This window comes from Sphingobium mellinum, from assembly GCF_037860795.1.
GTDB lineage: Bacteria > Pseudomonadota > Alphaproteobacteria > Sphingomonadales > Sphingomonadaceae > Sphingobium > Sphingobium mellinum.
In genome coordinates this window covers 710654-765333 of record NZ_JBANRK010000001.1, presented here as the reverse complement: position 1 = coordinate 765333, position 54680 = coordinate 710654, and the positions used below count along the sequence as shown (strand labels likewise).

The 54680-nt window shown below is 64.9% G+C and carries 59 protein-coding genes and 1 tRNA gene (2 of these 60 running past the window's edge); 27 read left to right on the top strand and 33 right to left on the bottom strand.

Going from position 1 to position 54680, the window contains the following annotated elements; genetic code table 11:
* The 3 genes in view from AAC640_RS03890 to AAC640_RS03880 are tightly spaced (at most 52 nt apart) and all read right to left on the bottom strand, a layout consistent with a single transcriptional unit that may run on beyond the window.
* Positions 1–1066 carry the 5' portion of a carbon starvation CstA family protein gene (locus AAC640_RS03890; protein ID WP_340264753.1) on the bottom strand. The gene continues 983 nt to the left of window position 1, outside the view, so only the first 1066 of its 2049 coding nucleotides appear in the window; it begins with the start codon at positions 1064–1066; the stop codon falls past the left edge of the window.
* Positions 1067–1118: 52 nt separating this feature from the next.
* On the bottom strand, positions 1119–1496 hold the full coding sequence (locus AAC640_RS03885) for a DoxX family protein (RefSeq protein ID WP_340264752.1): 378 nt from the start codon (positions 1494–1496) through the stop codon (positions 1119–1121).
* A gap of 47 nt (positions 1497–1543) precedes the next feature.
* On the bottom strand, positions 1544–1978 hold the full coding sequence (locus AAC640_RS03880) for a pyridoxamine 5'-phosphate oxidase family protein (RefSeq protein ID WP_340264751.1): 435 nt from the start codon (positions 1976–1978) through the stop codon (positions 1544–1546).
* Between the two features lie 123 nt (positions 1979–2101).
* Between AAC640_RS03880 and AAC640_RS03875 the strand changes: the two genes are divergently transcribed.
* Entirely contained in the window at positions 2102–2659 is a 558-nt protein-coding gene (locus tag AAC640_RS03875; RefSeq protein WP_340264750.1) for a 2'-5' RNA ligase family protein, read from the top strand.
* A 73-nt stretch (positions 2660–2732) separates the two neighbouring features.
* Here AAC640_RS03875 and yihA read toward each other — a convergent pair whose 3' ends face one another.
* The 9 genes from yihA to AAC640_RS03830 all read right to left on the bottom strand — a co-directional run bounded on the left by yihA (position 2733) and on the right by AAC640_RS03830 (position 11647).
* Positions 2733–3380 (bottom strand): ribosome biogenesis GTP-binding protein YihA/YsxC, encoded by a 648-nt coding sequence (yihA, locus tag AAC640_RS03870; protein ID WP_340264749.1) that lies wholly within the window; start codon positions 3378–3380, stop codon positions 2733–2735.
* Between the two features lie 90 nt (positions 3381–3470).
* A complete protein-coding gene (gene yidC / locus AAC640_RS03865) occupies positions 3471–5171 on the bottom strand; it encodes a membrane protein insertase YidC (RefSeq protein ID WP_340264748.1) in 1701 nt (566 codons plus the stop codon).
* Between the two features lie 32 nt (positions 5172–5203).
* The gene (gene yidD / locus AAC640_RS03860) at positions 5204–5416 is read right to left on the bottom strand and encodes a membrane protein insertion efficiency factor YidD (RefSeq protein ID WP_340264747.1); all 213 of its coding nucleotides are present in this window, start codon (positions 5414–5416) and stop codon (positions 5204–5206) included.
* On the bottom strand, positions 5413–5799 hold the full coding sequence (rnpA, locus tag AAC640_RS03855) for a ribonuclease P protein component (protein WP_340264746.1): 387 nt from the start codon (positions 5797–5799) through the stop codon (positions 5413–5415). Before rnpA ends, yidD begins: the two co-directional genes overlap by 4 nt.
* Before the next feature lie 32 nt (positions 5800–5831).
* Positions 5832–5966 carry a 50S ribosomal protein L34 gene (gene rpmH / locus AAC640_RS03850; protein ID WP_340264745.1) on the bottom strand — a complete coding sequence of 45 codons (135 nt, stop codon included), beginning with the start codon at positions 5964–5966 and terminating at the stop codon, positions 5832–5834.
* A gap of 169 nt (positions 5967–6135) precedes the next feature.
* Complete coding sequence (locus AAC640_RS03845; protein WP_340264744.1) at positions 6136–6696, bottom strand: DUF1993 family protein; 561 nt, start codon at positions 6694–6696, stop codon at positions 6136–6138.
* 5 nt (positions 6697–6701) lie between these two features.
* Positions 6702–7466: a DsbA family protein gene (locus AAC640_RS03840; protein ID WP_340264743.1), complete on the bottom strand. Its 765-nt coding sequence runs from the start codon at positions 7464–7466 to the stop codon at positions 6702–6704.
* Positions 7463–8794, bottom strand: a complete 1332-nt coding sequence (locus AAC640_RS03835) for a M48 family metalloprotease (RefSeq protein WP_459113006.1) — start codon at positions 8792–8794, stop codon at positions 7463–7465. The genes AAC640_RS03840 and AAC640_RS03835 overlap by 4 nt, the downstream gene beginning before the upstream one ends.
* A 168-nt stretch (positions 8795–8962) precedes the next feature.
* Positions 8963–11647: an Rne/Rng family ribonuclease gene (locus tag AAC640_RS03830; protein ID WP_340264741.1), complete on the bottom strand. Its 2685-nt coding sequence runs from the start codon at positions 11645–11647 to the stop codon at positions 8963–8965.
* A gap of 481 nt (positions 11648–12128) precedes the next feature.
* Between AAC640_RS03830 and AAC640_RS03825 the strand changes: the two genes are divergently transcribed.
* Positions 12129–13100, top strand: a complete 972-nt coding sequence (locus tag AAC640_RS03825; RefSeq protein ID WP_340264740.1) for an N-acetylmuramoyl-L-alanine amidase family protein — start codon at positions 12129–12131, stop codon at positions 13098–13100.
* 53 nt (positions 13101–13153) lie between these two features.
* Positions 13154–15691, top strand: a complete 2538-nt coding sequence (locus AAC640_RS03820; protein WP_340264739.1) for a penicillin-binding protein 1A — start codon at positions 13154–13156, stop codon at positions 15689–15691.
* A 48-nt stretch (positions 15692–15739) separates the two neighbouring features.
* Here AAC640_RS03820 and AAC640_RS03815 read toward each other — a convergent pair whose 3' ends face one another.
* The gene (locus AAC640_RS03815; protein ID WP_340264738.1) at positions 15740–16120 is read right to left on the bottom strand and encodes a hypothetical protein; all 381 of its coding nucleotides are present in this window, start codon (positions 16118–16120) and stop codon (positions 15740–15742) included.
* Between the two features lie 230 nt (positions 16121–16350).
* Between AAC640_RS03815 and prfB the strand changes: the two genes are divergently transcribed.
* The 3 genes from prfB (at position 16351) to AAC640_RS03800 (ending at position 18638) form a co-directional block, all read left to right on the top strand.
* On the top strand, positions 16351–17478 hold the full coding sequence (gene prfB, locus AAC640_RS03810) for a peptide chain release factor 2 (protein WP_340264737.1): 1128 nt from the start codon (positions 16351–16353) through the stop codon (positions 17476–17478).
* The gene (locus tag AAC640_RS03805; RefSeq protein WP_340264736.1) at positions 17478–18215 is read left to right on the top strand and encodes a class I SAM-dependent methyltransferase; all 738 of its coding nucleotides are present in this window, start codon (positions 17478–17480) and stop codon (positions 18213–18215) included. Before prfB ends, AAC640_RS03805 begins: the two co-directional genes overlap by 1 nt.
* A gap of 111 nt (positions 18216–18326) precedes the next feature.
* A complete protein-coding gene (locus AAC640_RS03800) occupies positions 18327–18638 on the top strand; it encodes a PilZ domain-containing protein (RefSeq protein WP_340264735.1) in 312 nt (103 codons plus the stop codon).
* 164 nt (positions 18639–18802) lie between these two features.
* Here the strand turns inward: AAC640_RS03800 and AAC640_RS03795 are convergent, their stop codons facing one another.
* The 3 genes from AAC640_RS03795 to AAC640_RS03785 all read right to left on the bottom strand — a co-directional run bounded on the left by AAC640_RS03795 (position 18803) and on the right by AAC640_RS03785 (position 21378).
* Positions 18803–19513, bottom strand: a complete 711-nt coding sequence (locus tag AAC640_RS03795; protein WP_340264734.1) for a hypothetical protein — start codon at positions 19511–19513, stop codon at positions 18803–18805.
* A gap of 68 nt (positions 19514–19581) precedes the next feature.
* The gene (locus tag AAC640_RS03790) at positions 19582–20799 is read right to left on the bottom strand and encodes a toxic anion resistance protein (protein ID WP_340264733.1); all 1218 of its coding nucleotides are present in this window, start codon (positions 20797–20799) and stop codon (positions 19582–19584) included.
* Between the two features lie 99 nt (positions 20800–20898).
* Positions 20899–21378, bottom strand: coding sequence for a DUF4142 domain-containing protein (locus AAC640_RS03785; RefSeq protein ID WP_340264732.1), 480 nt, complete (start codon positions 21376–21378; stop codon positions 20899–20901).
* A gap of 179 nt (positions 21379–21557) precedes the next feature.
* Between AAC640_RS03785 and typA the strand changes: the two genes are divergently transcribed.
* The 3 genes from typA (at position 21558) to AAC640_RS03770 (ending at position 25671) form a co-directional block, all read left to right on the top strand.
* Positions 21558–23375 carry a translational GTPase TypA gene (gene typA, locus AAC640_RS03780; RefSeq protein WP_340264731.1) on the top strand — a complete coding sequence of 606 codons (1818 nt, stop codon included), beginning with the start codon at positions 21558–21560 and terminating at the stop codon, positions 23373–23375.
* Between the two features lie 181 nt (positions 23376–23556).
* On the top strand, positions 23557–24492 hold the full coding sequence (locus tag AAC640_RS03775; RefSeq protein WP_340264730.1) for an LLM class flavin-dependent oxidoreductase: 936 nt from the start codon (positions 23557–23559) through the stop codon (positions 24490–24492).
* 117 nt (positions 24493–24609) lie between these two features.
* Positions 24610–25671: a DUF1176 domain-containing protein gene (locus AAC640_RS03770; protein WP_340264729.1), complete on the top strand. Its 1062-nt coding sequence runs from the start codon at positions 24610–24612 to the stop codon at positions 25669–25671.
* An 18-nt stretch (positions 25672–25689) separates the two neighbouring features.
* Here AAC640_RS03770 and egtD read toward each other — a convergent pair whose 3' ends face one another.
* From egtD to gluQRS, 5 genes are all read right to left on the bottom strand, one after another.
* Complete coding sequence (gene egtD, locus AAC640_RS03765) at positions 25690–26649, bottom strand: L-histidine N(alpha)-methyltransferase (RefSeq protein WP_340264728.1); 960 nt, start codon at positions 26647–26649, stop codon at positions 25690–25692.
* A gap of 4 nt (positions 26650–26653) precedes the next feature.
* Complete coding sequence (gene egtB, locus AAC640_RS03760; RefSeq protein ID WP_340264727.1) at positions 26654–27922, bottom strand: ergothioneine biosynthesis protein EgtB; 1269 nt, start codon at positions 27920–27922, stop codon at positions 26654–26656.
* Positions 27923–28008: 86 nt separating this feature from the next.
* Complete coding sequence (locus AAC640_RS03755; protein ID WP_340264726.1) at positions 28009–28581, bottom strand: cob(I)yrinic acid a,c-diamide adenosyltransferase; 573 nt, start codon at positions 28579–28581, stop codon at positions 28009–28011.
* Positions 28582–28587: 6 nt separating this feature from the next.
* On the bottom strand, positions 28588–28821 hold the full coding sequence (locus tag AAC640_RS03750) for a twin transmembrane helix small protein (RefSeq protein WP_340264725.1): 234 nt from the start codon (positions 28819–28821) through the stop codon (positions 28588–28590).
* 10 nt (positions 28822–28831) lie between these two features.
* Complete coding sequence (gene gluQRS, locus AAC640_RS03745) at positions 28832–29746, bottom strand: tRNA glutamyl-Q(34) synthetase GluQRS (RefSeq protein ID WP_422794942.1); 915 nt, start codon at positions 29744–29746, stop codon at positions 28832–28834.
* 94 nt (positions 29747–29840) lie between these two features.
* On the opposite strand from gluQRS, the gene AAC640_RS03740 reads away from it, so the two are divergent.
* Positions 29841–30407 (top strand): HNH endonuclease, encoded by a 567-nt coding sequence (locus AAC640_RS03740; protein WP_340264724.1) that lies wholly within the window; start codon positions 29841–29843, stop codon positions 30405–30407.
* A gap of 75 nt (positions 30408–30482) precedes the next feature.
* Here the strand turns inward: AAC640_RS03740 and AAC640_RS03735 are convergent, their stop codons facing one another.
* Positions 30483–31217 (bottom strand): Crp/Fnr family transcriptional regulator, encoded by a 735-nt coding sequence (locus AAC640_RS03735; protein WP_340264723.1) that lies wholly within the window; start codon positions 31215–31217, stop codon positions 30483–30485.
* Between the two features lie 205 nt (positions 31218–31422).
* On the opposite strand from AAC640_RS03735, the gene murA reads away from it, so the two are divergent.
* Positions 31423–32706: a UDP-N-acetylglucosamine 1-carboxyvinyltransferase gene (gene murA / locus AAC640_RS03730; protein ID WP_340264722.1), complete on the top strand. Its 1284-nt coding sequence runs from the start codon at positions 31423–31425 to the stop codon at positions 32704–32706.
* Entirely contained in the window at positions 32699–34219 is a 1521-nt protein-coding gene (locus AAC640_RS03725; protein ID WP_340264721.1) for a sensor histidine kinase, read from the top strand. Before murA ends, AAC640_RS03725 begins: the two co-directional genes overlap by 8 nt.
* On the opposite strand, the gene AAC640_RS03720 is transcribed toward AAC640_RS03725, so the two are convergent.
* The 3 genes from AAC640_RS03720 to AAC640_RS03710 form a co-directional block, all read right to left on the bottom strand.
* Positions 34164–34601, bottom strand: a complete 438-nt coding sequence (locus AAC640_RS03720) for a response regulator (protein WP_340264720.1) — start codon at positions 34599–34601, stop codon at positions 34164–34166. The two genes, AAC640_RS03725 and AAC640_RS03720, sit on opposite strands and share 56 nt — an antisense overlap.
* 117 nt (positions 34602–34718) lie before the next feature.
* Complete coding sequence (locus AAC640_RS03715; RefSeq protein WP_340264719.1) at positions 34719–34952, bottom strand: DUF2188 domain-containing protein; 234 nt, start codon at positions 34950–34952, stop codon at positions 34719–34721.
* 3 nt (positions 34953–34955) lie between these two features.
* Entirely contained in the window at positions 34956–35573 is a 618-nt protein-coding gene (locus tag AAC640_RS03710) for a DNA-3-methyladenine glycosylase family protein (RefSeq protein WP_340264718.1), read from the bottom strand.
* A 91-nt stretch (positions 35574–35664) separates the two neighbouring features.
* On the opposite strand from AAC640_RS03710, the gene AAC640_RS03705 reads away from it, so the two are divergent.
* Positions 35665–35982 carry a 2Fe-2S iron-sulfur cluster-binding protein gene (locus AAC640_RS03705; protein WP_340264717.1) on the top strand — a complete coding sequence of 106 codons (318 nt, stop codon included), beginning with the start codon at positions 35665–35667 and terminating at the stop codon, positions 35980–35982.
* Between the two features lie 15 nt (positions 35983–35997).
* Here AAC640_RS03705 and AAC640_RS03700 read toward each other — a convergent pair whose 3' ends face one another.
* Complete coding sequence (locus AAC640_RS03700) at positions 35998–36747, bottom strand: hypothetical protein (protein WP_340264716.1); 750 nt, start codon at positions 36745–36747, stop codon at positions 35998–36000.
* Positions 36748–36800: 53 nt separating this feature from the next.
* Positions 36801–37541 (bottom strand): TrmH family RNA methyltransferase, encoded by a 741-nt coding sequence (locus AAC640_RS03695; RefSeq protein ID WP_340264715.1) that lies wholly within the window; start codon positions 37539–37541, stop codon positions 36801–36803.
* A 106-nt stretch (positions 37542–37647) separates the two neighbouring features.
* Here AAC640_RS03695 and AAC640_RS03690 point away from each other — a divergent pair.
* The 4 genes from AAC640_RS03690 (at position 37648) to AAC640_RS03675 (ending at position 42431) form a co-directional block, all read left to right on the top strand.
* A tRNA-Tyr gene (locus tag AAC640_RS03690) sits at positions 37648–37734 on the top strand.
* Positions 37735–37834: 100 nt separating this feature from the next.
* Positions 37835–38155 (top strand): DMT family transporter, encoded by a 321-nt coding sequence (locus tag AAC640_RS03685; RefSeq protein WP_340264714.1) that lies wholly within the window; start codon positions 37835–37837, stop codon positions 38153–38155.
* A gap of 95 nt (positions 38156–38250) precedes the next feature.
* Positions 38251–40521, top strand: coding sequence for a glycoside hydrolase family 3 N-terminal domain-containing protein (locus tag AAC640_RS03680; RefSeq protein ID WP_340264713.1), 2271 nt, complete (start codon positions 38251–38253; stop codon positions 40519–40521).
* Between the two features lie 32 nt (positions 40522–40553).
* Positions 40554–42431 carry an ABC-F family ATP-binding cassette domain-containing protein gene (locus AAC640_RS03675; protein WP_340264712.1) on the top strand — a complete coding sequence of 626 codons (1878 nt, stop codon included), beginning with the start codon at positions 40554–40556 and terminating at the stop codon, positions 42429–42431.
* Between the two features lie 7 nt (positions 42432–42438).
* On the opposite strand, the gene AAC640_RS03670 is transcribed toward AAC640_RS03675, so the two are convergent.
* Positions 42439–43548: an AI-2E family transporter gene (locus tag AAC640_RS03670; protein WP_340264889.1), complete on the bottom strand. Its 1110-nt coding sequence runs from the start codon at positions 43546–43548 to the stop codon at positions 42439–42441.
* 44 nt (positions 43549–43592) lie between these two features.
* The gene (locus AAC640_RS03665; RefSeq protein WP_340264711.1) at positions 43593–44831 is read right to left on the bottom strand and encodes a cytochrome b/b6 domain-containing protein; all 1239 of its coding nucleotides are present in this window, start codon (positions 44829–44831) and stop codon (positions 43593–43595) included.
* A 193-nt stretch (positions 44832–45024) separates the two neighbouring features.
* Between AAC640_RS03665 and AAC640_RS03660 the strand changes: the two genes are divergently transcribed.
* Positions 45025–45462, top strand: a complete 438-nt coding sequence (locus AAC640_RS03660; RefSeq protein WP_340264710.1) for an acyl-CoA thioesterase — start codon at positions 45025–45027, stop codon at positions 45460–45462.
* Positions 45463–45498: 36 nt separating this feature from the next.
* Here the strand turns inward: AAC640_RS03660 and AAC640_RS03655 are convergent, their stop codons facing one another.
* Both AAC640_RS03655 and AAC640_RS03650 read right to left on the bottom strand, forming a co-directional pair.
* Complete coding sequence (locus tag AAC640_RS03655; protein ID WP_340264709.1) at positions 45499–45879, bottom strand: DUF983 domain-containing protein; 381 nt, start codon at positions 45877–45879, stop codon at positions 45499–45501.
* Positions 45880–46452: 573 nt separating this feature from the next.
* Positions 46453–47139 carry a phytanoyl-CoA dioxygenase family protein gene (locus AAC640_RS03650; protein WP_340264708.1) on the bottom strand — a complete coding sequence of 229 codons (687 nt, stop codon included), beginning with the start codon at positions 47137–47139 and terminating at the stop codon, positions 46453–46455.
* Between the two features lie 205 nt (positions 47140–47344).
* Here AAC640_RS03650 and pabB point away from each other — a divergent pair, with 205 nt between their 5' ends.
* The 9 genes from pabB to AAC640_RS03605 all read left to right on the top strand — a co-directional run bounded on the left by pabB (position 47345) and on the right by AAC640_RS03605 (position 53736).
* Positions 47345–48562, top strand: coding sequence for an aminodeoxychorismate synthase component I (gene pabB / locus AAC640_RS03645; RefSeq protein ID WP_340264707.1), 1218 nt, complete (start codon positions 47345–47347; stop codon positions 48560–48562).
* A complete protein-coding gene (locus tag AAC640_RS03640; protein WP_340264706.1) occupies positions 48549–49181 on the top strand; it encodes an aminotransferase class IV in 633 nt (210 codons plus the stop codon). The genes pabB and AAC640_RS03640 overlap by 14 nt, the downstream gene beginning before the upstream one ends.
* Before the next feature lie 129 nt (positions 49182–49310).
* A complete protein-coding gene (locus AAC640_RS03635; RefSeq protein ID WP_340264705.1) occupies positions 49311–50513 on the top strand; it encodes a pyridoxal phosphate-dependent aminotransferase in 1203 nt (400 codons plus the stop codon).
* A 215-nt stretch (positions 50514–50728) separates the two neighbouring features.
* Positions 50729–50905, top strand: a complete 177-nt coding sequence (locus AAC640_RS03630) for a hypothetical protein (RefSeq protein WP_340264704.1) — start codon at positions 50729–50731, stop codon at positions 50903–50905.
* Positions 50892–51563, top strand: coding sequence for a peptide-methionine (S)-S-oxide reductase MsrA (msrA, locus tag AAC640_RS03625; protein ID WP_340264703.1), 672 nt, complete (start codon positions 50892–50894; stop codon positions 51561–51563). Before AAC640_RS03630 ends, msrA begins: the two co-directional genes overlap by 14 nt.
* Positions 51564–51622: 59 nt before the next feature.
* Entirely contained in the window at positions 51623–52108 is a 486-nt protein-coding gene (locus AAC640_RS03620) for a disulfide bond formation protein B (RefSeq protein WP_340264702.1), read from the top strand.
* Entirely contained in the window at positions 52105–52659 is a 555-nt protein-coding gene (locus tag AAC640_RS03615; protein WP_340264701.1) for a demethoxyubiquinone hydroxylase family protein, read from the top strand. Before AAC640_RS03620 ends, AAC640_RS03615 begins: the two co-directional genes overlap by 4 nt.
* A 14-nt stretch (positions 52660–52673) precedes the next feature.
* The gene (locus tag AAC640_RS03610; RefSeq protein WP_340264700.1) at positions 52674–53270 is read left to right on the top strand and encodes a hypothetical protein; all 597 of its coding nucleotides are present in this window, start codon (positions 52674–52676) and stop codon (positions 53268–53270) included.
* Positions 53271–53367: 97 nt separating this feature from the next.
* Positions 53368–53736, top strand: coding sequence for a hypothetical protein (locus AAC640_RS03605; protein WP_422794952.1), 369 nt, complete (start codon positions 53368–53370; stop codon positions 53734–53736).
* Positions 53737–53870: 134 nt separating this feature from the next.
* On the opposite strand, the gene infC is transcribed toward AAC640_RS03605, so the two are convergent.
* Both infC and thrS read right to left on the bottom strand, forming a co-directional pair.
* Positions 53871–54404, bottom strand: a complete 534-nt coding sequence (gene infC, locus AAC640_RS03600) for a translation initiation factor IF-3 (protein WP_340264698.1) — start codon at positions 54402–54404, stop codon at positions 53871–53873.
* Positions 54405–54531: 127 nt separating this feature from the next.
* Positions 54532–54680: the final stretch of a threonine--tRNA ligase gene (gene thrS, locus AAC640_RS03595; RefSeq protein ID WP_340264888.1), read on the bottom strand. 1834 nt of this gene lie beyond the right edge of the window; only the last 149 of its 1983 coding nucleotides appear in the window; its start codon lies beyond the right edge, outside the window; the stop codon is at positions 54532–54534.

Here is a 54680-nt window from a genome sequence, read left to right as displayed (position 1 = left end):
CGCTTTCGCTCGCGATCAGCTTCGGCGTCGTGCCGCTGGCTATCAGCGCATGGAAGCCCGACACCGCGCCACAGGCGATGGTGATGAAGAGAAATGGGAACAGCCCGCCCGACCAGACCGGGCCATTGCCATTCACGAACGGCGTGACCGCATGCATCTTGAGCGGCGGCGCCATGATGAAGATGCCTATTGCCAGTGCCGCGATCGCGCCAATCTTCAGGAAAGTCGACAGATAATCGCGCGGCGCCAGGAGCAGCCAGACCGGCAGCACCGACGCCACCGCGCCATAGCCGATCAAGATCCAGCACAGCTGCACCGGCGTGAAGGTGAAGATTGGCGCCCAGACCGGTGATTGCGCCACGGACTGTCCATAGATGATCGCAGCCAGCAGGCCGACGAGGCCGATCAGCGACACCTCGCCAATCCGGCCCGGCCGTATCCACCGGGTATAGGCGCCCATGACCATGGCAAGCGGCACCGTCGCTGCCACCGTGAACATGCCCCAGGGGCTCTCCGCAAGGGCCTTGACCACGATCAGCGCCAGCACTGCGAGGATGATGACCATGATCATGAAGGCGCCGAGCAGCGCGATTGTGCCCGCGACCTGGCCCATTTCCATGCGTATGAGTTCGCCCAGCGACTTGCCGTCGCGGCGCATGGAAATGAACAGGACCATGAAATCCTGCACCGCGCCTGCCAGCACCACACCGGCGATGATCCAGATGGTGCCGGGCAGATAGCCCATCTGCGCGGCCAGAACCGGGCCGACCAGCGGGCCGGCGCCGGCGATGGCGGCGAAATGATGGCCGAACAGAACGACGCGATCGGTCGCGACATAGTCCAGGCCGTCCGCCCGCCGGATGGCGGGCGTGGGCCTCTTCGCGTCCAGCCGCATGACCGCCCGCCCGATGAACAGCGCATAATAGCGGTAGGCGACCAGGAAGCTGCTGACTGCCGCGACCACGATCCACAGGGCGTTCACTGCTTCTCCGCGCGACACCGCGACGACCGACAGGGCGACCGCGCCGACGATCGCGATCAGGATCCATGGGATGTGCCGGGTCATCGCTCTCTCTATGCTGGCCTGGGATTGCCGGGCCACAGTAAGCCCACGTCCTTCAAAGACAATCGCGCTTTCGTGCGAAGGGCCAGTCAATGGCACCGCTTGCCCAAAGCGCCCACCAGATAATCACCGGCTGCAACGCCAGTCGCGGCCCGTGATACCACCAGCCAAGATGCACGCCACCCAGCGGTATATCGTTGATCGCATGGTTGAGGTTGGCCGGCCACACGCACAGCGCATAGAGCGCCAGGCCCACCCCCGCCGCGCGCCGCAGCTGCGGGACGGCCAGGCCGATGGCTCCCGCGACTTCCGCCAGGCCGGTGAAAGCGATCACCTCCGGCGCCCAGGGCACCCAAGCCGGCGTAATTGCGACGAAGCCCGCGGGCCGCGCCAGATGCGCGGTGCCCGCCAAAAGATAGAGAAGGGACAGCAACCAGCGCGCTATGCGCCGCGCCGCGCTTTCCCTGTCACTCGCGCTTGTCAGAGCCTGATCTCGCCTTCGTCCTCGCCGTCCCAGTAGTGGACGCGTTCCGCATGGACCTTGATCATCACCAGCCCGGGCGTGTCAACGCCCTGTTCGAACCAGCGGTCGAGGTCGCCGTTCCAATGCGCTTCGAACCGCGCCTTGTCGCGGATCAGGTCGGCACGTCCTTCGATGGCGACAAAGAGCGGGCGGTGGTTCAGCAGGCCCGCCTTTCCCTGGAAGGACAGGCCGACCTTCGGCTGGTGCTCGATATCCCTGACCATCAACGTGTCGTCGGTGGTGAAATAATAGCTGTCGCCATCATAATCGACATCGCGATTGTTGCTCATCGGCCGCGCGCCGATGCGACCGCCCTCGGTATGGGTAGCGAGCATGGCGAAATCGATGTCCTTCATCTTTTCCGCCAGTTGTTCGAGCGTCCGTTGCACCATCTTTGCCTCCTTCGATCACCACGCCGAAACGCGCGGAGAGCGGGAGCGGGTCCGAGGCGGACTCGCCGCCGGGACAAATAGAACATATAGTGAACATTTCCGGTGATTCGAAAGGCATCAGCCATGCGCCCTGCTATGCGCATCAAGCCACTATACAGGCTGTTCTTCGCATTGAAGCCGACCGCGGTGATCGCTCGACAGACCGACTATTTCGCGGCCTCCATCGGCGGCGGCCAAGACCGCATCCTGCCCGATCACCAGCATCTGACGCTTGCCGTCACCGCCGATCATGTCGACTATCCCTATGCCGTGGTCAAGGCGCTGCTGCGCGCCGGCACCGGCATTCTGGCTGAACCGTTCGACCTGTTGCTCGATCAGCTGAGCTTCAGCAACCGTTCTGCCGCCCTGCGCCCGTCGGGCGCCGTGCCCTTGTTGAGCGACTTGCAGCGGTCGGTTGCCACAGCGATGCGGGGGGCGGGGGTGGGGCTGCGTCCGGACTGGAGCTTCAGCCCGCACCAGACGCTCTTCTACCGAGACGGTCGGCCCGAGAAGAGAAAGGTCGATGGCTTTTCCTGGCGAGTCAAACAGTTCGTGCTGCTCTGCAGCCATGTCGGCCACCGGCACCACGAAATATTGGGCACTTGGCCGCTTAAGGGAGATGGGCAACTCAGCCTGTTCTGAGCGCTTCCATGACGGCCCTTCGGGCGAAACCCGGTTGCTCGGCAAGCGGCGGCGGTCAGCCTCGTCCGCCCCTTCACCCCTGCGTCACGCTCTCCAGCACCGCCGCGCGCAATTCCGCGATGCCCATACCCTTTTCACTCGATGTGGGAATGATGTCGGGATGGGCCGCCGGCCGCTTGCGGACGGCGTCGGCTGTCGCTTGCATGACTTCGGCCAGATGGCTGGCCTTTACCTTGTCCGCTTTGGTCAGCACGATTCGATAGCTGACCGCCGCCGCGTCGAGCATGTCGAATATGTCGGTGTCGACATCCTTGATGCCATGGCGGCTGTCGATCAGCACCAGCGTGCGTTTCAGCTTCGCCCGCCCGCGCAGATAGTCGTTCACCAGGAAACGCCATTTGCGCACCATGTCCTTGGGCGCCTTGGCATAGCCATAGCCTGGCATGTCGACCAGGCGGAACCGCAGTGGATTGCCGACATCGAAGAAGTTCAGCTCCTGCGTGCGCCCCGGTGTATTGGACGTGCGGGCAAGCCCGTTGCGGCCGGTCAGCGCGTTCAGCAGCGAAGACTTCCCGACATTGGAACGGCCCGCGAAGGCCACTTCATTGACCGACATGTCGGGCAGGAATTTGAGATCGGGCGCGGACTTGAGGAATGTGATGGGCCCCGCAAAGATCCTGCGCGCTTCCTCGACCAGGTCGGCTTCGTGCTGTTGCGTCATCCCTCACTCCGTTCGGTTCGAGCTTGTCGGGAAGCGCGACAAACCCGTTTCTCGACAAGCTCGAAACGAACGGGCGGGGCTGTCGACCTGCTACTTCGCCTGGACCGCGCTGCTCGGCACGGGATGCCGCCGGTAAAGCCACCATTGCTGCAGCATCGACAGGCAGTTGTTGGTGATCCAGTAGACCAGAAGCCCGGCCGCGAACGGCGCCATGATGAACATCATCATCCAGGGCATGATCGAAAAGACCTGCTGCTGCATCGGGTCCATCTGGGCCGGGTTCAGCTTGAACTGGAAGAACATGCTGATGCCCAGCAGCAGCGCCAGCAAGCCGATGCCCAGGAAAGCGGGCGGCGTGAATGGAAGCAGCCCAAACAGGTTGAGGATGTGCAGCGGATCGGGCGCCGACAGGTCCTTGATCCAGAGGACGAAGGGCTGGTGGCGCATTTCGATGGTCAGTTGCAGCACCTTGTAGAGCGCGAAGAAGATCGGGATCTGGAGGAAGATCGGCAGGCAGCCGGCAAGCGGATTCACCTTCTCGCGCTTGTACAGCGCCATCATCTCCTGCTGGAGCTTGGGCTTGTCGTCCTTATATTTCTCCTGCAGCGCCTTCATCTTGGGCTGCACCGCGCGCATCGCCGCCATGCTGGCGAACTGCCGCTGCGCGACCGGGAACATGAGCGCGCGCACGACGAAGGTCAGGCAGATGATCGCCACACCGAAATTGCCGATATGTTCGAACAACCAGTGGAGCAGCGCGAAGATCGGCTTTTCGAACCAGTAGAACCAGCCCCAGTCGATCGCCCGGTCGAACAGCGGAATGCCTGCGTCCTGATAGGCTTCCAGCGTCTTGACCTCCTTGGCGCCTACGAACAGGCGCGCTGTCTGCGTCATCGCCTTGCCCGGGGCCAGCATCGTCGGCTGCAGGCTGTAGTCGGCCTGATACTGCGTGCCTGCGCCCTTGCGGAACTGGCCTTCAAAAGCGGCCTTCTGGTCCGGCACCAGCGCGGACAGCCAATATTTGTCGGTGAAGCCGAGCCAGCCGCCGGTCGACTGGAAGCTCTGCATTGCCGGACCCTTCGCCAGGTCCTTGTAGTTCACGTCATAGTTGGCCGCGCCGTTGAACACGCCCATGGGACCCACATGGATGGTCCAGGTGTCCGGGTCCTTGGACGGGGTCGCGCGGCTGACATAGCCATAGCTCTTGACCGCCACTGCGCCGGGGCCGCTGTTGGATACCGTCTGCTGCGCGGTGATCATGTAATTCTGATCCACCGAGAAGCGGATTTCATAGGTCTGGCCCGCGCCATTGTTCCAGCGCAGCGTGACGGGGCTGGCGGGGGTCAGTTCCTTGCCCTGCGCCGTCCATATCGTGTTGACGTCCGGCGTCTTTGCGCCTTCGCCCTGCCAGCCAAAGCCGGCGAAGAAGGCATCCTGCGTGCCCGAGGGGCTGTAGAGGCGAATGGCGGGCGAATTCTTCGCGATCGTCTCGCTGTAGGTCGGCAGCACGATATCGTCGATGCGTGCGCCCTTGAGATTGATGGAGCCGACGAGCTTGGGCGTGCGGATCGGCACGCGCGGGCTTTCCTTCAGAACCAGCGCGCGGTCGCGGATCGCCGCGGGACCGTCGGCCGCGGGGCCGGGCTGGGCCAGCGGCTTGGTCTTGCCGCCCTCGATCTTCGTCGCGGGCGGATTCGCTGCGGGGAAGAAATGTTTGGACACATAGGGCCAGCCGAACAGGATCGCTGCGGTCAGCAGCACCGCCAGAACAATATTCTTCTTGTCGTCCACGCTAATCGGCTCCGCCGTGTTGGAATTCTGTGTCAGGGAACCGGGTCATAGCCCGACCCGCCCCATGGGTGGCATCGCATTAGCCGCTTCGTGGCCAGCCAGCTACCCTTCACCGCACCATATTTGCCGATTGCCTGGATTGCATATTCCGAGCAGGACGGGGCGTAGCGGCAGCTGGGCGGCAGAATGCGCGAAGGCCCCATTTGCCAGCAGCGCGCGATGAGGATCAGGATGCGGCTCATCACGCTCCAGTTCCTCCTTCGGATCGCGACAAGGCCGCCGACGGCCGCTTGCGCTGGTCGCCGGCAGGGCGACTCATCACCTTGCGCAGCGCCTTTTCCAACTCTGATCGCAGCAGGCCGAATTCGCGTTCCACGCCATCGGTTCGCCCGATCAGCACATGGTCGGCGCCGGCAACACCCAGCCGGGGCAACAATTCTCGCGCCAGGACGCGAAAACGGCGCTTCATCCGGTTGCGGATGACAGCGCCGCCAATCTTCTTCGTGACCGTGATGCCATACCGCATCGCCGCATCGCCATCGCCGCGTTCGCGCACCAGCAGGACAAAGCCCGGCATGGGCGCGCGACGCCCGCGATTCGCCGCCAAAAAGTCGGCGCGTCGGCGCATGACCGACGGCGCGCGTTCCAGCGGCGCGTCGTTCAGGCGCTCAGGCTCTTGCGGCCGCGTGATCGACGGGCGCGCAGCACGTTGCGGCCGCCGGGGGTCGCCATGCGGGCGCGGAAACCGTGACGGCGCTTCCGAACCAGATTGCTCGGCTGATAGGTGCGCTTCATCGTTCATTCCTCAAAGCAAACATAGAAATCGGGCGTGACAAAAAAGGGCCGCGATGGGCGGCCGCATGTCAGGGGGCGTCCGATAGGCAAAAGGGAAGGGTGAGTCAATGGCGGAGGAGCGAGGCGCTTCGCCTAATCGTCGCGCCGGCCCGCCTTCGTCAACTCCATGTCATACGGGCATGGTGTCCGGCCGGAGATAGGCGAACATGTGCGCCACATAATCCGCCTTGCCCAATTCCACGCCCTGGGCACGCAGGATCGCATAGGCGGCCACCAGGTGGAAATAGAACTGGGGCAGCGCCCAGTCACGGACATACTGCCCGGCGGTGAGATCGAAGATCATTCCCTGCGGCAGCCGATGCGCGATTGGGGTCGCCGGGTCTATTGCGGGTGTGTCGTCCGCGGCTTTTTTGACGATGTCGATCGTGGCGGCGATCACGCCCAGGGCGTCGGCGATCGTTCCGGGATGCTCGGCCCCGTTCCGTCCTTCCTCGAGCACCGCCTGGACCGACGGCGGAAAAGCTTCCTGTCGCAGCCGAAAGACGCCCTCCTGCGCCTGCACGCAGGCGAAGCGGATCTGCGTGGCAAGCGGGAACATGTCCGGCGCGAGCCGGGCAGTGAGCAGGGTTCGTGCTCCGTCGTCCAGGGGAGCGCTATCGACCTTGCCCAGCCAGGCCGCCAGCGCTTCCAGCATCTGGACATAGGTGGGAACAAGTATGTCCTTCAGCATGACGGCTAATTCTTCCGCACAGTCGCTATCGCCTTCTTCAGCGCATCATAGCCTACAGCACCGTTCAGCACCTGGTCCCCGACGACGAAGGTCGGCGTCCCGCTGGCATGAAGTTTCTGCGCCAGGGCGATGTTGGACTGGATTTCCGCGTCATATTTATGGCTGGCAATCGCCGCTTCGGCTTCGGCCTTGCCGATGCCGACCTTCGCCGCCGCCGCGAATATCGTGTCGCGCGTCACCCGGCCAGCGGCGTAGAGCGCGCGATGATAGGCCATATATTGACCCTTTTCCGCCGCCAGCAACGACACCTTCGCCGCGTCCGCGCTTTCATCAGACAGGATCGGCAACTCGCGATAAACGATCTTCAGCCCCTTGTCCTCACCCGCCAGCTTGGCGAGGTCGGGCAGCGAAGCGCGGCAATAGCCACAGGCGTAGTCGAAAAACTCGACCAGCGTCACGTCGGGCTTGGCCGCACCCTCCCAGGCACCGGCATAAGGCGTTTCGATCGCGCTGCGGCTCGCCCCGATACTGTCGGCCACGCGCTTGGCCTGCAACCGCTCGACCGCCTCGGGAATGATCTCGGGGTGCTCCAATATATAGTCGTGGACGATCCTTTCGATCGCAGCCTTGTCGCCGACGCCCCCGGTGCTCTGCATGCCGAGCGCGGCGCCTGTGGCGGTGGCGGCGATAAAGGCGAGGGCGCCGATCGTCATCTGGATCATCCTGTTTGAAAGAGCCGCGCGCAAAGCGGGCCTGCTGTTGTCGCTCATTTCTTTTTCCGCTTCTGCTCGACGGCGGCGCGGGAAACCATGGCGATATCCTGCGCCCGCAGATAATCGACCGTGCCGGGTTTGAGCCCCTGCATTGCAATGTCGGCGTTGCGCAGCGCCATCTGGTCCTCGCCGGTGAGCGCATAGCGTTCCGCCGTCGCCAGGGCGGCGCGCGCCGTGTCGCCGCGCCGTTCATAGACAACGCCTAATTGATACCAGGCAAAGGGATTTTCGCGATCGCGCGCCACCGCATTGCGGAGCACCTGCTCAGCCTCGGCGAAATTGCGGTCGTCTTCGGTCGCGATCAGCGCATGGCCCAACAGCGTTGCGATCAAGGGCTGATGGGTTTGGGCCACTGCTTCGCGCAGCGCGGGGATCGCTTCGGCTGGCTTGCCGCTTTCCAGCAGGATCTGACCTTTCAGTTCCAGGAAATAGGGGTCGTGCGGCAGCGCGGCGAGCAGCGCATCGGCTTCGGCAACCGCCTTGTCGGGATAGGCGCTCTTGTGCCAGGCATAGGCGCGCGCATAATGGGCCGGGATCGATTGGTCGCTTTCGGGATATTTGATCAATGTCTGATTGGGCTCGGACACGAAGCCGATCAGCTTCGCCTTGATCCGCTCAAACCGGGCTTCCAGCTTTGCGTCCACCGGCTTGTTCCAGGCCGGATCGCCCTCATAGACCTCGCGCAGCACATTGATGCGCTCGCCCGACAGCGGGTGGGTGCGGCCGTAGCTGTCGTCCTGCGGGATCGCGAGGCGATATTCCTGATTTTGCAGTTTCTTGAAGAATTCGAGGCTGCCCTTGCCCGAAATTCCGGCCCTGCTGAGGTAACGCGCGCCGGCAAGGTCCGCGGAGCTTTCCTGCGCCCGCGAAAAGGCAAGATATTTGCCCATCGCCGCCTGCTGGCCCATGCCTAATATGCCCATCCCCGCCTCGGCCCCGCCCGCTGCCACGGCGGCGGCCCCCAGCACCAGGCTGAGCAGCGTGATGCCGGTCGCTTCCTTTATCCCTTCGGCCGACCGGATGACGTGACCGCCCTCGATATGGCCCAGTTCATGTGCCACTACGCCCTGAAGCTGGTTCACATTGTCGGCCGCAGCGATCAGGCCGCTGTGGACCCAGACATATTGGCCGCCCGCAACGAACGCATTGATTTCAGGATCGTTGAGGACGAACACCTGTACGTTGCGCGGCTCCATGCCGGCCGCGCTGACCAGAGGGCCTGACATGTCGGCCATGAAGGCTTCGGTCTCGGCATCGCGCAATATCTGCTGCGCAGCAGCGGGGCGGGCGAGGAGCGCCAAGCTGGCCGTCAGGATCGCTGCCATGCGAAGCCACGGGCGCCTCATCGACCTGCGGGGAAAGACTGGATCGTCGGATGCATCGCGACCATCCGGTAGATGGGGGGCGATGAACCCCCGCTGAAACGGCATGCCGCCGCCGTCCGGTGAGACCGGTAAGGCGGCGGCGCTGCTCATGAGGACGAAACGCCCCTCTTACTGGCCGAAGGTGCGCTGCCACCAGCCACGGCGGGGCGAATCGCCTTCTTCGTCGGCTTCGGCTGTTTCCGCGCCATCGGCCGTCACGGCCTGCACGTCGGCCGTTTCGCTCGACTGCGGGATCGGCGCGGCGTCGGCTTCATCGGCCGCCTCCAGAGCTGCCGGCTCGACCGCTGGCGCGGCTTCCGTTTCGGCCTCGGCGGTAGCGTCCGCCTTCTTTCGGCGCGTGCGCTTGGGCTTGGCGGCGGCTTCCTCCGCCGCAGCCTCGGCAGGCGCTTCAGCAGCTTCGGCCGGGGCATCCGCCTTCTTTCGGCGCGTGCGCTTGGGCTTGGCGGAGACTTCCTCGGTCGCAACCTCAGCGGGCGCTTGGGTGGATTGCGCTACCGCTTCGGGCGCTTCCGTGACCTTGCGCGCGCGGGGCCGGCGACGGGCCTTGGGCGCTTGCTCCTCTGCCGCTTCCGCAACTTCTGCTAGCGGCTCAACTTCGGCCGCCTCGGGCGTTTCGGCAGCTTCAACCGGCTGTCCGGCGTTCTCGCCATCGGCTTGCTCCGCCGCGACCTCAGTGCCCTCGCGCCGACGGCGCCCGCCGCGACGGCCCCGGCGACCACGGCGACGACCCGCATCCTCGCCCTCGGCTTCGGTCCCGACAGCCGCCGTGTGCTCCGCATCATCCTCCGCGACGGCTCCGGCCTCGGCCTCTTCATCGCCAGCCTCGATCGCCTCTTCAGCGCCTTCATTGCTGGCTTCGCCTTCAGTCCGATGTTCGTCGCGCTGACCGCCGCGCCGACGGCGACGGCGGCGCCGACGGCGCCCGCCTTCGCGCTCCTCGCCCCGGTCACCGCGTTCCTCATGGGCTGCGGCGGCCTCGACTTCCTCGATCTCATCCTCCTCCAGTTCCTCGACGATCTCCAGATCATCTTCTTCCTGGGGAAGGGGCGTATATTCGACGACGCGTTCGGGCCGCGGGCCGCTGGCTTCCACCGACATGCGCGCGCCTTCGACCTCGCCATCGGGCAGGATCGCGATGCGCACGCCGTAGCGATGCTCGATCTCGTCCAGTTCGCGGCGCTTATTGTTGAGGACGTAGAACGCCGCCTCCTGGCTCGCACGGAGCGTAATCAGGCTGCCGCGACCACGCGCTGCTTCCTCTTCCAGCATGCGCAGCGCGGAAAGGCCGGCGGACGAGGCGGTGCGGACAAGACCCGTGCCCTCGCAATGCGGGCATTGGCGGGTCGAGGCTTCAAGGACGCCGGTGCGCAGCCGCTGGCGGCTCATTTCCATGAGGCCGAAGCCCGAAATGCGGCCAACCTGGATGCGGGCGCGATCGTCCTTCAACGCCTCCTTCATCGCCTTCTCGACCTTGCGGATATTGGAGTTCATCTCCATGTCGATGAAGTCGATGACCACCAGGCCCGCCATGTCGCGCAGCCGCAACTGACGGGCGATTTCGCGCGCCGCTTCCAGGTTGGTGGCGACCGCGGTCTGTTCGATTCCATGTTCGCGGGTCGACCGGCCCGAGTTGATGTCGATCGACACCAAAGCTTCGGTCGGGTTGATGACCAGATAACCGCCCGATTTGAGCTGCACCACGGGGTTATACATTGCCGCCAGCTGATCCTCGACGCTGGCGCGCTGGAACAGCGACACCGCATCGGCATATTGCTTCACCCGCCGGGCGTGGCTGGGCATCAGCAGCTTCATGAACTCCTTGGCGGCGCGATAGCCTTCCTCGCCTTCGACGATCACTTCCTCGATATCCTTGTTGTAGATATCGCGGATCGCGCGCTTGATGAGGTCGCTGTCATTATGGATCAGCGCCGGAGCCTCGGATTTGAGCGTTTTCTCGCGGATCTCGTCCCACAGGCGGGCGAGATAGTCGAAATCGCGCTTGATCTCTGGCTTCGTGCGCTGCAGCCCGGCGGTGCGGACGATGCAGCCCATGGACGAAGGCAGCGCCATTTCGGCGATGATCGACTTCAGCCGCTTGCGGTCGGCGGCGTTGCTGATCTTGCGCGAAATCCCGCCGCCGTGCGACGTGTTCGGCATCAGCACGCAATAGCGGCCGGCGAGCGAAAGATAGGTGGTCAGCGCCGCGCCCTTGTTGCCGCGCTCCTCCTTGACGACCTGGACCAGCAGCACCTGGCGACGCTTGATGACATCCTGGATCTTGTAGCGGCGGCGTAGCGCCATGCGCTTGCGGCGCAGCTCGTCAGCGGCATCGTCGCCATTGCCGCGCTTGCCGCGGCGGCCGGGCTTGTCGCCATTCTCGACGGCTTCGCCCTCGGCCCCTTCCTCATCTTCATGATGGGTGGCCTCGACCAGTTCGACGCCGTCATCGCCATGATGATCCTCGTCATCGTCGACCTCGGCGCGCAGCGCGGCCTCTTCCTCGGCATGCGCGCGTTCTTCGCGCAGCAGCGCCTCGCGGTCCTCGCGCGGGATCTGGTAATAGTCCGGGTGGATTTCGCTGAAAGCCAGGAAGCCGTGGCGATTGCCGCCATAATCGACGAACGCCGCTTGCAGCGACGGTTCTACACGGGTGACCTTGGCGAGATAGATGTTGCCCTTGAGCTGTTTGTGCTCGGCCGACTCGAAATCAAACTCCTCGATCCGGTTCCCTTTGACGACCGCGACCCGGGTCTCTTCCCGGTGGCGCGCATCGATCAGCATACGCATTGTCATTTATGAATCTCCGGCGCCGGCGGCCTGCATCATGGAGCGTAGCCGCGGCGCGATAGTGAAGGGACGAGCGCGTTCGCGCCGCCAGAGGCGGGCCCCAGGGCGTGGATTGTCGCATCGTCCGGTTTGAAAGGAAAAATTGCGCGTCTGCTGCCTGGGCAGGGCCGGGCAAATCGCCGGTCCGCACCATCCACGCCGCATCGCCCGTAACCGGGTTCAGCGGGGGATGGAAATCATGCCTCATGCAGCGTCAACCTGTTCGTCGCATCGGCGTCGGGCGATAAGGCGCCCGCCGATGCCGTCGTGAATGCTCCTGAAAGCTGAGCCTCATATGGGCAACCTCTTCAGGAATATGAATGGGTAGCAGCCAAAGTGCAGCCTCGCAACGGCTGCTCGAAATATTGTTTCACACAGGCTCGTTCATCCCGGTAGTCCCCATCCTGACGGTCAAGGATGAAGGAATGGTCAATTGCGTCACTGGCGCATGAAATTGGACTGGACGGCCGGCGGCGCAGCGAGGCACAAGCGCGGCATGTCGCACCGACTTGCCCTGGCAAGCGCATCGCTGTCACTGGCGCTGGTTCCCGCCCCCCCTCTTTCCGCCGCCGTTCTTGGGGATCAGGCGGGCGGGATCGCCTTTGACGCGTCCGCGCGGATGGCGCCGCGTCCGGCCAGGCGTCTGCACAGCATCACCGTGCCGATCCCGCCGGTTGCGCGCGGCATCGCTTTGCCAAAGGTTGAAGGCACGAGCGACGCATCCCGCCCGCTGGTCGTCATCGACGCCGGCCATGGCGGGCATGATCCGGGGGCCATCAACCCGCAGACCGGCGTGCGTGAAAAGGATGTGACGCTCGCACTGGCGCAGGCGATCCGCGACGAGTTGGTCCGGGCCGGGCGGATCCGCGTGGCGCTGACGCGGGACGATGACCGTTTTCTGGTGTTGCAGGAACGCTACGGGATCGCGCGCAAGCTGAACGCGGACCTGTTCATTTCCGTTCATGCCGATTCGGCCGATAACAAGGATGCGCAAGGGGCGACCATCTATACCTTGTCGGAAACCGCGTCGGACCGGGAAGCGGCGCGGCTGGCGGCGCGGGAGAACAGGGCGGACATACTGAACGGCGTCAACCTGGGCGGCCAGTCGGGCGACGTGTCGTCGATCCTGATCGATCTGACGCAGCGCGAAACCATGAACGTTTCAGCGAATTTCGCCCAGTTGCTGCGGCGGGAGGCGGGGGCCTATATGCCATTTCGGAAGGTCTATCACCGCTTTGCCTCGCTCATGGTTTTGAAGGCCCCCGACATGCCGTCGGTGCTGTTCGAAACCGGCTATCTCAGCAACGAGCGCGACGTCGCCTTCCTCGCCTCGCCCAAGGGCCGGGACAATGTCGCCAAGGGCGTCGCCCGCGCGATCGAGGTGCATTTCGCCCGTAAGCTGGCTCTGGGCCAACGCTAGTCGGTCGATCCGCACTGGCGCTGTCGTCATTTTGACCTTAGAGCCTGCCCCTCATGGAAGAGGTTCGCCCCGATACCGCCCGATCGTCCATCGCCGCCCGCCTGGCGAACCGCGCCAGGCCGCTCCGGGCGCGCCTCGCGCCCCATTGGGGCCGGCGCTGGGTACGCTGGATCGCCATCGGCCTGGGCGGCCTGCTCACGGCCTATGTCCTCTTCTGGCTGATCTTCGCGCGCGGCCTGCCCGACGCGGCGACATTGCTCAACTACGAGCCGCCGCTGCCCACGATCGTGCGCGACATCAACGGCCAGCCGGTCCACAGCTATGCCCGCGAACGCCGCGTCCAGCTGCAATATAGCGACTATCCGCCGCTCCTTATCCGCGCCTATCTGTCGGCGGAGGACAAGACGTTCTTCGAACATCATGGCGTCGACATCCCCGGCTTCCTGGGCGCGGTGTTCGACTATGTGATCAAGATCGGGTCGGGCCATCGCGCCAAGGGCGGGTCGACCATCACCCAGCAGGTCGCCAAGAACCTGCTGATCGGCGACGAATATTCGCCCACGCGCAAGGTCAAGGAGATGATCCTGGCCTATCGCATGGAAGGGGTGCTGTCGAAACAGCAGATCCTGGAACTCTACCTCAACCAGATATTCCTGGGCCGCAATGCCTACGGCGTTCAGGCCGCCGCCCGCGCCTATTTCGACAAGGACGTGGCGGACCTGACGCTGCCGGAAATGGCCTATCTCGCCATCCTGCCCAAGGGGCCGGCCAATTACCGCCCGGAAAGCCCGACCGGCCGTGAACGGGCGCTTGAACGCCGCAACTGGGTGCTGGGCGAGATGGAGAAGAACGGCTGGATCAGCAAGGCGCAGCGCGACGAGGCGCGCGCCCAGCCGCTCGGCACGGTGGCGGCCCACGGATCAAGCTTCGACGCGCGCGCGGGCGGCTATTATATGGAAGAGCTGCGCCGGCGCCTGATCCAGCTGTTCGGCGAAAAGGCGGCGGACGGCCCCAACAGCGTCTATGCCGGCGGCCTGTGGGTGCGCAGCCCCTATGATCCCAAATTGCAGGAAGGCGTCGCCACCGCGCTGCGCAACGGCCTGCTTCGCTTCGACGCGGGCAAGGGCTGGTCCGGCCCGGTTGGCCGGATCGACATGGACCGCGGCTGGCAGCGCGAACTGGCCGCGAGCTATGTCGGCATCGACTATGCCGGCTGGCAGGTAGCGGCCGTAATCAGCCGCAACAGCGGATCGGCCGAGATCGGCTTCGCCGACGGGTCGACCGGCACATTGTCGGCCGATGCCGCGCAACTGCCCTACCGGCGCACCGGCGGCCCTGCCTTTTCGGCGATGAAGCCAGGCGACCTGATCCTCGTTGCGCGCAACGGATCGGGCTGGGCGCTGCGCAACGTGCCCGAAGTGTCCGGCGGCATGATGGTCGAACAGGTCCATTCGGGCCGCGTGCTGGCCATGCAGGGCGGGTTCGACGACCGCCTGTCCTCCTACAACCGCGCGACCCAGGCGATGCGTCAGCCCGGATCGACGATCAAGCCCTTCGTCTATGCCGCCGCGCTCGACAATGGCATGACCCCGGCATCAATCATCGTCGACGGACCGCTTTGCATTGATCAAGGCGCCGGCCTGGGCCAGAAATGCTTCCGCAACTTCAGCGGCGGCAGCGCGGGGCCGCAGACGATGCGCTGGGGCGTCGAGCAGTCGCGCAACCTGATGACCGTGCGTGCCGCCAGCCAGACGGGGATGGACCGCGTGGTCCGCACCATCAAGGCGATGGGGATTGGCGACTATCAGCCCTATCTGTCCTTCGCGCTGGGCGCGGGCGAGACGACGGTCGAGCGGATGGTCAATGCCTATGCCATGCTCGCCAATCAGGGACGGCAGCTGTCGCCCAAGCTGATGGATTATGTCCAGGATCGTCGCGGCAAGGTGATCTGGCCGCACCGATGGCGCCCTTGTGACGGGTGCAACCTGGCGAACTGGGACGGCAAGCCGATGCCGCGCTTTGGCTTCGAAGGGCGGCAGGTGATGAACCCGATGACCGCTTTTCAGGTGGTGCATATCGCCGAAGGCGTGATCCAGCGCGGCACGGCGACGATCCTGTCCGACCTCAACCGGCCGCTGTTCGGCAAGACCGGCACGACCAATGGCCCGACCAACGTCTGGTTCGTGGGGGGATCACCCGATGTCATCGCCGGCGTCTATCTGGGCTACGACCAGCCGCGCAGCCTCGGCGGCTGGGCACAGGGTGGCCGGGTCGCCGCGCCGATCTGGAAAGCGGCGATGGCGCCTTATCTGGAAACCATGCCCAAGACGCCGTTCGTAGCGCCGGCCGGCATTCGCATGGTGACGATCGACCGTCGGTCGGGCAAGCGGGTCTATGGCGTCTGGCCGACCGATGAGCCCAAGCCCGCGGTGATCTGGGAAGCCTTCAAGCCCGAGACGGAACCGCGCCGGTCGATCCGCAAGGAAGAGGTCGCCGCGCAGGAGCAGGCAGCGCAACGGCACGAGGCGAGTACGCAGGCGCGGCTGCGAACCGACAGCGACTTCCTGCAGGAACAGGGCGGCATTTATTGAGCGCGTCGAAGACGCGCGCCCAATCAAGGTCTGCCCGGCACTTGGGGATCAGGGCAGGCTGCCTTCCTCGAACAGCCATTGCATTGCCTTGTCCCATTCATCCTTCGAGAATAGCTCGACATGGCTGTAGGGGATGACGCGCCGGGCCTGGATCTTGTTGAGCGCCGAAGCGATTATGATGGCATAAGGCCCTTTGTTTTCCGCCATCAACACCTGAAAAAGCGCCTCGAACGCGACGCTGACTTCAGGGGACTGAACGGGATAGTCGCGACAGTCGGCGATGGTCCGGTAGCTTTTCCGGGTTTGGAGTATCGTCCGGTGATGCACGTAGAATTGCCGCTCATAATCCCGGAACTCGTCGATGGTCCAATAGCCTTGCTGCACAACGGTAAGCAGCACGCGGCCGGCATCATAGGAAAAGCTGAACATAATTCCCACCCGAGCTTGTTCGAAATGTCAAATAGCCGGTTCCGCCGACATGTGACATGCAATGTTGCGAAATGGCGCTTTTCCCTGCCACCACCTCCGCCTTGTCGCGCATCCCCTTGCAGGGGAGGAACAGTATAGTCACTTTCCAAACATGCCAGCCTCGGATAGGGGCGGGCGTTTGATGCGTTCCTCTGCCGGACGCCAAGACGCGAGATTTCTGGAGACTTCCCATGCGCGCCGAAGCGCAGCAACATATCGACCGCATCGACGCCGCGCTGGACCTGTTGCGCCGCTTTCTGGATTGGGACCGGGCGCTGCGGCGTCTGGACGAACTCAATGCCCGCGTCGAGGACCCGACGCTGTGGGACAACCAGAAAATGGCGCAGGATGTCATGCGCGAGCGCACGCGGCTGGAGGCTGCGATCGGCGCGACGCGTGCGATCGACAGCGAAAAGACCGACACCGCCGAACTTATCGAAATGGCGGAGGCCGAGGGCGACGAGGATATGGTCAGTGAGGCCATTGCGTCGCTCAAGGCGCTGGCCGACCGGGCGGACGAGGACAAGATCAAGGCGCTGCTCGCCGGCGAGGCCGACGCCAGCGACACCTATCTGGAAATCCACGCGGGCGCCGGCGGCACGGAAAGCCAGGACTGGGCGGAGATGCTGAGCCGCATGTATCGCCGCTGGGCGGAGCGGCGCGGCTACAAGGTGGAACTGGTCGACTATCAGGCGGGCGACCAGGCCGGCATCAAGTCGGCGACCTTCCTGTTCAAGGGCGAAAATGCCTATGGCTATGCCAAGACCGAAAGCGGCGTGCATCGCCTGGTCCGCATCAGCCCCTATGACAGTTCGGCCCGACGCCATACCAGCTTCTCGTCGGTCTGGGTCTATCCGGTGATCGACGACGACATCGATATCGAGGTCAAGGAAAGCGACCTGAAGATCGATACCTATCGCGCGTCCGGCGCGGGCGGGCAGCACGTCAACACGACCGATTCCGCGGTCCGCATCACCCACGTGCCCTCGGGCATCATCGTCGCGTCGCAGAATGACCGGTCGCAGCACAAGAACCGCGCGACGGCCATGAACATGCTGAAGGCGCGCCTCTACGAGGCCGAACTGCGCCGCCGCGAGGAAGCCGCCTCGACCGACTATCAGGCCAAGACGGAGATCGGCTGGGGCCACCAGATCCGGTCCTACGTGCTCCAGCCCTATCAGTTGGTGAAGGACCTGCGCACCGGCGTCACCTCCACCTCGCCCGACGACGTGCTGGACGGCGCGCTCGACCCGTTCATGGCGGCCGCGCTCAGCCAGAAGGTCACGGGCGAGAAGGTCGATGTGGAGGATGTCGACTGATGAGGCACGGCCGGGCAGGGGGCGCGGCGCTGGCGGCTTCGCTGCTCCTGCTGGCCGGCTGCGGTCCCTTGTCCCGCAAGGACGACGATCGGCCGCCGGGGGCGAGGGATTTTCCCCGCGCGGACAGGCCGGTGGCGCCGGTCGTGTCGACCCGCTGGTCAAGCGAGGAGGCGCGCGATCGCGTCAACGAGGCGGACGACATCATGGGCCGCGCGGGTATCCGTCCAGGCATGACGGTGGCCGACATCGGCGCGGGCGAAGGCTATTATACCGTGCGGCTCGCCAAGCGGGTGGGGGGCAGGGGCCGGGTGCTCGCCGAGGACATCATGCCCGAGGTGATCGAGGCGCTGTCCCGCCGCATCACGCGCGAGGATTGGCGCAATGTCAGCGTGCGGCTGGGCGCGGCGGAAGACCCCAAGCTGCCGGAAAACAGCTTCGACCGCATCTTCATGGTCCATATGTATCACGAAATCGCCGAACCCTATGCGTTTCTGTGGCATCTCAGCCCGGCGCTCAAGCGCAACGGCGAACTGATCGTGGTGGATGCCAACCGGCCGACCGAGCAGCATGGCACGCCGCCGCGACTGCTCGCGTGCGAACTGGCCGCCGTCGGCTTTCGCATGGAGGAACTGGTGCCCAAGCCCACGGCGGGGGGCTATTTCGCGCGCTTCCGGCGTGCCGTCGCGCGGCCTGCGCCCGACGCCATCGTTCCTTGCGCCCTGCACTTCGACAAATGATCGGGGAAGGTCTTACCTTCCCGCTGAAACAAGGTTAATGGCGCGCCAACCCTGTTCTTCCGGGTGGTTTTGACGTTTAGGTGATGGAATGGCTTCGGGGGAGAGGCTGATATGACCGACCAATCCGGTTCCATGGCGGCCAATATGATGCAGCGGCGCCATGCCGCGCGGCGCAAGATGTTTGAGCCGGTTACGCTCAGTTTCGGCGGGACCGAGGTGCGCGCCCATTTTCTGGACCTGTCCTGCTCGGGTGCGCTCGTTCATTGCGAAACCCCGCCCGCGCCTGGCCATTATGTCAATGTCGGCGCGCCAGGCCTGGCAACGAGCGGCCGGGTGATGTGGGCAAAGGGCAAGCGGTTCGGCATCCAGTTCAGCCAGCCGTTGACGCAAGCACAGACCGACGCGCTGATAGCCGGCGCCTGACTTCAGCTGCCGCGGCGGCGCCATCTGCGAAAGGCGCAGGCGCCAAGCAGGCCCCCGCCCAACACAGCCGCGATCGCCACGCCCGCCGACGCCAGCGCCCAGGCGCCAGCCACGAGCAGGCCGGTCAGGAAATCGACGATGATGAGCGTCAGGTGGATTATGTTCTAGGTCCCCAGTTCCCTGGCTTCCTGATATTTGAGTTCCAGGAAGCGGTTCTGCACCGCCAGCTTGTCAAGATCGCCGGTCGCCAGAGTCTCGCTCACCCGCGACAATTCGGCATCGATCACGCCCAGCCCCTCGACCAGTTGCTGTTCAGGCACGCGGCCGTTGCGCTCCTGTCGGCGTAGCGGCGCGGGGATGGACTGGTAGCCGGTGACGAGTTCGGGCAGATGGTCGGCCAGCAGTCTGCGGATATCCTGGGCGGCGGGCTCCTGCTCGCCCAGCCGCTCAAGCTGCGGGGCCAGCGTCTCCAGCTTGACGCCGATGCTGTCGACCAGCGTGACGGCGGGCGCGGGCAGGGCCTTGCGTTGATGGTCGAGCCAGATTTCGGTCTGCAAGGGCAGCGCGGGCAGCGGGGTTGCGGCAAGCGCCTCCGTCCGGACCGCGCGTTCGGTCGGCAGGGTGAGGATCAGCAGCAACGCAGCGATCATCGCCCCGAGCGCGATCATGACGCCAGTCGTGCCCAGCGGTGTTATAAAACCCGCGATGATGCTGGCGATCAGCACCGCCGCGACGGCCCAGGCGCTATATTTGAGCTTGCGCATCAGCGCCGCGTTGCGCCGCTGGCGGGTGCGGGCGGACAGGCTGCGGCCACGTTCCGAATGGCGGCGCAGCACCGCTTCGGCATCGGCGAGAACGCGGTCGGAGCGGGTCATGCCGAGCGTGGCCAAGGCCATCGGGGCAGCGACAGGTCCGGGGTGGGGGAATGTCTCGCGCCCATCCGTCACGCCTCCAGCGCGCTCAGCAGTGGATTGTCGGCGCGGGTCTGGTTGGCCGCCTGGGCCTGACCTTCGGCGCGGGCGATATAGCCTTTGGACTTTTCCACCTCGTTCGACAGCGTATTCACCGTCGTCTTCATATTCTCCAGCGCCTTGGCCTTGAACGTGTCGATACTGTCCATCGTGTCGTAGATATTCTGGAACGCGCGCTGCAGGGTTTCGATCGGAATGGTGCTGGATGCCGCCTGCTCGTGGATCGCGGCGGTCTGGCTTTTCAGCATCTCGCCGGTCGAATCGATCATGTTGGCGGTGGTCGTGTTGAGTGCGGTAATCTGTTCCAGCACCAGCTTCTGCCCGACCAGCGCCTGCGCTACGGTGACGGCGGTTCGCAGCGCGGCGACGGTGGTGGTGCTGGCGCGGTCGACGCCTTTCACCAGCTCGACATTGTTTTTCTTGACGAGGTCGAGCGCGAGATAGCCCTGCACGGTCACAGCCATCTGCGTCAGCAGATCCTGCGTGCGCTGGCGGATGTAGAAGAGCGCGCTTTCGCGGATCGCCTTCGCCTTGGCGGGATCGGTCGCATCCAGTTCGAGCGCCTTCGCCTCAAGCCGGGCGTCCAACGTCTTCGAGATGTGGATCATCTGTTCGAGGCGCCCCATGGCGGCCCACATATTCTGCCGCTCGACATCGATGGCGGCATTGTCCTTGGTCAGCACGTCCTTGCCGCTGGCGAGGCTGTTCAGGATCGCATTGATGTGACTCTGCGCGCTTTTGTAGCTGTCGAAATAGTCGCGCATCCTGTTGCCGAAGGGGATGAGGCCGAACAGCTTCCTGGGCGCGGTCAGGCTGCCGCGCTTGCCGGGGTCGAGATCTTCCACCGTGCGCCGCAGTTCGGCTAGGTCAACGCCGACCTTGTTGTCGCTGTCCATCGCGCGCACCGGCCGGTCGAGGAAGCGGTTGGAGTGCCCGGCCGCCTCGGCGATTTCCTTGCGGCCCATATTGGTGAGCTGGTCCACGCGGGCGCCGAATTCGGGAGAGTTGGCGTCCTGCGCGACCAGGTCGTCGATGAAGGCGTCGACCTTTTCGTCGAGTTTGGATCGCTGTTCATCATCCAGCGGAACCAGGCCCGCCGCCCGGTCGGGCGCGACCGGAGGCACGGGGTCGGGCGGCGTCAGGTTCAGCGCGTCTGCGGTGGCGGTCGTCGTGGGCGCGGTGCTGGCCATGTCATCTCCCGAAGGCGTGTCTGCGGCTTTGCTGTTATATGTCACTATAACAGCAAAGCACAAGATGACGGCCGGTCGCGATTGACAGGCGAGTTCGCCTCACAGCGCGCGGGCGCGGTCCAGATGCTTGCGCAGCGTGGGAATCGTGGCGGTCGCCATCGCCCGGACCGACCGGTCGCGGGCGATTTTAGCCTGCATCTGATAGTCGGCGATATCCTTGCGATGATCTTCGATCATATGCTGTTTGAACGCGGTGTCGAAACGGTGGCCGCGCAGCCCGCGCAGCATCCGCTCCGCCTTCATCGCGTCGGGCGTCATCGCGCTGGTCGGGCGCACGTTCAGCGACCGGCCGAGCGCGGCCAGTTTCTGCTTGTGCTGGCCATGGTCGGCGACCAGCAGCCGGCCATAGGCGCGCACCGCCGGGCTGGCGCCGCGATCCTGCGCCAGGCGGCCGAGCGTCACTTCGCCATTGTCGCCTTTCATGGCATCGGCCAGGAACTGGCGGTCGGATCGGGGTGCGGCCTGTGCCGCGCTGGCCAGCAAGGCGGATGCGGCGATCGTCAGGGCAATGAACTTCATGGCAAGTCTCTCCTGTCATCTTTATGGGACCCTGCGCCAACGTAGGGCCGGCGCTGTCGTTCCAGCCGCACCCCGCCGCTGTCGCCCTTGCCGCAGCGCGGCATTTCCTGTAGGGGCGCGCCCGATAGTCTGGTCAGGCGCGGTGCCGGCCCGGAAACACGACATCCCAAAGGCAACTCATGTCCCTGCGTAATATCGCGATCATCGCGCACGTCGACCATGGCAAGACCACGCTTGTCGACCAGCTGTTCCGCCAGTCCGGCACCTTCCGCGACAACCAGCGCGTGGAAGAGCGCGCGATGGATTCGAACGACCTGGAAAAGGAGCGCGGGATCACCATTCTGGCCAAGCCCACCTCGGTCGAATGGAACGGCATCCGCATCAACATCGTCGACACGCCCGGCCACGCCGATTTCGGCGGCGAGGTGGAGCGCATCCTCTCGATGGTCGACGGCGTCATCCTGCTGGTCGATTCATCCGAAGGCGCGATGCCGCAGACGAAGTTCGTAACCGGCAAGGCGCTTGCGCTGGGCCTGAAGCCCATCGTCGTCGTCAACAAGGTCGACCGTCCCGACGAGCGCATCCAGGAAGTGCTGGACGAAGTGTTCGACCTGTTCGTGACGCTGGAAGCCAATGACGAGCAGCTCGACTTCCCCGTCCTCTACGCGTCGGGCCGCAACGGCTACGCCAGCGAGGATCCGCAGCGCCGCGAAGGCACGCTGGAACCGTTGTTCCAGAAGATCGTCGACCATGTGCCGCCGCCGTCGCTCGACGTCGATGCGCCGTTCAGCTTCCTTGTGACCCTGCTCGATCGCGACAATTTCCTCGGCCGCATCCTGACCGGCCGCGTCCAGTCGGGCACGGTCAAGGTCAACCAGCCGATCCACGCGCTCGACATGGACGGCAATGTGATCGAAACCGGCCGCGCGTCGAAGATCATGTCCTTCCAGGGGTTGGACCGCGTGCCTGTCGATGAAGCGAAGGCGGGCGATATCATCAGCCTTGCCGGACTTACCGTCGCGACCGTCGCCAACACGATCTGCGACACGCAGGTGTCCGTGCCGATCCAGGCGCAGCCGATCGATCCGCCGACCCTGTCGATGCGCTTTGCCGTCAATGATTCGCCCATGGCCGGCCGCGAAGGCAGCAAGGTGACGAGCCGCATGATCCGCGACCGCCTGGCGCGCGAAGCCGAATCGAACGTCGCCATCAAGGTGACGGAATCGGAAGACAAGGACAGTTTCGAGGTAGCCGGCCGTGGCGAATTGCAGCTGGGCGTCCTCATCGAAACGATGCGCCGTGAAGGCTTTGAACTGGGCATCTCACGCCCCCGCGTGCTGTTCGGCGAGGATGAGAATGGCAACCGGACCGAGCCTTATGAAACGGTCGTGATCGATGTGGACGATGAATTTTCCGGCACCGTCGTCGACAAGATGAACATCCGCAAGGCCGAGATGACGGACATGCGTCCCTCGGGCGGCGGCAAGACCCGAATCACCTTCTCCGCGCCCTCGCGCGGGCTGATCGGCTATCATGGCGAATTCCTGTCCGACACGCGCGGCACCGGCATCATGAACCGCCTGTTCGAGAAATACGGTCCCCACAAGGGCAAGATCGAAGGCCGCAAGAATGGCGTGCTGATTTCCAACGGCTCGGGCGAAGCCAATGCCTATGCGCTGGGTCCGCTGGAAGATCGCGGCATCCTGTTCGTGGGCGTGGGCGAAGCTCTCTACGAAGGCATGGTCATCGGCGAAAATGCCAAGCCCGAGGACCTTGAAGTCAACCCGATGAAGTCGAAGGCGCTGACCAACTTCCGCGCCAGCGGCAAGGACGACACCGTCCGCCTGACCCCGCCCAAGAAGATGACGCTGGAACAGGCCATCGCCTATATCGACGATGATGAAATGGTCGAAGTGACGCCCAAGACCATCCGTTTGCGCAAGCGCTATCTCGACCCGAACGAGCGCAAGCGCATGAGCCGCGCCAAGGCGGCCTGACGCCACGGTGAGCGTGAAAATAGGGCCGGGGTCGCGAGACGCCGGCCTGTTTTCGTCGGGGTGCCAGCCGGACGGATGCCGCCACGAGGACGGCGCCAAGCTCCCGTCGGTCGTTTGACAGCCAAACGGCGCTACCGTAAGCAGTCGTTCTGGAACGCCTTTCAACCCATTAGAGATCTGCATGAGCATTAGAGTGGGGATCGGTGCCGGCATGGTGCCTTCGATCACACCGCCGGTGCTCTGGCGCTGGATCGCCCTTTGCGAACAAAGCGGGATCGACAGCATCTGGCACTCCGACCAGATACTCGGACCCGCACCCGACCCCATCGTGATGATGGCCGGTCTCGCCGCGCGGACGGAACGAATGCGGTTTGGCATGAATGCGCTCGTGGTCCCTTTCCGGGAGCCGTTGATTGTCGCCAAGCAGATCGCCTCGATCGACTATTTGAGCGGGGGGAGGGTGCTGCCCATGTTCGGCGTCGGGGCTGACAACGATCCCTACTGGAACGCGACCGGACGCTCCGCCGCACAGCGAGGCGCGCGCGCTAACGAGGCAATCGCTCTCATCCGCGCACTGCTCGAGGAGCAGGAGGTCGCTTTCGACGGCGTGCATTTCCAATATCACGGCCCGGGCGTGCAACCTCGGCCGCAGCACCCCATCCCGCTTTGGATCGGTGGCGACTCGCGCGCGGCCATCCGGCGTACCGCTGCTGCCGGCGACGGATGGATCGGCGGACTGAGCAGCGTCGACAAGACGATTCAGACGGTCGCGGAGATCAAGGCCGAACTCGCCTTGACCGGCCGCACCATCGACGATGATCATTATGGCGCCACGGTGCCTTTCCGAATTGGCGCTCCCGATGATGCGGCAGTTACGACGATGCGGGATCGCCTCGCTTCAAGGCGGGCGGGTGCCGGCGTCGAACTGCATCAGATCATCGCGGCGGGAGAGCCGGAGGTCATCGTCTCTCATATCCGCACCTATGTAGCGGCGGGCATATCCAAATTCGTTGCATTGCCCGTCGCCAAGGACGGTGAGGACCTGCTCGACCAGACGAACCGCCTCGCTCGCGACGTGATTCCGCACATCGAAAGCCTCGAGCTGGGCCGCGCCTGACGCCGGGAGGTCGATTCGCGCCAGCCCAGCTGCTGTTGTCTGCGCTGGTCACACCTCACCATTCCGGGCTTCCCGGACCCTCTACCTTCCTGCAATAAATCAGGTTATGGTTAACTTATGGGGGTGAAGCGCATAATCACGGCCGCGGCCTGGCTGGCGGCGATCACGGGGTTGGTGCCGGCGCGGGCGGACATTCCGCCGCCGCCTAAGCCCGGTTCCTTGGAAACCTACAAGGACTGGACGATCGGCTGCGACAATCGCGGCCGGTGCGAAGCCGTGGCGTTGCAGGCGGAAGGCAGCGACTGGCCCGACCAGCCGGTGATGATGGGGGTCATTCGCGATGCCGGCGCCGGCGCCGACCCGGAAATCTGGGTCAGCCGCGATGCCAAGGGGCAGGAGGATCTGCGCTTCCTCATCGACGGCCGGGAAGTCGCGCGCGCCACCAGCGCGGACGGCGAGGCAATGGTGCAGGGGGCTCTGGCATCGACGCTGGCGGTCGCGATGGCGCGCGGCGGGCGGATGGAGGTGCGATCGGGCGAGAAGGCCATCGCCAAGCCCTCGCTGGCCGGCATTGCCGCCGCGCTGCGCTATATGGACGCGCGGCAGGGGCGGGCGGGGACAAGCGTGGCGCTGGTCGCGACCGGCCCGCTGGGGCGTACCGCCGTTCGGGCCGCGCCCCTGCCGGTCGTGATCCGGCGCGCAATCATCCCCACCGGTCCGGCGCCCGTGACGCTCTGGCGCGAGGAACTGGCCGCGCTGGGCAAATTCACCGGCTGCACCGACGAGATGCAGGATGCATCGCCGCCCGACCTCTACCGCCTGTCGCGCACGGAAACGCTGGTGTTGGTGCCCTGCGGCGCGGGCGCTTATAATTTCACCTCGGTTCCGGTGATCGCCACCGGCGTCCCCGGCCGCCGCAGCTTCCGCTTCGCCGGCTTCGACTTCCAGCCGGGCTGGAGCGAGAATGCGGCGCACCCGATGCTGGTCAATGCCGGCTGGTCAGCGGAAAAATCGACGCTGCAAAGCTATGCCAAGGGCCGTGGCCTGGGCGATTGCGGCGGCAGCGAGAGCTATGTCTGGGACGGCACGCGCTTCCGCCTCAGCGAGGCGAGCGCGATGGGCGAATGCAGGGGCGCGTGGCACTGGATCACGACCTGGTCGGCGAAGGTCGTGGACTAGGAAGCGAGCGCTACCCGCTCACCCGGCTCGTGCGAGGAAGAGCGAGAAGAGCCCTTCGGCATCCGTCCACTCCCGGCATGGCTCCCATCCGCCCGCGCGCAGCAGCAGCCGGGCGTCGCGCGTGCCATATTTATGGCTGCTTTCTGTATGGATGGTTTCGCCCGGCTCCATCCGGAAACATGCGCCCGCAACCTGGAACTGCAAGGAACGCGTGGCTTCCAGATGCATTTCGATGCGCGCCTGATCGTCATTCCACACCGCGCGGTGGACAAAGGCGTCGATCGGCAGGTCGCCTCCCAGCTCGCGATTGATGCGGGTGAGGAGGTTGAGGTTGAACGCGGCCGTGACACCCGCCGCATCGTCATAGGCCGCGATCAGGCGGGGGGGATCCTTGATCCGGTCCATCCCGATCAACAGCAGAGCCTCGCCGCCCAGCAGCCGGCGCATCGCGCGCAGCAGGTCGACGGCGGCGGCCGGGTCCATATTGCCGATGGTCGAGCCGGGGAAAAAGCCGAGCCGCGGCATGCCTGCGATCGCGGCCGGAAGGGCAAGGTCGCCGTTGAAGTCGCCGACCACCGGCAGAACGGGAAGCTGCGGAAAGGCCGACGCAAGCGCGGCGCTGCTCGCGTGGAGGAAGTCGCCGCTGATGTCGATGGGCACATAGGCGGCAGGCGCGACGGCGCGCAGCAGGTGCGGCGTCTTGCGCGCGCTGCCCGCGCCGAATTCGACCACCGCGCGGCCGGGACCAATCGCCTTGGCGAAATCCGGGCCGTGTCGTTCCAGCAGGGCGGTTTCGGTGCGCGTCGGATAATATTCCGGCAGGTCGGTGATCGCTTCGAACAGTTCGGATCCCCGCCGGTCGTAGAACCAGATTGGCGGCGTCGCCTTGGGCGTGCGGGAAAGGCCCGCCACTATGTCGCGGCGGAAGGCGGGATCAGCGACGGCGCCATCGCGGGTCGGTTCGATCGTCAGCAGCATCGCGTCACAGGTCCCTGGCCAGCCGCAGCCCGGTGAACTGCCAGCGCTGATGTGGATGGAAGAAATTGCGGTAGCTCGCCCGCATGTGGCCGCGTGGCGTGGCGCAACTGCCCCCCTTCAGCACGAACTGGCCGCACATGAACTTGCCATTATATTCGCCCACCGCGCCATCGGCCTGGCGGAAGCCGGGATGCGGCGCGTAGGCGCTGGCGGTCCATTCCCATATCTCGCCGAACATCTGGGTGAGCGCCGAACCGCCTTCCGCCGCCTGGGGCCGGGGGCAGGCCGCTTCATCCAGTTGCGTCCCGCTGACCGGCGCGATGTTGAGAGCGCCGCTTTCCCATTCCGCTTCGGTCGGCAGGCGCGCGCCGGCCCAGCGGGCGTAGGCATCCGCCTCATAATAGCTGATATGGGTCACCGGCTCGGCCGGATGCACCGGCTTGCGCCCGTCCAGGCCGAAGCGCGTCCAGCCCTGTTCCTCGCGCCGCCAGTAAAGTGGTGCCTCGACCGCCTGCGCCTGCACCCAGTCCCACCCTTCCGACAGCCAGTGCGCGGGATTGCCATAGCCGCCATCGTCGATGAAGCTGATCCATTCGCCATTGGTGATCGGTCTATGCGCCAGCGCATGGGGGTGGAGCAGCGCCTTGTGGCGCGGCCCCTCGCAATCGAAGGCAAAGTCGCCCTTCCCATCGTCGCCAATCTCGACCAGCCCCTGCCTTCCCTCGATCCAGTGGAGCGGCCCGGGGACTGGCGCGGGGGCGCCGGGAGAGCGCTCGAACAGCGCAGGCTCCAGCGGGTTGAGCGAGAAGAGATGCTGGATGTCGGTCAGCAGCAGTTCCTGATGCTGCTGTTCATGGTGCAGGCCCAGCGTCACCAGCGTGCTGACGGCGGGCTCCAGCCGCGGCAGCGCGATCAGCATCGCGTCGTCGACATGGGCGCGATAGGCCATGACGTCATCAAGCGACGGCCGGGTCAACATGCCCCGCATCGGGCGCGCATGGCGCGGGCCTTCCGCCTCATAATAGCTGTTGAAGAGGAAGGCATAGCGCGGGTCGAAGGGCTTGTAGCCCGGCACGTGATCGCGCAGCACGAAAGTTTCGAAGAACCAGCTGACGTGGGCCAGATGCCATTTTGCCGGCGAAGCGTCCGGCATGGATTGCGCCGTCGCATCCGCGTCGGACAGGGGCGCAGCGAGCGCCTCGCTCAATCCCCGCACCTCGCGATACCGGGCGGACAGATCCTCCAGACCCGGTGCTATCCGGCTTCGCGCCATGCCTGCCCCTTTCGATACGGTTGCGCCGCTCTCGCGAAACAAGCGCAGAAATCCGGATTAGGTTCCGAAATGCCGGCCCGCGCCCATCAGCGCGACGCGCCCGGCACCCATTTGATGTCGCCGGCGCCATTGCCGTTCAGGCGACGGGCAAGGACAAAGAGCAGGTCGGACAGCCGATTGAGATAGGCCATCGCCTGCGGGTTCAGCCCCGCCTCCTGCGCGGCGGCGGTCGCGCTCCTTTCCGCGCGGCGGGTGATGGCGCGGGCCAGGTGAACCGCGGCGGCCGCCGGCGATCCACCCGGCAGGATGAAGCTGTCGAGCGGCTGCAACGCGGTGTTCATCGCGTCGATCTGCTCTTCCAGCCGCTGCACCTGGCTGGCGATGATCCGCAATGCCCACGGCTCGTCGACTCCGTCAACTGGCAGGGGCGTCGCGAAATCGGCGCCAAGGTCGAACAGGTCGTTCTGGATGGTCCTCAGCCAGGCCGCCTCTTGCGTGTCGCCCATCGCGACGATGGCAAGGCCGATGGCGCTGTTCGCTTCATCGACATCGCCGACCGCCTGCATTCGCGGCGCATGTTTGGGCAGGCGCGATCCATCAGCGAGGCCGGTCGTGCCCGCATCGCCGGTGCGGGTGTAGATCTTGTTGAGCTTGACCATCAGCGGTCAGCCATTGCCCTTCATCAGCAGCATGATGGCGACGATGATGACTGCCGTCGCCTGAAACAGGATGCGGTTGATCATCATCCTGTTCTGCTTGAGACTGGACTGGCTGGGCGTGCCCTCGGGCGCGTTCAGCTGTTCCTTGGTGGACTGGAGAAAGGCGATGATGCCCCGGATCAGCGCGAACAGGGTCGCGGCCATGGCAAGGATCAGGGCGATGACAAGGACGACGTTCATGCCGGCGAATCTAGGCCTTCCCCAGCGAAATGCCAACCGGAAAGCGCGCCTGGCGCAGATCGTCCGCCAGCCGTCGCGGATCGGCGCCCTGCGCGCGTAGGTCGGCAAGGGCGATCGACCCGTTCCGCTTAGCAAGGCGCCGCCCATCCGCGCCGACCAGCAGCGGATGATGGCAATAGAGGGGTGAGGGCAGGTCCAGCAGCGCCTGGATCAGCCGATGGACATGGGTCGCTGCAAACAGGTCGTCGCCGCGCAGCACATGGCTGATGCCCATTGCCGCGTCGTCGATTGTGCAGGAAAGATGATAGCTCGCGGGCGCGTCCTTGCGCGCGAGCACGACATCGCCGGCCGCGAGCGGCTCGGCCCGCACGACTTGAGCGGAGCCGTTCGCTGGCCCGCCAGGAAGGGGAAAGGGCAGGTTTCTCCAGACCAGCGGCCCCGCGCGCTCGACCGCCCGTGCCGTGTCGATCCGCCAGGCATGCGGCTCGCCCGCGGCGCTCCGCCGCATCCTCTCCTCCGCGGGGAGCTGTCGGCAGGTGCCGGGATAGACCGGCCCTTCCGGCCCGTGCGGCGCGCTAGCGCTGGCGGCAATGTCCGCGCGCGTGCAGAAGCAGGGATAGAGCAGGCCCATCCCCCGCAGCCGATCGAGCGCCGCTTCATAATGCGCGAGCCGGGCCGACTGGACGATGATTGCGCCATCCCATTCCACCCCCAGCCAGCGCAAATCCTCGACAATGCCCTTCATATGTTCGGGCCGGCTGCGGGTGCCGTCGATATCCTCGATCCGCAGGCGAAAGGCGCCGCCGGACCCTCGCGCCATGTCCATGGCCATCAGCGCCGACCAGCCATGGCCCAGATGCAACCTACCGGTTGGGCTTGGCGCGAAGCGAGTTACCATATGCTGTGGTGCGGCGGATTGACTCATACAGGCCCTTGACGGGTCGGGGTGGTTAATGCTGTCATGCTGCGGTCACGTTTCTGATCGATCAGGACGGCGGCGAAGGGTTTGAAGGGTTCTTATGTACCATCCCGACCTGATACGACATCCGGAAAACTGTCCGGCCCTGGTCCTGAACGCGGACTATACGCCGCTAAGCTATTATCCGCTGAGCCTCTGGCCCTGGCAGACCGCCATCAAGGCGGTCTTTTTGGATCGGGTCGATATCGTCGCCAGCTACGACCGGGAAGTGCACAGCCCCAGTCGGCAGATGAAGATCCCGTCGGTGATCGCGCTCAAGCAATATGTGCGGCCGTCCGAACATCCCGCCTTCACCCGTTTCAACCTGTTCCTGCGCGACCGCTTCGCCTGCCAATATTGCGGGTCGACCAGCGACCTCACCTTTGACCATGTCATCCCGCGCCGCGCCGGCGGGCGCACGACTTGGGAAAATGTCGCGACCGCCTGTTCGCCCTGCAACCTCAAGAAGGGTGGGCGCACCCCCAAGGAGGCGCATATGCAGCTGCATGTGACGCCGATCCGACCGACCAGCTGGCAGTTGCAGGAACAAGGCCGCGCCTTCCCGCCCAATTACCTGCATGAGAGCTGGCACGACTGGCTTTATTGGGATGTCGAACTGCTGGCCTGATCACCGGCGACAGCTTGCCAGGGCCTGCCCGCGCCGGAGAATATTCCGCCCTGACGCTCGATTTGACCTTGCCCTTCATCCCAGCGTCGGCACCCAGTCCAGATCCATGTCCTTGTGGCGATTGGTATAATGACCGATCTCTTCCAGCCGGGCTATGTTGAGCAGGGTAATGCGCCCATTTGAGCGGCTGATCAGCCCTTCCTGCTCCATCTGCCGTACCATGCGGTTGACATGGACGGATGTCAGACCGATCGCGTCGCCGATTTCCTCCTGCGTCAGCTTGAGGTCGAAACTGTCCGTGACGCCCTCGTCGATCAGGCGCAGACGGTCGAAAATGTCGAGCAGGAAGGAGGCCACCCGTGCCTTGGCCGACGTGCGGCCGAGCGACGCCAGCCGGTCCGTGAGCGCGACCCTTTCATTATTGGAAAGCAGGAACAACAGCGCCGCGACGCGGGGATATTCTTCGAGCAAGCGGCGCAGGGCATGTTTGTCGAACGGGCAGATGATGGCGTCCGACAGGGCGACCAGGGATTCGGGCGCCTTGTTGTAGATGGTGCTCGCCGACCCGATGAAATCCCCTGGGAAATAGACGCGCAATATCTGCCGGCTTCCGTCTGGCAGGATGACGAAGCTCATCACCCGGCCTTCACGCAGGACGAACAGTTCCGTGACTGTCTCGTTGACCCGCTGGATCATTGCGCCACGCTTCACCTTGCGCGGATTTTCCTCCAGTCGTGCCAGCGCTCTCCTCTCCTCCTCGGACAGCGGCACATGCTTGGCCAGCCTGTCCGCGAAACAACTTGTCGCCACTCGCAGCACCTTTTCACAGTAATTCTCGTTACGATGGCAAAACGCCCCCAGCGCCTTTTGGCTGCATTTTCGTGCGGCGCACTAAACTCGATCAATATGGGCGCTGTAATCTGTAAATGTTTGAAAGGCGTTGGCCCCGAGCGGCCGCCGCGCGGGGTTTCGTCCCGCCTTGCGTGAAACGGAATTAACGTTAAGAACCCAGCCAATGGACCGCATTGATATCCGCGGCGGCAAGGTGTTGAACGGCCGCCTTCCCATTTCCGGCGCGAAGAACGCGGCGCTTACGCTGCTGCCTTGCGCGCTGTTGACCGATGAGCCAGTGACCTTGCGCAATCTGCCGCGCCTGGCCGATGTGGACAGTTTCGGCCATCTGCTCAACCAACTGGGCGTGTCGACGATGATCGAAGGCGCGCGGCCGGAGGATTTCGGCCGGGTTATGACCGCGCGCGCGGGGCGCGTCACGTCGACCGAGGCGCCCTATGACATCGTGCGCAAGATGCGCGCATCAATCCTGGTGCTGGGTCCGTTGCTCGCGCGTGCCGGCGAAGCGCGGGTTTCGCTGCCGGGCGGCTGCGCGATCGGCAATCGGCCCATCGACCTGCATCTAAAGGCGCTGGAGGCCTTCGGCGCGACGATCGAGATCAACGCGGGCTACGTTCGGGCCAGCGCGCCTGACGGCGGCCTGCCTGGCGGTATCTACACCTTCCCGGTCGTGTCGGTTGGCGCAACCGAGAATGCCCTGATGGCAGCAGTTCTGTCCAAGGGCACCTGCATCCTGGAAAATGCCGCGCGCGAACCGGAAATCGTCGACCTGTGCCGGCTGCTGGTCGCGATGGGCGCGGACATCGAAGGGATTGGTTCCGACAAGCTCATCGTCCACGGCCGCGATCGGCTGCACGGCGCGACCTACAGCGTCATGCCCGACCGGATCGAGGCGGGCAGCTACGCCTGCGCCGCCGCGATCACCGGCGGTTCGCTGGAACTGGCCGGCGCCTGCGCCGATGACATGCATGCGATCCTCGCGGCGCTGCGGGACGCCGGGGTGGAGGTGCAGGAACTGAAGGACGGCATCAAGGTCAGCTCCGACGGAAAGCTGCGGCCGCTGACCGTGTCGACCGCGCCGTTCCCGGCCTTCCCGACCGACATGCAGGCCCAGTTCATGGCGATGCTGACCAAGGCGAGCGGCGCGTCGGTGCTGACTGAAACGATCTTCGAAAATCGCTACATGCATGTACCCGAACTCGCGCGCATGGGGGCTGACATCGGCGTCAATGGCCGCACCGCCGTGGTGCGCGGGGTCGATCGACTGGTCGGCGCGCCCGTCATGGCGACGGACCTGCGCGCATCGATGAGCCTGATCCTCGCCGGTCTCGCCGCCGAAGGCGAAACGCAGGTCAACCGCGTCTATCATCTCGATCGCGGCTATGAGCGGCTGGAAGAAAAGCTGTCCGCCGTGGGTGCCGACATCGAACGGGTCAGCGATGGCTGAAGGCATGGCGCTTGAGACGGACCGCGCGGCCCTTACCGCCGGTTATGATCTGGATGCGGGCGGTTTCGAAACGCTGGATCAGATCACCGCCTTTGCCGCCGCGCTGTGCAACGCCCCTATCGCGCTGGTCAGCGTCGTCGAGGATGTGCGGCAACGCTTCCTCGCCCGCACCGGCCTTGAGGCAGAGGAAACGCCGCGAGACGCCTCCTTCTGCGCCCATGCCATGCTGGGTGAGACCATCTTCATCGTCCCCGACGCGTCACGGCACCCGAACTTTGCTGACAATCCGCTGGTCACGGGTTCGCCCCACATCCGCTTCTATGCGGGCGCGCCGCTGCGGTCCGACAATGGCTTGCCGCTTGGCGCGCTGTGCGTCATCGACGACAAGCCGCGAGAGGATCTGACACCACTCCAGCGCCAGGGGCTGACCTTGCTTGCCCGGCAGGTGATGGTGGAACTGGAAGGGCGCCGCCGCGACCGCGAGGTGATTGCGCGGCAGTTGCTCGACGCTCAGGCGCTGGCGGAAAGCGACCGGCTGTTCCGTACATTGGCCGACACCATGCCGCAGATGGTCTGGTCGACGCTGCCGGATGGCTATCATGATTATTACAATGCCCGCTGGTATGAATATACCGGCGTGCCCGAAGGGTCGACCGACGGCGAAGCGTGGAATGGCATGTTCCATCCCGACGATCAGGATCGCGCCTGGCACCGTTGGCGCAGGTCGCTGGAAACCGGCGAATCCTACGAAATCGAATATCGGCTGCGCCACCGCAGCGGCGACTATCGCTGGACGCTGGGCCGGGCCTTGCCGATCCGCGACGGGGCAGGCGATATCATCCGCTGGATAGGGACCTGCACCGAAATCCACGAACAGAAGCTGATGATGGAGGAGCGCGAGATCATCGCGCATGAACTGTCCCACCGCATCAAGAATATCTTTTCCGTGATTGCCGGCCTCATTGGCCTGTCGGCGCGGCAACATCCGGCCATCCGGGAGGTGGCCGACGACCTGCGCGACCGCATCATGGCGCTGGGCCGCGCCCATGACTTCGTCCGCCCGCACAGCTACAGCGGCGGCGAGACGGAAGATGGACGACTGCGCGGCATATTGGAGCAGATTTTCGCGCCGTACGAACATGCGGGCACCAGCCGTTTCCTTTTCTCCGGGGAAAATCCGGCGATCGATGATCGATCGGCGACGCCGCTGGCGCTCCTGTTCCACGAACTGGCGACCAACGCCGCCAAATATGGCGCGTTGTCGGTCGACACGGGGCGCATCCATGTCGACGTGCGCACCGAAGGATCGGCGGTCCGCATCGACTGGCGCGAGGAAGGCGGGCCACCGGTCAAGCCGGCCGGCCCCGAAGGCTTCGGCAGTCGTCTGATGCAGTTGAGTGTCGAACGGCAGCTGGGCGGTCAGATCGTGCGCGATTGGCAGCCGGGCGGGGTCGCGATCAGCCTGTGGATCCCATCCCGCTCCATGAGCCGCGACCTGCCGGAAAAGGTGTGAAGCCGGAGATCTCGGCCGCATCCAGCTCCGCGCTGTCATTCGCGGCGAGGCGCAGCGTGGCCGCGATGCTGTGCGCGCGAAACGGCTTGGTGATGACGCCCAGCGCAACTTCAGCGGCTGCGCCGATCTGCGCTGGATTGGCGGTGACATAGATCACCTGCACGCCATAGCGACTGGCCAGTTCCAGGCCGATGCTTGGGCCGGTGGGTCCGTCGCGCAGGTTGAGATCGACCAGCGCGATGTCGCAGTCCATTGCAGCCGCCAGGGCAGCGTCCCGATCGGCCGCGATCGCGCCAACCGTGAATCCGGCATCTTCGACGATCTGTTCGATCTCCAGGGCGACGAAAATCTCGTCTTCTACGATCAGAACCTTCTTGCTCATACCTCAGCTCGCAACCTGGAGCGAATTAATGCGCAACAGAACAAGAGGTTCCCGCACTGCAAAAAATTTCGACGGGTGTCGGTATCGGCCGGGCAGGAAAGGCATCATCTCGCGGGCTTAATTTGCCTCGTTCGTCCACAATATCTCGAACGCCGTGCCCTGCATCAGCAGAACGCTTGCAGGATAACCCTTTTCGCTCGCCTGGCGGGCCGTGTCGGTCGCGCTGGCAACGGCGGCTTCCTGCGTGGCGAAGGGGCCGAAATATCGATTGTCGAGATTGATCTTCCACGCCCCGTCATGCTGCAGGACGATATAGCGGGCGTGGGGAAGGGTCTGGGTGGACGACGGCATGGGTCAGAGAACCTCGCTGTTATAATGATGCCAGGCCATGATCGCCGCGGCGCCGCGATGCGGGCGCCAGCGTTCCGCGACCTGACGGGTCTGTTTTTCGCTCGGCCGTTCGGGCAGGCCGAGGATGCGGCCGATCTCGATCTGCACGGCAAGGTCGCCGGCGGGCCAGACATCGGGCCGTCCTTCCGCGAACAGCAGGTAGATTTCCGCCGACCAGCGGCCGACCCCCTTGATCCTGACGAGCTGCGCGATCGCTTCCTCATCATCGGCGGGCAGGGCATCAAGGTCGAGCGCGCCGCTGGTCACCAGTTCAGCCAGGCTGCGGGCATAGCCCTGCTTCTGCCGTGACAGGCCGCAGGCGCGCAGTGCGTCGAAATCGCGGGCAAGCAGGATGTCGGGAGGGCATCCTGCGCCAAGTTCCGCCTCCAGCTTGCGCCACACCGACGCCGCCGCCGCGACGCTGACCTGCTGCCCCACGATGGTACGCAGCAGCGTTTCGTAGCCGGGTTCGCGCATGCGAGGCAGCGGATAGCCGACCCGCCCGATCGCGGCGGCGAAACCGGGCTCGATCGCCGCGATCGCGTCGAGACTTTCCTGCAGCCGTTCGGCCGTCTTTACCATCGGTGTTGCTTTCCGGTTCTTGATTTATCGTCTCTTGATTTATCGTTCACCCCGATTATGAGCGGCGCAAACAATTCAAGGATTGAGGTACATGCCGAAACTGACCGTGGTCAACCGCTCGGGCGAGGAACAGGCTGTCGAAGGCGACAACGGCCTGTCGGTCATGGAAGTGATCCGCGATAATGGTTTTGACGAGTTGCTCGCCCTGTGCGGCGGCTGCTGCTCTTGCGCGACCTGCCATGTCTATGTTGACCCCGCCTTCGCCGACAAGCTGCCGCCGATCAGCGAGGATGAAAGCGATCTGCTCGACAGCTCGGATCATCGCAACGAGACCAGCCGGCTGTCGTGCCAGCTGACGCTGAGCGACGCTCTCGACGGCCTGCGCGTCACGATCGCGCCGGAAGACTGATGAAGGCGCCGGCGCCTATGGCCTGACGCGCAGCGTCGCCATCGGCGCCTCGCTCGTAAGAGGCGTGATCGTCCAGACGATGCGCTTGCCCTGCGCGCTCGGTTGGGCGCCGTCTTCCTGATTCTGGCTGACGATCTCCGCGTCGGTGGTCAGCGTGAAGCTGCCGTCGAGCGCCTTTGCTGCGTCGTCGCCCGTGCTGCCCTTGCCGATCGGTTCACGCCCCTTGTCGAAACTGTTGGAATAGCCGGGCGCCTTCACCCGCACCCGGTCATCGCCGCGCAGTTCGACCGCGACGAAGGGCAGCAGGATCTCCGCATCGCTGTTGAAGGGAAAGAGGAAGGCGTGGGTCAGCCGGCCGCTGATCGCATAGTCGATCTCGAAGCGATGATGCCCCATGTAGCGTGCGACGCGAAAGCCCTTTTCCTTGGACAGCGCGGCGGCGATCGCCTGCATCTGCGCCTCGTCGTCGGGGTCGGCCGGACGGTCGAACCGTTCATCCGTCCCCGCCGGCTTTTGCAGCCCGACCGGGCGATAGGCGCTGTCCTTTTTCTCCGGCGCGCTGTTCAGCGGATCGGCGCCGGGCGCGCCGGGTGACGACCCCATGCCCTTCATGTCCGACGCCAGTATCTCACCTGTATAGGTGAAGCTGAACTGGCGATCGGCGCGAATGTCCAGCGTCGACACGAACTTGCCGGGCGTCACCAGGCAGGCGCTGAGCCACAGGCAAGCGGTGAGCGCGCCGGCGGCGCGGAAAAATGCAGCCATATCATCCCCCGTTCACGGTCCGGGTGCCGCCCCGAACAGCCGGCCCCGCACCGCTACCGGCTGGCGGCGGCGTACAGGGCTATCGCGGCCGCGTTGGAGACGTTGAGGCTCTCCATCCGCGGGCTGATCGGCAGCTTAGCCAATATGTCGCAATGCGCCATGCTATTGTGGCGCAACCCTTCGCCTTCGGCCCCCAGCACCAGCGCCACGCGCGATTCGCCGATCGCCTCGCCCAGCACCATATCGGCTTCGCCATCCAGGCCAATGCGCCAGTATCCCGCCTCGGCAATCTCGTCGAGCGCGCGGGCCAGGTTCACCACCCGCACCCAGGGCACGATTTCCAGCGCTCCCGATGCCGCGCGCGCCAGCACGCCGGATTCGGGCGGCGCATGCCGGTCCTGCGTGACGATGCAGAGCGCGTCGAAAGCGGCGGCCGATCGCAGGATCGCGCCGACATTGTGCGGATCGGTGACCTGGTCCAGCACCAGCACGGGCCGCCGGTCGTCCGCGCCCGCCTCCAGCGCGTCGCCCAGCCACACATCGTCCAGCGGCTCGACCTCCGCGACGATGCCCTGGTGCGGCGCGTCGGCCGGCACCATGCGGCCGAGATCAGCCACGTCGGCATAGACGATGGGCAGGACCGGCGGCAGTTCGAGCGCGTTCAGCGTGTCGCGCGTGCCCCAGATCTTGCGGACGATGCGGTCGGGGTTGGCCAGCGCCGCGATGACGGCGTGACGCCCGTAGAAGCGGGGAAAGTTGCCCTTGGGCTTTGCGCTGCGATGTCCTCTTTTCATGGGAGTGCTCTTTTCACATCAGGCCATTGACAGGCAAGCCTCCATTCGCCATTGAGCGCGCCTCCAGCGCGGTGCAGGACGTTTTTGTCCACCGCGTAAGGGCACTGGACAGGTGGCCGAGTGGTTAAAGGCAGCAGACTGTAAATCTGCCCGGGTTTCCCGTACGCTGGTTCGAATCCAGCCCTGTCCACCACCCTTTTCGGGGGCCTTTTGGCTTTCTCGGACGCGCCGCCTCTTTCGGGTTTCCGGCCCGCGCGTCCTGTCTTCCGAACCCGCTGGCCAAGGAGAAACCCATGGCGTGGCTCGTGCTCGGTATCGCCGTGATCACTGAAATCTTCTGGGCGTTGAGCCTCAAATGGGCAGCCAGTATCGGCAGCTGGCAGGCGTCGGTCGTGCCGGTCCTTCTGAGCTTCGTCAACATGGGCCTGCTCGCGCTCGCGATGAAGGGCCTCCCGGCGGGGACCGCCTATGCGATCTGGACCGGGCTGGGCGCGGTCGGCGTCATCATCGGTGGCGTGGTCCTGTTCGGCGATCGGGTAAGCCCGGCGCAGGCAGCGTTCATGGCGATGACGCTGATCGGGGTCGCCGGCACGAAGCTGTTCGCGCAGGGTTGATCGCCACCCGATCGGCCCGAACGGCGATCGGTCGTGCCTTTTGCTCATGCAGCCCGCCTTCGCAGACGCGTCGATCTGCACTAGGCTGCCGAACGATGAGCATCGACCGCCGCACCCTTTTGTCTGCCGCCCTGGCCGGCGCGCTTTCCCTGCCATTCCCCCGCCGCGCCTTCGCCGCGAGCGAGGTGGCGCGCGTGGACGACCTGATCGCACGCATGACGATAGAGGAAAAGGCGGGCCAGATGACCTGCCTGACCGACAGTTTCCGGCCCTATAATCCGCCCAATCCGCAGGTTGGCATCCAGGATGAAAAGCATCTGGCCGAAGAGGTTCGCAAGGGCCGGGTCGGATGCCTGTTCAACGGTATCGGCGTCGCCGGGGCCCGCCGCGCGCAACAGATCGCGGTCAAGGAAAGCCGTCTTGGCATCCCCTTGCTGCTGGCCGGCGACGTGATCCACGGGCTGAAGACCATCTTTCCCGTGCCGCTCGCCGAGGCGGCGAGCTTCGACCCCGCGCTGGCCGAGCGTACCGCGCGCGCCATGGCGCAGGAAGCGACCGCCGCCGGCCTGCACCTGACCTTCGCCCCCATGGTCGATGTCGCGCGCGACCAGCGCTGGGGCCGGGTGGTCGAAGGGGCGGGGGAGGATGTCTATTTGGGTTCGCTCTTCGCCGCGGCCCGCGTGCGCGGCTTTCAGGGGCGCGACCTGCGCCGCGACGACAGCCTGCTCGCCTGCCCCAAGCATTTCGCTGCCTATGGCGCGGTCGCAGCCGGCCTCGAATATGGCAGCGTCGACATTTCCGACGAGACGCTGCGCGAAACCCACCTGCCGCCCTTCGGTTCAGCCTTCGCGGCGGGCGCGCTCACCACCATGGCCGCCTTCAGCGAGATCAACGGCGTTCCGGCCACTGCCGACCGCGACCTGCTGACCGACCTGCTGCGGGGCGAGATGCATTTTCGCGGCTTCGTCTTTTCCGACTATACCGCTGACGAAGAACTGATCGCCCACGGCTATGCGGAGGATGAGCGCGACGCGACCCGGCTCGCCGTGCTGGCCGGGGTCGACATGTCGATGCAAAGCGGCCTGTATGTCCGTCACCTCCCCGATCTGGTGAAGAGCGGGGCGGTGCCGATGGAAACGGTCGACGTCGCCGTTCGCCGCATCCTCTATGTAAAGACCGCCATCGGGCTTTTCGAAAACCCCTATCGCTCGATCAGCGAGGAAGCCGAGAAGACTCGCATCGCCACCTCCGGCCACCGTGCCCTGGCCCGCGAAGTGGCTGCGCGCGCCATCGTGCTGCTCCAGAATGACGGCGTGCTGCCGATCGACCCGACCAAGGGTCAGAAGATCGCGCTGATCGGCCCCTTTGGCGAGGATCGGGCCAATCTCTACGGCCCCTGGGCCTTTTATGGCGACAAGGGGAAGGGCGTCGACATTGCCGCCGGGCTGCGCGCCGCCATGCCTGATCCGGCGCTGCTCACGATCGCGCCGGGGTGCGGGATCCTGTCGCCCGTGGACGGTGGCATCCAGGCGGCGGTGGCGGCGGCGAAGGCGGCGGATATCATCCTGCTCGCCATCGGCGAATCGCAGGACATGTCGGGCGAGGCGCAGTCGCGCACGGTGATCGAAATCCCGCCGCCCCAGCAGGCGCTGGCCGATGCGGTCGCGGCCACGGGAAAGCCGATGGTCGTGCTGCTTCGGCACGGCCGCGCCCTTGCCCTGCACGGGTCCGTTGCCAATGCGCAGGCGGTGCTCGCCACCTGGTTCCTGGGGTCGGAGGCGGGCCATGCCATCGCCGACATTCTCTTCGGCAAGGCCGACCCGTCCGCCAAGCTGCCGGTCAGTTTCCCCTGGGAATCGGGGCAGGAGCCTTTCTTCTACGACCGCAAGTCGACCGGTCGCCCGGTGATCGACAACCGCACCGAATATCGCGCGCGTTACATGACGACCGACAACAGCGCGCGCTATCCCTTCGGCCACGGCCTCAGCTACACCCGTTTCACCCTGGACAATCTCAAGCTGTCCGACGCGGCCTTGCGCTGGGACCGGGCGATCGAGGTGACCGCGCGGCTGACCAACAAGGGCGACCGGCCGGGCAGCGAAGTGGTCCAGCTCTACATTCGCGACAAGGTGGCGAGCCGCACCCGCCCGATCCGCGAGTTGAAACGGATCGAGCGCGTGACGCTGGCGCCGGGCGAAAGCAGGACGGTCCGCTTCTCCCTTTCTCGCGTGGATCTGCAATTTGTCGGCGCGGGCAACCATGTCATCGCGGAACCGGGGCAGTTTGATCTGTGGCTTGGCCAGTCGTCGGACGGCGGGCTGCATACTCAGTTCACCCTTTATGCCGAGGAGCCAGCAAAGGGCTGACCGACAGGATCAGTCCTGCTACAGGGCCGCCCATGCTCACCCTGAAGGACATCACCGTGCGCCTGGGCGGCCGCACTATTCTCGACCGCGCCAGCGCTTCGCTGCCACCGCGCAGCCGTGTCGGCCTGATCGGCCGCAACGGCGCGGGCAAGTCCACGCTGATGAAGGTCATGATCGGCCAGATCGACCCTGACGGGGGGTCATGCGACATGCCGCGCGACACGCGCCTTGGCTATATCGCGCAGGAAGCCCCCAGCGGCACCGCCACCCCCTTCGACACGGTGCTGGCCGCCGACAAGGAACGCGCCGCGCTGATGGCCGAGGCGGAGCATACCGAGGACCCCGATCGCCTTGGCCACATTTATGAGCGGCTGAACGCGATCGACGCCTATACCGCGCCCGCGCGCGCGGCGCGCATCCTCGTGGGGCTTGGCTTTGACGAGGAGATGCAGGGCCGGCCGCTCGACAGCTATTCGGGCGGATGGAAGATGCGCGTGGCGCTGGCCTCGCTGCTCTTTTCCAACCCCGACCTGCTGCTGCTCGACGAGCCGTCGAATCATCTCGACCTTGAAGCGACGCTGTGGCTCGAAAATTTCCTCAAAAGCTATCGCGGCACCGTGGTCGTCATCAGCCATGAGCGCGACCTGCTCAACAATGTGGTCGACTATATCCTCCATCTGGAGGGCGGGAAGGTCACGCTCTATCCCGGTGGCTATGACGCGTTCGAGCGCCAGCGCGCGGAACGGCTCGCCCAGCAGGAAGCCGCGCGCGCCAAGCAGCAGGCGGAGCGCGAGAAGCTGCAGGACTATGTCGCCCGCAACTCGGCCCGCGCGTCGACGGCGAAACAGGCGCAGTCGCGCGCCAAGGCGCTGGCCAGGATGCAGCCGATCGCCGCGGCCATCGAGGATCCGACGCTCCATTTCGGTTTCCCCAGCCCGCCAGAACTGCGTCCGCCGCTCATCACCATGGACATGGCGGCGGTCGGCTATGACGAGACGCCGGTGCTGCGCCGCGTCAACCTGCGCATCGATCCCGACGACCGGCTCGCATTGCTCGGCCGCAACGGCAACGGCAAGACGACGCTCGCCCGCCTGATCGCCGCGCAATTGAAGCCGATGGAAGGCGCGATGAACGCGTCGGCCAGGATGAACGTCGGCTACTTCACCCAATATCAGGTGGAGGAACTGGACGTCACTGACACGCCGCTCGAACATATGACCCGCATCATGAAGGGGGCGACCCCGGCCGCCGTCCGCGCCCAGCTCGGCCGCTTCGGCTTTTCCGGCGAGCGCGCGACGCAGAAGGTCGGCTCCATGTCGGGCGGCGAAAGGGCGCGGCTGGCGCTCGCCCTCATCACCCGCGATGCGCCGCATCTCCTCATCCTCGATGAACCGACCAACCACCTCGACGTCGACAGCCGCGAGGCGCTGGTACAGGCGCTCAACGACTATTCCGGCGCCGTGGTGATCGTCTCCCACGATCGCCACATGATCGAACTGGTGGCGGACCGGTTGGTGCTGGTCGATAATGGCACGGCCCAGCCCTTCGACGGCAGCCTGGAAGATTATACCGACATCATCCTGCGCAAGGCGGACGGCAACGGTTCTGGCAGCCCGAGCGGAGACGCGCCGAGGGTCGACCGCAAGGCGGAAAAGCGCAACGCCGCCGAATGGCGCGAAAGGCAGAAGGCGGCGAAGAACGCCATCAGCAAGGCGGAAAAGGAAATGGCGACGCTGAACGCCGCGCGCAGCCGTATCGATCAGGCGCTTTTCGATCCCAAGGCGGCGACCGGCGCGGAGGCGAAGATGACCATGACGCAGCTGATGATGAAGCGCGCCGAAGTGGAAAGGCAGCTAGAAGCGATCGAAGAAGCCTGGATGGAAGCCAGCGCCGCCCTGGAGGAACTGTAGCGCCCCGTCAGTTTCGTGCCGCCGGCGGCTCCTCCGCCAACGGGTCGTCCGGCCCGTTGAAGGTCCGCATTCGCGTCACGATGTTCCACGTCGCGATGAACAGCGCCGCGATCACCGGGCCAATCACGATGCCGTTGAAACCGAACATGTCGAGCCCGCCCAGCGTGCTGATCAGCACCACATAGTCGGGAATGCGCGTATCGCGCCCCACCAGTATCGGCCGCAGCAGATTGTCGACCAGGCCGATGACGAACAGGCCGCAGACGATCAGGATGACGCCCTTGGCCACCGCGCCTGTTGCCAGCAGGTAGAGCGCCACGGGCACCCAGACCAGCCCGGTCCCCACCGCCGGTATCAATGAAAAACAGGCCATCAGCACGCCCCACAGCAGAGCGCCGGGGATGCCCAGCGCCCAAAAGGCGATGCCGCCGATCATGCCCTGCGCGATCGCGACCACCATGCTGCCCTTGATCGTCGCGCGCACCACGATGACGAACTGCTGCATCAGCGCGCGCCGGTGGATGGCGCGCAGCGGCGCGGCGCGGTCCAGCCGGGCGGCCAGATCCGGCCCGTCGCGCAGCAGGAAATAGGTGAGGTACAGCGTCACGCTGAGCGCCACGAAGAAGCTGAAGGCGCCCTGCCCGATCTGCAGCACCCGTCCGGCGACGGAGCGGAAGCTGCTTGCGATGCCATGCGCCAGCATTTCCCGCACGGTCGCGAAATTGGTGATGCCCACGCGCGCAAGCAGCCCCGACGCCCAGTTCGGCAGGCTCGCCTGGAACTTGTCGAACATCAGCGGAATGTTGATCTGGCCCGATTCCACCTTGCCGTAGAAGAGCGCCGCTTCCTGCACCAGCGCGACGCCCAGCACGATGGTGGGCAGGATGACGACCGCCACGATCAGCAGCAGCGTGATGCCGGCCGCGCTGTTGCGACGGCCCGGCATGCGGTCCAGCAGGGCCTGGTTGAGCGGCGCGAACAGGATCGCCGCGATCACGGCCCACAGCACCGCCGCGAAAAAGGGTTCGATGACGAGCGCGAAGGCGATCGACACGACCAGCACCAGCCCCAGGAAAACCCCATCCTCGATCCGGGTGCTTGGCGGCTTCGACGTCATGTCCGCGCTGTGGCAGAAGTCGCGCGGCAAATCCACGGGGTCTATCACTCTGCCTTGGCGGCAAAGTCGAAGCTGACGGCGACGCGCGGCGCGAGCCCGGCGGCGCTTTCCCCCGTGCCGACGCCGAACGCCTGGCGCGCGATGCTGGCCGAACCCGCCACCTTGCGCCTGGCCCCGCTGCCCGAAAGGGTGAAGCGGATCGTCTGCGGCCGGCTCACCCCCTTGAGGCTCAGCGTCCCGGTCGCGCGATAGCCATTGCCGCTCTTCGTCGCGCCGCTCGCCGTGAAGATGGCCCTGGGATGCGCCGCGACGCCGAAAAACTCGTCGCCTGCCAGCATGCCATCCTGGTAGGCGTCGCCGACGCTGGCACTGGCGAGGTCGATTTCCACGCGGATGTCGGCGCTGCCGGGATGGTCGGGGTCCATGACGATCTTCGCCGACCATCGGGCAAAGCCGCCGCTGATCGCCTGTCCGCCATTGTCGACCGAAAAGCGCAGATGGCCGCCGGGTTGCACCGTCCAGGCAGGTGGGGGAGGCAGGGCCGCTGGCTCTGCGCCCGCCGCATTCTCCGTTGCATCTGCCACTGCCTTCGCCGCCGGAGCCGGATCGGCGGCGGCAGCGGGGGCATCCTTCGCCGGCACCGGCACCGGCACCGGCTCGGGCGACGGCGCGGTCCGGTGCGCGGGCGCTGGCGGCGGCAGGATCGCGCGACCCACCGCCGCGCCCAACAGGATCAGCGCGGGTAACAGCAGCAGCCACAGCGGCGACCGCGTCGGCATCATCCGCCACAACAATCCGTCGCGCAGCAGCAGATGGTGGCGCAGCGCCCCCGCGACATGGAGAGCAAGGAGCGCGATGCCGATCCAGGCGAGCAGCCCGTGTGCGCCTGCCGCCAGGCCATGCGACGCCGCGGGCAGGGGAAGATGCGGCAGCGGCACGATACCGAACAGCAGCGTCGGCACCTTGACCTTCGCCGTCGACACCAAAGCCCAGCCGGTCAGCGGCGCGGCGAGCATGAAGGCATAGAGGCCGCCATGCACCGCGCTGGCGATCGCGCCCTGCCATCCTCCTTCCACCCGCTCGGGACGCGGCCGCAGATAGCGGACCACCAACCGCAACAGAGTCAGGATCAGGATGGTGATGCCCACCGACTTGTGCAGCTGGAACAGCGCGAAACCGCGTGCGCCCAGATCCTCCAGCGCCCATCCGACGCTGATCTGGAAGGCGAGCAGGGCGGCGATCGTCCAATGCAGGACAATGGCGGTCAGACTGTAGCGGCGCATGGAACCTCAAGGCAGGAGGGGGGAGGCACCCGAACGCTATGGCGCCCGACCGGCGAAGTCCATGCCCCCTGTCCGTAAACCAGCGTTGCAAGCCTGTGTCAAAAAGGTCGCAGTGCCGCCAATTTTGACCCTGACATTGAATCCTGATCGCCACGGCTTAAGAGCTATGGGGTAACGCATTTGGAAAGCAGAAATGGCCAAACCCGAAGCCTGGCGCCTCAGCCCGGAAGCCTACAGCTTTATCACCAGCATCGATACGCGGTTCCAGGATCTCGACACGATGGGCCACATCAACAATGTGGCAATCTCCGGCATCTTCGAAACCGCGCGCATCCGCTTTCACCATCATCTCGGCCGCCATCCGCAGGAACAGGGCGTGCGCTGGCTGGTGGCGAATGTGAACCTCAACTTCGTCGAGGAAGCGCATTTTCCCTATCCGTTCGAAGTGCATTGCGGCATCGGCCATGTCGGCCGCACCAGCTGGACGGTCAGCTCCGCCGCTTTTCAGAAGGGCCTGTGCGTCGCGACCTGCGACACGACCGTCGTGACCCACGGCGCGGAAGGCCGTCGCCTGATCGACGAAACGCTGCGCGAGGCGATGGAACACAACTTCCTCAGGCAGCCCGCCTGATCTTCGTGCGCCCGGGTTCTGCCCGGGCGGCAAAGCCTATGACGCGAAGCCGTCCATCCGCCGCGCCCACTGAAAGGCGATGACCGCCCCCTTTGCCGGCTGGATCATCACCAGCGCCAGCACCAGCGCCAGGCCGGGCCACAGCGCCGCCTGCACCCCCAGCGGTATGGCAAGCGCGCGATTCACCTCGATCATCAGCGGCACCAGAATGTGCCCCAGCAGCAATATGACGATATAGGCGGGGAAATCATCCGCCCGCGACAGGTCCCAACGCTCACCGCAGTGGGCGCAGGCGGGGCTGGGCTTCAAAAAGCGCGCGAACATCCGCCCTTCCCCACAAGCCGGGCAACGCCCCCGCAACGCCAGCGCGAGGGCAGGGCGCCAGGGCCTGGGCAAGGGAGGGGGCGTTTGGCTCATGACCCGTCACTATGGTGAACAGACGGACGACGCAACCACGACGCGTATCCGGGACCACGCAATGTCGGAGATGGGGTGGTTAGGGGACTGTCGGCTATTTGGTAGATTAACCGGCATAGCGGACATTGACGCACATTCTGATCGCGATAGTTTCGGATGATGAAAAGTGGGCATCCTACACTACTATTTTTGCTGCTTCTCGGCTGCTCAAAATTTCAAGAGCCGGAAGCGCAAGACCCATCACCGATATTCGGGTGCTATATGTCACCATCCGCACCCACTTTTGCGCTTGGTCCACGAGGCCTGATATCAGATTCTACAAAAAAAGCCGTTTCCTTTCGATATGAAGTTCGAAAGGTGGGAATGATCGTGCGCGCGCCAATCTCAGCAGACGTAGATGGCGGTCGATATGTTTTTCGAAATTCAGACGATCGTTTTTACAGAGTAATATTCTCTGCGGGGCAACCGATCATACGGGTCGCGTTTGGCAATGAAGGTTACCTTATTGACTATGCCCGCTATCCAAGCACCAATTGTAAACTGTGAACGCCCAGAAATGGCCGAAACTGGCTATCACACGCCCAACCATTCCAACCCGCCGGTAAGTTCATCTGCTGAATAATCAATCTGCAAGACACGACGATGGCCTGAGACGGTTGCTGCTTCAGATGCATGAAGAATGGGTGTCGCATATACCCAAACGTCGCCAGCCTTGGCGAGGCAGGCGTAAATCCCGCATCGGGCCACTACATCATCATATTCATCTATCGGCACACGCCCGACGACATGGGAGCCGGGAGCAATCAACAGTGGAGAATTCCCGGCGGGCACATCGTCCAGATGCACACGAAGCGTTATCATACGGGCCAGTAGTTCAAACGGTGGCGCAACATGCTGCATGCCACCTTTAGTCGTCCAAGGCCCATAACCCTCGACATCAATCCGTCGATTCACGCAGATCGTGCGATCTTGATGCCATCCCAGCGACCAGTTCGTGGTAGCGGTTTTATCAAATAAGATCGCCCTGACGGGGCGACATTGCTGTCCAAGGTATTTTGCCGCGAGAGCGCCTATTGCTCCCTCAAAGCCTAATATGGGCCGCAGGGCTTCGATACCATGGATACGAACACCAGCCTGCTCGGACGGAAGTTCACGTAACGCTGCGCTTATATCTGCTAGCAATGGCAACACAGCAGAAGGGATATGCCGAGCACCGTGTTTGCCGAAGTTCATTTGGTCGATGGGGGCAGCTTGGTTCATCGGGCCATGTAATGCGTTGCGCCGTTCAGGGGCAATGTCTGGTTTCGGATGGGCTTCTCAGCGGTCCAAACAGCAACAAATGGTCGCAAGCGGTCACGAAATCACGCCGTCGCCGCTCTTCGCCAACGCTGCGACCAACACCGGATAACCGGCCTCCGCCAACCCGCCCCTTCCGCTGCGGGCAAAGCCTGTTAAGACGGCGGCCATGCGCCTGCCGGGTCCTTCCGAAGCCTTTGCCCTGTTCGACGACGCGCGCGCGCGCAATCCGGCGCCCTCCCGCCTGTATCGCGACCCGATCGCCATCATCGCGGCGCACAGGCAGGAAGAGGTGCAGCCCGCGCTCGACCGGATCGCCGAAGCGACCGAAGCGGGCCTGCATGCCGCCGGCTATATGAGCTATGAGGCCGGGCTGGCGCTGGAGGACAGGCTGCGGCCGCTCGCCGCCCGCCATGCCGGCCGCACGCCGGCCATGCCGCTGCTCTGGTTCGGCCTGTTCGAAGGGCACAGGCTGATCGACCCGGCCGCCATGCCCGGCCTGCTTGCCCATCCGGAGCGCGTCACCATCCGGCCGCCTGAACCGCTGGTCGACGAAGCGGCCTATCGCGCCGCCTTCGACCGGGTGCAGGACTTCATCAAGGCGGGCGACATCTATCAGGTCAATCTCACCTTTCCCAATTCGGTGCGCTTTACCGGCGATCTGCTGGCGCTTTATGGCGCCATTCGTCCGCGCCAGCGCGCCGGCTATGGCGGCGTCATTCGCACCGACGTGCACAATATCCTGTCCTTTTCGCCCGAACTCTTCTTCACCAGCGTGCGGGGCCAGATGACCACCCGGCCGATGAAGGGGACGGCGCCACGGTCCGCCGACCCGGCGCGCGACGCCGAGATTGCGCGCGAGCTTGAACAGGACGTCAAGCAGCGCGCGGAAAATCTGATGATCGTCGACCTGTTGCGCAATGACCTGTCGCGCGTGTCGCGGGCGGGATCGGTGACGGTGCCCGACCTGTTCCATGTCGAAACCTATCCGACGGTTCACCAGATGGTGTCGACCGTGCGCGCGCGGCTGTTGCCCGGGCTGGGGCCGGTCGACATCTTGCGGGTGCTCTTCCCCTGCGGATCGGTGACCGGCGCCCCCAAGATCCGGGCGATGGAGATCATCGACGCGGTCGAAGCCTTTCCGCGCGACATCTATACCGGCACCATGGGATGGATCGATCCCAATGGCGACGCCGCCTTCAATGTTGCCATTCGCACCATTTGGGTTGAAGAAGGCAGGCAAGAGGGGCGCCTGGGCCTGGGGTCCGCCATCGTCGCCGATTCCGACGCCGCATCGGAATGGGCCGAATGCCTGGCCAAGGGACGTTTCCTCACGGCGGACGGGATGGGTCAAGGGGGCTTGAATAGTTTCGATGTCATTGGCTGACGGACGGTTCGATCTTCTCGAAACCATGGCTTTCGACCCGGTCGACGGGGTCAGGCTGCTGGAAATGCATCTCGAACGGCTCAAGGCCAGCGCGAGCGCACTGGATTTTCTCTTCGACCGCCATGATGCGCGCAACGAACTGCAGGCCGCGACCTTTCGCCTGCGCGATCGCAGCCGGTTGCGGCTGCTGGTGTCGCGGCGCGGATCGGTGGCGATCGAGGTGCGCGAACATCGCACCTGGCCGCAGGCGATCATGCAGGTCGCGATCGTCCCGCGCCGTTCCCGGGCGGACGACCTGCGCCTCCTGCACAAGACCACCGACCGGACGCTCTATCGCGACGCGCTCAAACGGGGCGGCACCTATGAGGTGCTGATGACCGACGATCAGGGCTATCTGACCGAAGGCTGCTTCTCCTCCATCTTCGTCGAGCGCGGTGACAAGCTGGTGACGCCGCCCCTGTCACGCGGCCTGTTGCCGGGCGTGCTGCGGCGCAGCCTGATCGAAATGGGCGAGGCGGTCGAGGGCGACCTGCGGCCCCATGATCTGGAAAAGGGTTTTTTCATCGGCAATGCGGCGCGCGGCATGGTGGCGGCCACGCTGGCCCCGCTCAGGCGATAATCTGCCGTTCTGCCCCGGAGGGGGCCGCAGCCCTCCAACTGGCGGTTGCCCCTGTTGCCGTAGCGCTCTAAGGAGCCTCGCGTCCGCGCGCGTCGCGGACTCGAAGCTACCATCAGAAAGAGTGTCACGATGAGCCAGACTTCCGCCGCCCTTGGCCGCATCCAGCCCTCCGCCACCCTGGCGATGAGCGCGCGTGTGAATGCCCTCAAAGCCGAAGGCGTGGACGTGATTGGCCTGTCGGCCGGTGAGCCGGACTTCGACACCCCCGATTTCGTCAAGGAAGCCGGCATCGCTGCGATCCGCAAGAACCTCACGCGTTACACCGATGTCGACGGCACGGCCGAACTCAAGGACGCGGTCGCCTTCAAGTTCAACCGCGACAACGGGCTGGTCTACAAGCGCAGCCAGATCAGCGTGAACTCGGGCGGCAAGCACACGCTGTTCAACGCGCTGGTCGCGACCGTCGACGCGGGTGACGAAGTCATCATCCCCGCGCCCTACTGGGTTAGCTATCCCGACATCGTGAACTTCGCGGGCGGCACCCCCGTGTTCATCGAGGGGCCGGCGCGGCAGGGCTACAAGATCACCCCGGCGCAGCTGGACGCCGCGATCACGCCGCGCACCAAGTGGATCATCCTCAATTCGCCTTCCAATCCTTCGGGCGCGGCCTATTCGGCGGCTGAGCTCAAGGCGCTGGGCGAAGTGCTGCTGCGCCACCCGCAGGTGCTGGTGATGACCGACGACATGTATGAACATGTCTGGTACGCGCCGACGCCCTTCGCCACCATCGCGCAGGTCTGCCCGGACCTATATGATCGCACCCTGACCGTGAATGGCTGCTCCAAGGCTTTCTCGATGACCGGCTGGCGCATCGGTTTCGCCGGCGGGCCCGAATGGATCATCAAGGCGATGGGCAAGTTGCAGTCGCAGTCGACCTCCAACCCCTGCTCGATCAGCCAGGCGGCCGCCGTTGCCGCGCTTACCGGCGACCAGGACTTTCTGGAAGAGCGCAACGCCGCCTTCAAGAAGCGCCGCGACATGGTCGTGTCGATGCTGAACGATGCGCCAGGCCTCGACTGCCCGGTGCCCGAAGGCGCCTTCTACGTCTATCCCGACGCCAGCGGGGTGATCGGCAAAACGACACCCAAGGGGCAGCGGATCGACAGTGACGAGGCGCTGATCGGCTATTTCCTCGACGAAGCGAAGGTCGCCGCCGTTCACGGCGCCGCCTTTGGCCTCTCGCCGGCCTTCCGCATCAGCTATGCGACCTCGGAAGAGGTGCTGGCCAAGGCCTGCACCCGCATCCAGGAAGCCTGCGCCGCCCTGAAATAAGACGCGTTGATGCAGGGAAGTGCGTCGCGCTTCCTTGCATCATCACATTTTTGGAAACGGAAAATTTCCGCCGCGCCGTCTTGCGGATGGAGCCTGGCATTATATATCCGGTTTCGAACTAAAACCTATCAGGACGCCCGGCGTTCAGCTCCGGCTCAGCAGCATTCTTCTATTCGCCAATTCCTTCATGGAATCGGCCCCAAAGGAAACAGGCCATGACGGCATTCCTCAAGTCCGACCTCTTTCTGCGCTTCCTCGGCGGCTTCGTCGTTGGCGCGATCGCCATGTTCGCGTTGCAGCCCAGCGAACCGCCGGCCCTGGTCAGCCCCGCCATGGCGTCGACCGGCTCCGCGCCGGTCGCGCCGGCTTTCCCCGATCATGCGACGCTCTGACGGCATAGCCCTTGCTGTCCTGGCGGCGCTTGCCGTCGCCTCACCCCTGCGCGCGGAACGCGCCGTCCTCGCCCCCGAAGCCTCCGTCGACGCCCCCCCCTCCGGCAAGCTCAACACCGCCGTTTTCGCGGGCGGCTGCTTCTGGGGCGTTGACGGCGTCTTCTCCCATGTGAAGGGCGTCCGCTCAGTGACGTCAGGCTTTGCCGGTGGCCCGCCCCGCATGAAGGTCAATTATGAGCGGGTCAGCGAGGGGGACACCGGCTATGCCGAAGCCGTGCGCGTCACCTATGATCCGCGCCAGGTCAGCTACGGCACGCTGCTGCGCATCTTCTTTTCGGTAATCACCGATCCCACCACGCTCAACTATCAGGGGCCCGATCACGGCACCCAATATCGCAGCGCGCTGTTCCCGCTGGATGCGGGGCAGGACAAGGCCGCCCGCGCCTATCTGGCGCAGCTCGGCCAGGCGGGTCTGTGGCGCGGCTCCATTGTCACCCGCGTCGAACCCTTCACCGGCTTCCAGTCCGCCGACGCCTATCACCAGGATTTCCTCACCCGAAACCCGCGCCACCCCTATATCCAGCGTTGGGATGCGCCCAAGCTGGCTGCGTTCAAGGCGATGTTCCCTCAATATTACAGCGCCAGGCCCGCGGCCTGATCCCCCGCGGGCACAAGTTCAGCATGACGAAAGGCGCGGGGGCGTTTAAGCGGAGAGCCATGAAGAGCCTTTCTCTCGCCCGTCTTCTCGCGCTTGCCGTCCCCGTGCTGCTGCTGGGGGGCGCCTATGCCTCGCAATATGTGGGCGGGCTGCACCCCTGCGAAATGTGCTGGTGGCAACGTTATCCCCACATCGCGGCCATCCCGCTCGCGCTGGTCGCCTATGCAACGGCGCGCCGCCCTTGCATCAGTGCGCTGTTTGCGGGGTTTGCGGGCCTTGCCATCGGCGTCAGCGGGGCGATCGGCCTGTTCCATGCCGGGGTTGAATATGGCTGGTGGCAGGGGCTGACCGCCTGTTCGACCAGCCCCACCGGCGGCAGTTCGGCCGACATCCTGAACCAGATCATGGCCACCCCGATCACCCGTTGCGACGTCGCGCCCTGGAGCCTGTTCGGCATCTCTCTGGCTGGCTATAACGGGCTCTTGTCGGGGGCGAGCGCGCTCGCCATCTTGGTCCTGCTGCTCAAGGGAAGGAAAGAGGCATGAGCGCGTCCCGCGATTTTCCCCGGCCCGGCAGGCGGGTCACCGCCGACCAGCGCGCCTCCATGCTCAGGGTCGACCAGGCGGGCGAGTTCGGTGCCACACGCATCTATGCGGGGCAACTGGCCGTACTGGGCGATCGTCACCCGGACGCGCGCGTGATCGCCGGCATGGCTGCGCAGGAGGACGCGCACCGCAAGGTCTTTGACCGGATGATCCTGGAGCGGGGCGTGCGTCCCACCGCCCTGCAACCGCTTTGGAATGTCGCGGGCTTCGCGCTCGGTGCGGTGACGGCGGCGATCGGTCCGCGCGCCGCCATGGCCTGTACGGCCGCGATCGAAACCGAGATCGACCGGCATTATGCCGAACAGTTGCGCGAACTGGGGGATGAGGATCCGGAACTCGCGGCGACCATCGCGGATTTTCAGGCGGAGGAGCTGGAGCATCGCGACACCGCGCTGGCGCACGGGGCGGAACAGGCTCCGGCCTACCCGCTGCTGTCGGGCGCCATTCGTTTGGGCTGCCGCGCCGCGATCGCACTGTCGAAGCGGATCTGAGGAGACACGGGAACATGAAGAAGACAGTGATGATCGCCGCCCTGCTGACGGCTGCGACAGCCCTTCCCGCCACGGCACAGCCGGCGCAAACGGGTCCAAGGGACCAGGCTCCTACTGCGGCGGCTGGCACCAGCGGCTCGGAAAGGGTCAACCTGGTGATCGTCTATGGTAATGATCCCTGTCCGCAGAGCGCCGGCAGCGACATCGTCGTATGCGCGCGCAAGGGCGAGGAAGAACGCTTCCGCATCCCCGAGCCGCTCCGAGGCGATCCCAACAAGCCCAGCAACCAGGCGTGGGGCGAACGGGTGCGGTCGATGGAATATGTCGGCCGCACGGGCACCGAAAGCTGTTCGGCGACGGGACCTGGCGGCTTTACCGGCTGCTTCAACCAGTTGGCCCGCGTCGCCAAGGCGGAACGGCAGGCTGCCGACAATGCCAGTTGGAAGGATCTGGTCGCGGCCGAGCGCGGTCGCCGCCTCTCGACGATCGACGCCGACAGCCGCGCAATCGAGGCTCAGGCCGTTGCCGAAGAAAAGGCGGAGGCCAAGGGATCCGCGCAACCGACGGGCACGCCCATGGCGGCTCCATCAGCGACGCCGCCCAGCCCCTGACGGCTTCGCGGACGGGGCAGCGTCTTTAAGGGGCAGGGCGGGGGATGACAAGGAATTTTGAATGCGTATCCCCGTTCTGGCTAGCCTTGCCGCCCTCATGCTGATGCCTTCGGGTACGGCGGCGGCGCCACCTGCTGCCTCAGATCCCGAAAAGCGCGTCATTTTCAATCTGATGGTCTATGGCGACGATCCTTGCCCCCAGGCAAAGGGCGACGAGATCATCGTCTGTGCCCGCCGCCCCGAATCCGAACGCTATCGCATTCCCAAAAAGCTCCGCGAAAAGCCTGCCCCATCGGGTGGCCCCGGCTGGGGCAGCCAGGTCGCGACGATGGAAGAGGTGCAGCGGCAGAACCTGCCCAACAGTTGTTCGACGATTGGCAGCAACGGCTTTACCGGTTGCACCGCGAAGATGCTGGAGCAGTGGTTTGCGGAGCGGCGGATGCAGGAGTCGAAGGGGCAGCCGTGACCGTTTGACATCGCGGCATATAGAGCTGGCAGGGCCGGAAAGGCCGCACGCATCTTTCGGAACCTGGCTTCAAAACACGACGGGCGGGGTCTGCATTCAGACCCCGCCCGACAGCTTTTCTAAATCGCCGAAGCTTATTTGGGCGCCAGGACCATCAGCATCTGACGGCCTTCCATGCGCGGATAGGCTTCGACTTTCGCGATCTCGCCCACATTTTCCGCCACCCGCTGGAGCAGCTGCATGCCGAGTTGCTGGTGGCTGAGTTCACGGCCGCGGAAACGCAGCGTGATCTTCACCTTGTCGCCTTCGCCGATGAAGTCATGCACCTTCTTCATCTTCGTATCATAATCATGATCGTCGATGTTGGGGCGCATCTTGATCTCTTTGAGTTCCTGCGTCCGCTGCGTCTTGCGGGCGATATTCGCCTTTTTCTGGGCTTCGTACTTATACTTGCCGATGTCCAGGAATTTGCAGACCGGCGGGTCGGCGGTGGGCGACACTTCGACCAGGTCCAGCCCGATCTCATAGGCGCGCTCTATAGCCTCCTGCGTATACATCACGCCCAGATTTTCGCCTTCGTCGTCGATCACGCGCACCTTGGGCACGGTGATGAACTCATTGTAACGGGGACCGGACTTCGGCGGCGGCGCCATGGGACGGCGCATCATCGGGGGACGTATAGTGGCTTCTCCTGTAGCAATTCAAAAAATGGCTCTGGCGGCCCTTTAGCGCAAAGCCGAAAGGGGCGGCAAGTCCGCAGTTGCGGAATCACCGGCCCCATGTGGCATCGCTGCCTCACCGCATATCGGGGGCGAGCGCCTCTTTTGCAAGACGGGCGATGACATCGTCGAGAGAAAGGACGCTTTGCCCCTCCTTGCCCAATTCGCGCAGCGCTACCGTGCCCTCGTCGGCCTCGCGCCGGCCGACCACCAGCAGATTGGGGA

Excerpts from the sequence above, each read along its gene's own strand:
- AAC640_RS03715 (WP_340264719.1), bottom strand. The coding sequence starts at position 34,952 with ATGCCGTCGTCCACCCAGACCCTTCCCCACGCCCGCTATATCGTCCTG.
- AAC640_RS03660 (WP_340264710.1), top strand. The coding sequence starts at position 45,025 with ATGGCCAAACCCGAAGCCTGGCGCCTCAGCCCGGAAGCCTACAGCTTT.
- AAC640_RS03620 (WP_340264702.1), top strand. The coding sequence starts at position 51,623 with ATGAAGAGCCTTTCTCTCGCCCGTCTTCTCGCGCTTGCCGTCCCCGTG.
- AAC640_RS03815 (WP_340264738.1), bottom strand. The coding sequence starts at position 16,120 with ATGTTCAGCTTTTCCTATGATGCCGGCCGCGTGCTGCTTACCGTTGTG.
- AAC640_RS03880 (WP_340264751.1), bottom strand. The coding sequence starts at position 1,978 with ATGGTGCAACGGACGCTCGAACAACTGGCGGAAAAGATGAAGGACATC.
- AAC640_RS03740 (WP_340264724.1), top strand. The coding sequence starts at position 29,841 with ATGTACCATCCCGACCTGATACGACATCCGGAAAACTGTCCGGCCCTG.
- infC (WP_340264698.1), bottom strand. The coding sequence starts at position 54,404 with ATGATGCGCCGTCCCATGGCGCCGCCGCCGAAGTCCGGTCCCCGTTAC.
- AAC640_RS03790 (WP_340264733.1), bottom strand. The coding sequence starts at position 20,799 with ATGGCCAGCACCGCGCCCACGACGACCGCCACCGCAGACGCGCTGAAC.
- AAC640_RS03610 (WP_340264700.1), top strand. The coding sequence starts at position 52,674 with ATGAAGAAGACAGTGATGATCGCCGCCCTGCTGACGGCTGCGACAGCC.
- AAC640_RS03875 (WP_340264750.1), top strand. The coding sequence starts at position 2,102 with ATGCGCCCTGCTATGCGCATCAAGCCACTATACAGGCTGTTCTTCGCA.
- AAC640_RS03820 (WP_340264739.1), top strand. The coding sequence starts at position 13,154 with ATGGAAGAGGTTCGCCCCGATACCGCCCGATCGTCCATCGCCGCCCGC.
- rnpA (WP_340264746.1), bottom strand. The coding sequence starts at position 5,799 with ATGCGCCGACGCGCCGACTTTTTGGCGGCGAATCGCGGGCGTCGCGCG.
- prfB (WP_340264737.1), top strand. The coding sequence starts at position 16,351 with ATGCGCGCCGAAGCGCAGCAACATATCGACCGCATCGACGCCGCGCTG.
- AAC640_RS03685 (WP_340264714.1), top strand. The coding sequence starts at position 37,835 with ATGGCGTGGCTCGTGCTCGGTATCGCCGTGATCACTGAAATCTTCTGG.
- yihA (WP_340264749.1), bottom strand. The coding sequence starts at position 3,380 with ATGACGCAACAGCACGAAGCCGACCTGGTCGAGGAAGCGCGCAGGATC.
- AAC640_RS03755 (WP_340264726.1), bottom strand. The coding sequence starts at position 28,581 with ATGGTCAAGCTCAACAAGATCTACACCCGCACCGGCGATGCGGGCACG.
- AAC640_RS03605 (WP_422794952.1), top strand. The coding sequence starts at position 53,368 with ATGCTGATGCCTTCGGGTACGGCGGCGGCGCCACCTGCTGCCTCAGAT.
- AAC640_RS03825 (WP_340264740.1), top strand. The coding sequence starts at position 12,129 with ATGAAATTGGACTGGACGGCCGGCGGCGCAGCGAGGCACAAGCGCGGC.
- AAC640_RS03835 (WP_459113006.1), bottom strand. The coding sequence starts at position 8,794 with ATGGCAGCGATCCTGACGGCCAGCTTGGCGCTCCTCGCCCGCCCCGCT.
- AAC640_RS03725 (WP_340264721.1), top strand. The coding sequence starts at position 32,699 with ATGGCTGAAGGCATGGCGCTTGAGACGGACCGCGCGGCCCTTACCGCC.
- AAC640_RS03720 (WP_340264720.1), bottom strand. The coding sequence starts at position 34,601 with ATGAGCAAGAAGGTTCTGATCGTAGAAGACGAGATTTTCGTCGCCCTG.
- AAC640_RS03830 (WP_340264741.1), bottom strand. The coding sequence starts at position 11,647 with ATGACAATGCGTATGCTGATCGATGCGCGCCACCGGGAAGAGACCCGG.
- AAC640_RS03635 (WP_340264705.1), top strand. The coding sequence starts at position 49,311 with ATGAGCCAGACTTCCGCCGCCCTTGGCCGCATCCAGCCCTCCGCCACC.
- AAC640_RS03670 (WP_340264889.1), bottom strand. The coding sequence starts at position 43,548 with ATGACGTCGAAGCCGCCAAGCACCCGGATCGAGGATGGGGTTTTCCTG.
- AAC640_RS03770 (WP_340264729.1), top strand. The coding sequence starts at position 24,610 with ATGGGGGTGAAGCGCATAATCACGGCCGCGGCCTGGCTGGCGGCGATC.
- AAC640_RS03630 (WP_340264704.1), top strand. The coding sequence starts at position 50,729 with ATGACGGCATTCCTCAAGTCCGACCTCTTTCTGCGCTTCCTCGGCGGC.
- gluQRS (WP_422794942.1), bottom strand. The coding sequence starts at position 29,746 with ATGAGTCAATCCGCCGCACCACAGCATATGGTAACTCGCTTCGCGCCA.
- AAC640_RS03695 (WP_340264715.1), bottom strand. The coding sequence starts at position 37,541 with ATGAAAAGAGGACATCGCAGCGCAAAGCCCAAGGGCAACTTTCCCCGC.
- AAC640_RS03680 (WP_340264713.1), top strand. The coding sequence starts at position 38,251 with ATGAGCATCGACCGCCGCACCCTTTTGTCTGCCGCCCTGGCCGGCGCG.
- AAC640_RS03640 (WP_340264706.1), top strand. The coding sequence starts at position 48,549 with ATGTCATTGGCTGACGGACGGTTCGATCTTCTCGAAACCATGGCTTTC.
- AAC640_RS03675 (WP_340264712.1), top strand. The coding sequence starts at position 40,554 with ATGCTCACCCTGAAGGACATCACCGTGCGCCTGGGCGGCCGCACTATT.
- AAC640_RS03700 (WP_340264716.1), bottom strand. The coding sequence starts at position 36,747 with ATGGCTGCATTTTTCCGCGCCGCCGGCGCGCTCACCGCTTGCCTGTGG.
- egtD (WP_340264728.1), bottom strand. The coding sequence starts at position 26,649 with ATGCTGCTGACGATCGAACCGACCCGCGATGGCGCCGTCGCTGATCCC.
- AAC640_RS03775 (WP_340264730.1), top strand. The coding sequence starts at position 23,557 with ATGAGCATTAGAGTGGGGATCGGTGCCGGCATGGTGCCTTCGATCACA.
- murA (WP_340264722.1), top strand. The coding sequence starts at position 31,423 with ATGGACCGCATTGATATCCGCGGCGGCAAGGTGTTGAACGGCCGCCTT.
- egtB (WP_340264727.1), bottom strand. The coding sequence starts at position 27,922 with ATGGCGCGAAGCCGGATAGCACCGGGTCTGGAGGATCTGTCCGCCCGG.
- AAC640_RS03650 (WP_340264708.1), bottom strand. The coding sequence starts at position 47,139 with ATGAACCAAGCTGCCCCCATCGACCAAATGAACTTCGGCAAACACGGT.
- pabB (WP_340264707.1), top strand. The coding sequence starts at position 47,345 with ATGCGCCTGCCGGGTCCTTCCGAAGCCTTTGCCCTGTTCGACGACGCG.
- AAC640_RS03665 (WP_340264711.1), bottom strand. The coding sequence starts at position 44,831 with ATGCGCCGCTACAGTCTGACCGCCATTGTCCTGCATTGGACGATCGCC.
- AAC640_RS03840 (WP_340264743.1), bottom strand. The coding sequence starts at position 7,466 with ATGAGCGACAACAGCAGGCCCGCTTTGCGCGCGGCTCTTTCAAACAGG.
- typA (WP_340264731.1), top strand. The coding sequence starts at position 21,558 with ATGTCCCTGCGTAATATCGCGATCATCGCGCACGTCGACCATGGCAAG.
- AAC640_RS03615 (WP_340264701.1), top strand. The coding sequence starts at position 52,105 with ATGAGCGCGTCCCGCGATTTTCCCCGGCCCGGCAGGCGGGTCACCGCC.
- AAC640_RS03805 (WP_340264736.1), top strand. The coding sequence starts at position 17,478 with ATGAGGCACGGCCGGGCAGGGGGCGCGGCGCTGGCGGCTTCGCTGCTC.
- AAC640_RS03800 (WP_340264735.1), top strand. The coding sequence starts at position 18,327 with ATGACCGACCAATCCGGTTCCATGGCGGCCAATATGATGCAGCGGCGC.
- AAC640_RS03845 (WP_340264744.1), bottom strand. The coding sequence starts at position 6,696 with ATGCTGAAGGACATACTTGTTCCCACCTATGTCCAGATGCTGGAAGCG.
- AAC640_RS03710 (WP_340264718.1), bottom strand. The coding sequence starts at position 35,573 with ATGGTAAAGACGGCCGAACGGCTGCAGGAAAGTCTCGACGCGATCGCG.
- AAC640_RS03785 (WP_340264732.1), bottom strand. The coding sequence starts at position 21,378 with ATGAAGTTCATTGCCCTGACGATCGCCGCATCCGCCTTGCTGGCCAGC.
- AAC640_RS03705 (WP_340264717.1), top strand. The coding sequence starts at position 35,665 with ATGCCGAAACTGACCGTGGTCAACCGCTCGGGCGAGGAACAGGCTGTC.
- AAC640_RS03750 (WP_340264725.1), bottom strand. The coding sequence starts at position 28,821 with ATGAACGTCGTCCTTGTCATCGCCCTGATCCTTGCCATGGCCGCGACC.
- AAC640_RS03795 (WP_340264734.1), bottom strand. The coding sequence starts at position 19,513 with ATGACCCGCTCCGACCGCGTTCTCGCCGATGCCGAAGCGGTGCTGCGC.
- AAC640_RS03655 (WP_340264709.1), bottom strand. The coding sequence starts at position 45,879 with ATGAGCCAAACGCCCCCTCCCTTGCCCAGGCCCTGGCGCCCTGCCCTC.
- msrA (WP_340264703.1), top strand. The coding sequence starts at position 50,892 with ATGCGACGCTCTGACGGCATAGCCCTTGCTGTCCTGGCGGCGCTTGCC.
- rpmH (WP_340264745.1), bottom strand. The coding sequence starts at position 5,966 with ATGAAGCGCACCTATCAGCCGAGCAATCTGGTTCGGAAGCGCCGTCAC.